Origin of the sequence: Zhouia amylolytica AD3 (assembly GCF_000511935.2) — a bacterium.
GTDB classification, from domain to species: domain Bacteria; phylum Bacteroidota; class Bacteroidia; order Flavobacteriales; family Flavobacteriaceae; genus Zhouia; species Zhouia amylolytica.
On the sequence record NZ_AYXY01000014.1, the window covers coordinates 1 to 56,235 of the forward strand.

A 56,235-nucleotide genomic window follows, 5' to 3' on the forward strand; every position below is an offset into this window, starting at 1 on the left:
CTTTCTTTATCCTTTTATCTGGTACTTTAGATCATTGCCATTTAAGCTTTAATTGATCTCGTATATAGATCTTCACTAGTATTAAGAGGCTAAACGAACTAATACTTGTATTTTATCAATTCATTCCCTGCAATTTGGATTATAGTAAAATAATGGATGGAGCATTGCATCAAGAGATTCCGCAATGAATGTGGAATGACACTGGGTGTGGAATAACATTGGGACAGAACAGAAAGATTTGGTTCCGGTTATAATATTAATGGATTTGGTAACAGGTGCGGAATGACAAGTTAGATTTATTTTATATAATTTTTCTTCAAAATGCAAATAAAGTGCTCCCTGTTCTGTTTGGCCGGAAATCAGATTGAGGTGGATAATTAATACTCCAGGTATCATCAAGTGTAAGAGGTCTTGAGATAAATGTAATACTATATTTTTTTTACAAAAATCTTAATCTATTTTTCAACCTACATACAACTTTTGAGATTGATCCAGAATAATTTCTTATATAGTCTTGTAATTGAAGCTTATAGCTACGGTTTATTAGATATAAACCAATCGTAGTTCGCTTTATTAAGATTATGGAGAACGTATGATTAGTTTATAGGTGTACTTTTAGAATGAGGTGCAAAAAAGCCCGCTTGATATCAAGCAGGCTTTTCTATTATTGAATTATTATTCTGTAGTTATGATAACGATTCTAATATGTTGTTTAATGTAACGCTTGGTTTCATTGCTACTTTGGTTTTACCTTCATCAGGCAAATAATAACCTCCAATATCCTGAGAATGTCCTTGAGCGTTGTTCAATTCATTAACTATAGCATCTTCGTTCTCAGCTAATGATTTGGCTACAGGACTAAATAATGTTTTTAACTCTTGATCTGCATCCTGATTAGCCAAAGCCTGGGCCCAATACATGGCCATATAGAAATGACTTCCTCTTGTGTCTAATTCTCCAACCTTTCGAGAAGGCGATTTATCATTATCCAGGAATTTTTCAGTTCCTTTATCTAATGCATCAGCAAGTACTTTTGCCTTATCATTACTGTTAACTTCACCAAAGTGCTCCAAAGAAACTGCCAATGCTAAGAATTCTCCCAGAGAATCCCATCTTAAATGACCTTCCTCTAAAAATTGTTGAACGTGTTTTGGAGCAGATCCACCTGCACCTGTTTCGAATAATCCACCGCCATTCATAAGTGGAACTATAGAAAGCATTTTAGCGCTCGTTCCCACTTCCAGAATTGGAAATAAATCCGTTAAATAATCTCTTAATACGTTACCAGTTACAGAAATAGTGTCTTTACCGTCAATGATACGTTCAAGAGTAAAATTAGTAGCTTGAACCGGAGACATAATGAAGATATCTAATCCTTCTGTATCGTACTCCGGAAGGTATTTCTCAACTTTTTTAATTAACTCTGCATCGTGAGCTCTGTTTTCATCCAACCAGAATACAGCCGGTGTATTGGTGGCTTTCGCTCTACTTACTGCTAGCTTTATCCAATCTTGAATAGGCAGATCTTTTACCTGGCACATTCTCCAAATATCTCCTTCTTCAACCTGGTGTTCGATTAAAACTGTCCCTTCCTCGTTAACTATTTCAACTTTTCCATCGGTTGCGATTTCAAAGGTTTTATCATGTGATCCATACTCCTCAGCTTTTTGTGCCATCAGACCTACATTCGGTACAGTTCCCATAGTTGTAGGATCGAATGCACCATTCTCTTTACAAAAATCTATGGTAGCCTGATACACCCCGGCATAACTACTATCAGGAATCACAGCCTTAGTGTCTTGCGGTTTCCCTTCTGCATTCCACATCTGACCAGAATTTCTGATCATTGCAGGCATTGAAGCGTCAATAATAATATCACTTGGTACATGAAGGTTTGTAATTCCTTTGTCGGAATTCACCATGGCTAATTGAGGGCCATTGTTCAAGATGTTCTGAATTTCCTGTTTGATTTCTTCTTGCTTATCTGCAGGCAATTGTTGCAGATTATCAATTAGATTCCCTAAGCCGTTGTTTTCCTCAACACCAATTTCATTGAATAATTCTCCGTATTTCTCGAAAAGCTCTTTAAAAAAGACCTTTACAGCATGTCCGAAGATGATAGGGTCAGAAACCTTCATCATAGTCGCTTTCATGTGTAAAGAGAACAAAACTCCCGTGTCTTTTGCATCCTTAACTTGTTGTTCTAAGAATGCGATAAGGGCTTTTCTGCTCATTACGGTAGCATCAAAAATTTCACCTTCCTGGATTTTAATTCCATCCTTAAGGATAGTTTTACTACCATCGTTACCCACTAATTGGATACTTATTTTTTGTGCTTTATCAGAAGTAACAGACCTCTCGTTAGATCTAAAGTCACCAGCAGCCATGGTAGCTACGTGTGATTTAGATTCAGCACTCCATGCACCCATAGAGTGTGGATTTTTCTTTGCGTAATTTTTTACAGGTAATGGAGCTCGTCTGTCTGAGTTTCCTTCTCGCAATACCGGGTTAACTGCACTTCCTTTAATTTTATCGTATCGAGACTTTATTTCTTTCTCTTCATCAGTCTTAGGCTCGTCCGGATAATTTGGAATATTATATCCTTTGGCTTGTAGCTCTTCAATTGCATCACGTAGTTGTGGGATTGAAGCACTGATGTTAGGAAGTTTTATAATGTTAGCTTCTGGCTTCTTTACTAGTTCTCCTAATTCTGCTAGTGCATCCGTCACTTTTTGATCATCAGTTAAAAAGTCAGGAAAGGTTGCTAAAATTCTACCTGCCAAAGAAATGTCTTTTGTTTCTATAGCGATATTTGATGATTTGGTAAAGGCTTCTACAATTGAAAGCCATGAATATGTAGCTAAAGCAGGAGCTTCGTCTGTCTTGGTATAAAATATTTTAGGATTTTGTGCCATTTGAATTACGTAATATTTATTTAAACGACGCAAATATACATATTTTAAACTCTTTTTCAGACTGATAAGGAGGGAGTCTCGTATAAAAAACAAAAAGCCATATCATTGTATTTTTTATTACGATGATATGGCTTCCGAAATAACAATACTTCTTTAAATTAGATGTATAGTACACCCATTTTGCAAACTCCAGTTGCGGTAAATACTATTATTTCGATGAAACATCTTTGAATTAATTTAAGATGCTTCTTTCATTCTTTAACTTCCTACTTAATTAAAATATAATTACTTTTAATTTTTCGGCACTGATCGTAAAAATGATTCAAACTTTCTGTAAAAATTCCGTATTAAAATATTCTTTCAAAAAATTTACAGACTTAGTTAAAGAATTATCTTTCAAAGAACATTTGTCTATGTGATTTGTAAACTACAATATACTGATTATTAATCTGAAAATCAAGACCATACGTACTTTTAACAGTTCTTGTTAAGAATTAAAAAAGGCGCTATGGAAATAGCGCCTTTAGGTATAATGGTAAAGTAGTTAAAATTATCTTCTAACTTCTTTAATTCTAGCTTTCTTACCAGTAAGATTTCTAAAGTAGAATATACGAGCTCTACGAACCTTACCTCTTTTATTGATTTCTACTTTTTGTAAAGCAGGCATATTTACAGGAAAGATTCTTTCTACTCCTACAGTACCTGACATTTTTCTAATTGTAAAAGTTTCAGATGCTCCTGAACCTCTTCTTTGAATTACAACACCTCTGAAGAACTGAGTACGTGTCTTTTCACCTTCTTTAATTTCGTAATAAACAGTGATAGTGTCCCCTGCTGAAAACTGAGGAAATTCTTTTGTCTCTACAAACTGTTCTTGTACAAACTTTACTAACGGTTCCATGATTAAATTTTAAAATGTTATAATCGAAGTAACATTCACGGTTATCGCCAGAGGTTAATTCGAAATGAGTGCAAAGATAATCAATAAATTACAATATACAATCGGTTTGAGATTATTTCTTCTTTAGAAGGTCGGGTCTCCGTTCTTTTGTACGTTCATATGCCTGCTCCTCACGCCATTTTTCGATTTTGGGAAAGTTTCCGCTTAATAGAATCTCCGGTACCTTCCATCCTTTATATTCGGCAGGACGCGTATAGACTGGCGGAGCTAATAAATTGTCTTGAAAGGAATCCGTCAGAGCTGAAGTTTCATCGTTTAAGACACCAGGAATCAATCGAATAACAGCATCACATAATACAGCCGCACCAAGTTCCCCTCCTGATAATACATAATCACCTATGGAAACTTCTCTGGTAATGAAATGATCTCTTACTCTTTGATCAACTCCTTTATAGTGCCCACAAAGGATGATAATATTACCTTTTAATGAAAGGGAGTTAGCTATTTGTTGATTCAATGTTTCTCCATCAGGGGTCATATATATGACTTCATCGTAGTTTCTTTCGGCTTTTAATTTAGTAATACACTTATCAATGGGTTCTACCATCATTACCATTCCAGCCCCTCCACCGAATTGATAATCGTCTACAGTTTTATAGTTGTTAGTAGTGTAATCTCTTAAATTGTGAAAATGAACTTCTACAAGCCCTTTACTTATAGCTCTCTTTAAAATTGAAGCTTCGAAAGGACTTTTAATCAACTCTGGTAGGACAGTGATTATATCTATGCGCATGATTCTATACTTATCCTGCAAAGATGCAAAGAATCTTTGATAATGTATATAAAAAAAGGCCCTATAGAAGAGCCTTATTTGTTTTTATTTAGCCTTGGCTAATTTCTGTTTGTTTATTTCATCTTGAAGTTGCCTTCTAACCTTTTGTTCTCTTTCCAAGGATTTTCGTCTGTATTCTTCATATTCTTCTTCAATATCTCTGAGATTGTCTCTGGACTCTACGGTGACTTTATTAGCGTTTTTAAATTTATAGATGAATAGAAATAAAACAGCTAATAAAACAAATACCAATCCCCACATCAGGGTCTTGTAATTTTGTTTAGAAATTAGCACACCAAAAAAGGATATACTATCTTTCTCTTCCTTTAATTGAGTTAGTTGAGAGTTTAAGGAGGCAACATTGTTGTTTAGTTTATCTATTTCCCCTTTTTGAGTAGCATTCGACTTCTTAACATTGCCTAGTTCATTTTTAAAGGTATTGAGGGAATCAATAACATTCTTCTTTAAAGTTGTTAGCCAAACTTTTTTAACTACTTTATAATTTTGGTAATTGTTCGATTTTTGGTAAACAAACTCAAACTGATCATTTACATTGCCTTCAGTAAGGGAAAGTTTGCTGTCATCTTCTTGAGCATTAGCTATTACGGTAGTGAATAATAATAAAGCTAAAACTCTCAAAATCTGTATCCTTTTCATTTTCCTAAATTTTTATTTGGGGTTGCAAATATATGTTTTTACTGCTAACGATTATAATTATAACTTATTGTTTTATACGTGATATAATAAAATATGGATTCTTTTACAGCCTATTTTGTGAAAATAATTAAGATAAATTCCCAGCCGAGACCAATTTTAAAAAGCAAAATCTAGATTCGTTGAATTAAAATTGGAGTAAATATATGTTGTTCAGAGATTTGATGAACACCTGTTAAACAAAAAAAGGCTATATTCAATTAAAATATAGCCTAAAGTTGGTTAATAAGTATTTTAGTAATAAGTAAATCTTCTAACCTTTGCGATGTATTTGGCTAGCCTGATTACTTGATGGCTGTAACCATACTCGTTGTCATACCAAATGTAAAGAATAGCATTCTTACCTTCATTACTCACAATTGTAGCCTTGCTGTCATAAATTGACGGAGCAGAAGTACCTACGATATCTGATGATACGAGTTCATTGCTTAATGAGTACTTTATTTGTTCAACCAAATCACCTTCCAAAGCATATTTTCTCATAATACCATTGATTTTGTCTTTGGTAGTTGCCTTTTCTAGCTCAAGGTTTAATACCACCAAGGAACCGTTAGGCACCGGCACTCTGATGGCATTAGAGGTAAGTTTTCCTTCTAATGATGGAAGAGCCTTGGAAACAGCTTTACCCGCACCCGTTTCTGTAATTACCATGTTCAGGGCCGCGGCACGGCCACGTCTGTATTTTTTATGCATATTATCAACCAGATTTTGGTCATTAGTGTATGCATGAATGGTTTCTAAATGCCCTTTGACAACACCTAGTGAGTCTTCAACTGCTTTTAAGATTGGCGTAATCGCATTGGTGGTACATGATGCAGCAGAGAAAATATCAACCTTGTTCGGATCGAATTCCTTTTGATTTACACCATAAACTATGTTAGGGACCTCCTTGCCAGGTGCTGTTAAAAGTACTTTAGAAGCGCCTTTGGCTTTTAAATGTCTGCTTAGCTCTTTTTTATCTCTAAAGGCTCCTGTATTATCCAGAATTAATGCCTTGTCAATTCCGTATTGGGTGTAGTCTATATCTTCCGGGTTATTAGCTGAAATCATGTGAACAGTGGTGCCGTTGATTATCAGCGCGTCGTTTTTGGCATCCGTAATTACAGTGCCTGGGAAATCACCATGAACAGAATCATTTCTTAATAAAGCCGCTCTTTTTTCCAGAATTTCATTAGTAATAGCACCTCTTGTTACAATAGCTCTCAATCTTAGTTGACTCCCTTTACCTGTCTTAAGCATCAGCTCTCTTGCCAGAAGTCTTCCAATACGTCCAAAACCATAAAGCACTACATCTTTTGGTTTAATTTCGGAAGAATTGTTAGCGTTTTTAAGTTTGTCTATTACAAACGCTTTGCTGTCGTTATACTTTTTATTGGCCTCTAAATGATATTCATAGGTTAATTTGCCTATATCAATTTTGGCAGGAGGTAGGTTTAAAGACTGAATTGCTTCGGCAATTTCTACAGAATCAAAAATGGAGATAGGCTTCTCAACGAATTCACATGCGTATTCATGGAGATTTAAAATTTCACTAACGTTTTTGTCTATTAATTGATTTCTGAAAAGTACCAGCTCAATAGACTTGTCGTACCATAAATCATTGACTATTTTAATGAATTCGACAGAAGCTTTTCTGCGATTGGCTTGAAGCGCGAGCTCTTGCTCGTAGTTGTGGTTCAGGCTCATTTTGTTAGTTTAGTGTTATGTTAAGTTTAGTTTTTCGGCGCAAAAGTATTTATTTCAAACGTTTTCGTAAAGAAAAAGATCATAAAATATATTAAAGTCATTAATTTGCATTCAAATTAATTATTTAAATATAAAAAAGACATTAATGAGATTAACTCGTGGAATGATAAGATTCGCACATGTTTGCATACTACTGATTAGTTTTTGTTCATGTAAAAATGCTTCAAAGCAATTAAAAGACACCCACGTTGAAAAGCCAGATACATTTGAGACGATTCAGGTTAATACAAATGAAGTTCAAGAGCGTTTAGATACCATTATAATTCAAACTGTCTTGAAAGACCTATCTGGAGTTTCAGATACGACATTTGTTAATTTAAAAGAGTATAGCGATGATTTTCTCTATGATTTGAAGTATGCTACTACAGATAACTTTTTGAAAACCAAAGTTTATGAATGTGCTGAATGTTATGTACGGGCAAAAACTGCAAGAGCCTTAATAAAGGCCAATAAAGAATTTCAAAAGCAAGGTTATAGAATTAAGTTTTTTGATTGTTACAGACCTCATGATGTTCAAAAAGAAATGTGGAAAATTGTTCCAAACCCTCAATATGTAGCAAACCCAGCTAAGGGATCGATACATAATAAAGGTGGTGCGGTCGATATTACACTGGTGAATTCAAATGGTGAAGAACTTAAAATGGGTACGGGCTTTGATTTTTTTGGACCTAAAGCACATCATGATTACACAGCCTTACCTGAAAAGGTTTTGGAGAACAGAAAATTACTTAAAGAAACTATGGAAAAATATGGTTTTTGGTCAATCCGAACCGAATGGTGGCATTATAATTTAAGCGCAGGTTCTAACGATCGCGTTGCTAATTTCAGATGGAATTGTGAGTAATTCTATCCTGTTTTAGTACACCATAAAACGATTTTATTATTTTCAATGTCGGTAGTAAAGAACAAATATAATGTTCCGCCATCTTTTAGTTTCAATCTTTTTTTAATTTGATCAGGATTTTCAGGGAAATTTCGTGTAGCGATGTTTGCCTTAGAGTTCCCCATGATTTTTCTAAGACTTTTCGGATTATAAGGAGTTGTTTTATCAATTGTAAACTTTCTTCCGGGAAATTCGTCTACGAGCACATTTGAAGTATATAAATGTGAATGCTCATGAAGTTTAGGAGTGTTGTATGTTTCGGATATTAAGCTAAAAGCTCCGGACTTCATTATTGCAGAATTAGGTTCGTACAAGTATTTCAGAGGAGGGGAATAGTTCGTCCTGCTCTGTTGGATATCTTCAGGAGAAAATTCAAACTTTTCTTCATTCACACCGATGTTTACAGTCGTAATTTTTTCAAGGGTACTTGCAGATTTACTGAGAATCCACAATAGTTCCTTAACCTCGTTGTTTAAGGCTATAATGTGAAGTTGTTTGCAATGTTTTAATTCTTTTAGCCCGATGGATATATCGAGCATTGGAGAAGTCTTAATTATTAGAACCTTCCCTTTTTCCATTAAAAGATCAATATGTTCAGGGATATTAGGTAAACAATCTTCAAGTTTAAAAACCTTTCCTTTAATCTCATTTCGTCTGGATGGATCTACGTAAATACAATCGAATTTTGATTTTGTATTAACGAGGTATTGGATGCCGTCTTCGTTTATACATGAAATATTGTTTGCGTTCAGCATGCTGAAATTGTATGCTGCTATTTTAGAAAGTTCCGCATTCAGTTCACAATGGATTACCTGGTCGAAACTTTTACTGAAATAATAATCATCAACCCCGAATCCGCCTGTCAGGTCAATAAAGGATTTACCGCTAAATAAATTAGCTTTATATCTTGCCGTTTTCTCAGAAGATGTTTGCTCTATGTTCAGCTTATTGGGATAGAAAATCCTGGGTGTTTCATACCACAGTGGCAACTTTTTTTTACATCTGATTTTGGCTTCTATTTGCTCTACGAGTTCCTGATTACTAACGGTTTCAAACAGCTGCCTTTTTAAAAGAATTGACAGAATGTCAGTCGAGATATTTTTTAATATAAAGTCTTGAACATCAGTATTTAAAATATTTGTATTCAAAGTAAAGCTATAAGTTTTTAGTCAAGGATTTAACAATTTTATTTTCTGCTAAAAACTCTTTTAAAACAACCTTTATAGCAGTATAGGTTGGTACTGCAACAATCATTCCCGTTACTCCGAATAAAAGTCCTGCAATAATGATGATTAAAAAGATTTCCAGAGGGTGTGATTTCACACTATTTGAAAAGATAAAAGGTTGGCTAAAGAAGTTGTCGATTAATTGCCCAATAATAAACCCAATAAGGACATATAAGGTTGTTGGTAGTATTACGGTACTAAAATCCTGACCCAGGTTACTCGTCATGGTAAGCAAGATCATTAAAGCCCCACCAATCAAAGGTCCAATATAAGGTATAAGATTAAGGAGGGCACAAAGGAATGCTATTACGATAGGATTGCTAATCCCAAAAATAAGTAAGACGATGGTGTATATTACAAATAGTATAAATATTTGCAACATCAACCCGATGAAGTATCGGGATAACAGGTCTTTGATTTTTTCAATACTATGTTTTAATTTAGATTCTTTATTATCGGGAACAAAAACCATTAAGCTGCTCTCCAGTAGTTTGCTATCCTTTAAAAAGAAGAAAGAAATAAACAGAACAGAAAACAGTCCCACACCAAAATTACTAACAACCCCGACCATATTGTTCAAAAAGTTAGGAATGGCACCGAAGTTTAATTTAGACCATAATTCAGATTCCTTAATTGTTTTTTCTATATCAATTTGTCGTAATGAAAAGTAATCGGTAAGTTCTATGTATAGGTGTTGAAGATTGGCTTTTAGCGCTTCAATATCCAATAATGCCAGGTTTCTGCCTTGTTCAGCGATTAATGGGATAAACATAGAGATTAAGCCAACAACAATTCCAATCATTAAAACCATCGTAAACACCACTGCCAGGGTGTTTTTAAACTTGAGTTTTTTCCGCAAAAATATAATAATGGGTCTGCCGATAAGAGATAAAACAGCTGCCACAACAAGGTATACGATTACTGATTGAATCTGGTACAAAAAATATAAGAGTAATACTATGGCCGCTATGATAGCAATCGCTCTTAAAATTCCGTTAGCTATGATTTTTGAATTCATCTAAGTTAAATTTGAGTGAGAAGATAGCAAAATTTCGTTTAGAGAGAATCTAAATGAATATTCGTCATTAGTTTTCAAACGCATATTCAATAATGTTAGCTCCCATTTGTAATGCTTTGATTCTTACTTCTTCAGGATCGTTGTGTACACCCGGACTTTCCCAGCCATCTCCCAGATCACTTTCATAGGTGAATAACAACAGAAGTCTTCCGTTATGAAAAATTCCGAAAGCCTGAGGTCGTTTTCCATCGTGTTCATGGATTTTAGGTAATCCATTCGGAAATTTATAAGTTTGATTGAAAATCGGATGAGTTGACGGTAATTCTATAAGTTCTTTATCCGGAAAAACCTTTTTTAGTTCCTTTTTTAAAAAGGGCTCCATTCCATAATTATCATCGATATGAAGAAAGCCTCCGGATAATAAATAATTTCTAAGATTTTGAGCGTCCTCATCTGAAAAGTAAATATTACCGTGTCCTGTCATATGCAGAAACGGGTATAAAAAAAGATCAGTGCTATTTACAGCAACATTAGCAGGGGTAGCTTCTATATTGGTGTTTATGTTTGTATTACAAAAAGCAATAAGATTAGGAAGCGCCGTTGGGTTGGCATACCAATCTCCACCTCCATTATATTTTAAAACGGCTATTTCCTGAGCATTTACAAATAGAGTTCCTGAGCAAAGGAAAGTATAAAAGAGTAGTATGAATTTAATATTCTTAATCATTTGCAAGGGCAATAGTGTGACAAGCTACAATGGCCGCAGTTTCTGTTCTCAGTCTGTTGCTGCCTAAAGAGACAGCTGTATATCCAAGTTCTAGAGCAGTCTCAATTTCTTCTTTAGAAAAATCGCCTTCTGGACCAATTAAAACAGTGGCATCATGATCAGGCATTATTCTTCTTTTTAAAGAAAACCTTTCATGATCTTCGCAATGAGCAATAAATAACTGTCCTTGAGGGATCTTCTTAATAAAATCATTAAATGAAATGGCATCGTTTAGTTTTGGAAGGTAAAACTGCAAAGACTGCTTCATTGCCGATTGAATTATCTTTTCAAAACGTTCTTTTTTTATTACTGTCCGTTCCGAATGATCACAAATAACGGGGGTGATTTCATCAACTCCAATTTCAACGGCTTTCTCCAGAAACCATTCGTATCGGTCATTCATTTTGGTTGGTGCGACGACAAGGTGCAAGTGGTATCGTTTTTCATTTATTTTAATAACTTCTGTGATCTTGCACACGCAATTTTTAATGTCGGATACTATGATTTCAGCCTTAAAATGATACCCATCACCATTTGTTATATCTAAAGTATCACCAATTTTTTTACGAAGGACTTTAACAATGTGTCTACTTTCTTCTTTGTTAAAAGTGAATTCAGTGGTAGATTTATTAAGTTCTTTTTGGTAAAATAATTGCATAAGGTCTAAACGTATTTATTGAAAATTATTCCGTTATGTAATAACGTGGTTGGGCAGTGATATCTTCTTTGGTAAAATCCTGAGAAAGGTATTTATAGTGTCCTACAATTCCAATCATTGCCGCATTATCAGTCGTGTACTCAAATTTAGGAATAAATGTTTTCCAGCCATACTTTTTTTCCGCTTCTTTTAACGCGAAACGAATTCCTGAATTTGCCGACACACCACCTCCGATGGCCACTTGTTTGATTCCCGTTTCCTTAGAGGCTTTTTTTAATTTATCCATTAAAATATTAATGATCGTGTATTGAATTGAAGCACAGATATCTTCCAGATGTGTGGCTATAAAATTTTCATTCTTTTTAGTTTCTCGCTGCACAAAATAAAGAATGGCTGTTTTTAGTCCGCTAAAGCTAAAGTTTAGGCCTTCAACCTTGGGTTTAGGAAAAGTAAATGCTTTCGGGTTCCCTTTTTGAGCCAGTTTATCTATCAAAGGACCACCCGGATATGAAAGTCCTAATATTTTAGCTGATTTATCATAGGCTTCTCCAACGGCATCATCTGTTGTTTCACCAATTACTTCCATTGAAAAAAAGTCATTTACCTTGACAATTTGGGTGTGTCCTCCACTAATAGTCATCGCTAAAAAAGGGAACGAAGGTTGTTCGAAATCCTCTTCTTCAATAAAGTGAGCAAGGATGTGTGCCTGCATATGATTTACTTCTATCAATGGAATGTTAAGTCCCATAGCAAGTGACTTTGCAAAAGATGTTCCGACTAATAAAGATCCCATTAATCCAGGTCCTCTGGTAAAAGCTATGGCAGATAATTGTTTTTTGTCGATATTTGCTTTTGCTAATGCCTGATGTACAACCGGAACAATGTTTTGTTGATGAGCTCTGGAAGCTAATTCAGGTACAACGCCACCATATGCTTCATGTATTTTTTGATTGGCAACTACATTGCTCAGTACTTTTTTATTATGAAGTACAGCAGCAGAGGTGTCATCGCACGAAGATTCTATGGCAAGAATGTAAATATTATCGGTACTCATTCTGTATTTGGAATAAAATTTGAAAGACAAAGGTAAAACAATAAGCGGTATCAAAAAACTAAGAAAAATACTGAAAAGAGTATTACTCACCTTATTATCAATAATCGTTTTGATAGTAATGATATTTTCTTTGCCTGCTGTTCAGACTAATATAGCCAAGAGAGTTACAAAATCTCTGAATGAAAAGTATAAAACTAATATAAATATAGATCGGGTAGGAATAAGTCTACTGGGTAATGTTTACTTAAAGGATGTTTATATAGAAGATTATAAGCAAGACACCCTGATACATATAGAGGATCTTACCACTTCGCTAAAAAGTGTTAGAAAAGCTATAAACGGGCAGTTGGAGTTCGGGGGGATTGATATTACCCAGCTCACCATGAATATTAAAACATATAAAGGTTCCGAAGAAAGTAATCTCGACCTTTTTGTTGAAAAACTTGATTCGGGTCCATCAAATCCGAACGCCCCTCCATTTGAGTTAACAGCAACCTCAATAGAAATAGAGAAAAGCAAATTCAGGATCATTGATGAGAATAAAGAGAATCCTTCGTTCATCAATTATAGTAAGTTAAATGCTTTGGTAAATAATTTTAAAATTGAAGGACCGAATGTAAGTACTAACATAGAACGTTTATCTTTTCTGGGAGAAAGAGGTGTCTTTGTAGAAAGACTTTCAGCTGATTTCTTCTATTCGAAGACCAGAATGGATTTTGAAAACCTCCAAATTAAAACGCCTCAATCGGATATAAATGGAAAATTGGTGTTTACCTATGATAGAGAAGATTTTAAGGAGTTTACAGATAAAGTAAAACTTCAGGCAACTTTTGAGGAATCTACGGTGGCTTTTGATGAAGTGAATTTATTTTACAATGAGTTTGGGAAAGGGAAAACGGTAAAGCTATCTTCGGAAATCAGTGGTGTCTTAAATAACCTGAATACTAAAAACCTGAATATTGTTTCTGAAAATACACGGATTTATGGTGATTTCGTATTTGAAAACTTATTTGAAAGTTCCAGGCCTTTTAAAATTATAGGAAATGTTAAAAATGTTAGTTCGAATTATGGTCAACTAAAAGAATTACTCCCTCGTATATTAGGACGATCATTACCAGAATCATTAGCAAAGCTTGGACAATTTTCGATAGATGGGCAAACTACTATTACTCAAAAAGAAATTGACCTAAAGTTTGATTTGAAAACGGATATAGGGGATAGTTTTGCAGATCTTAAACTAACAGATATCGACGATATTGATAATGCGATCTATAAGGGTAAAGTTTCACTTGATGAGTTTGATGTAGGGGTCTACATGGAAGATATGTCTTTTGGAACCACTACAGTAGACTTAAAAGTTGATGGGAAAGGCTTTTCAAAAGAAGATTTAAATACCGAAATAATTGGTACTGTATTTAGTTTAGTTTACAACGGGTATACCTATAATAATATATCTGTTTCGGGTATCTTAAAAGACCAATTGTTTGATGGGAGATTGAATTCTAAGGATGAAAACTTTCTGGTTTTCTTCGAGGGATTGGCTGACTTTTCTAATGAGGAGAATGAATTTAACTTCATCGCGGAAGTTGACTATGCTGATTTAAATAAGTTGAACTTCGTTCAACGAGACAGTATTTCTATTTTTAAAGGTAAAATAGTTACTGATGTCCTCGGTAACACATTTGACGATATTAAGGGGGAGGTGAACTTTTATAATACCACCTATGTGAATCAAAATCATGAATACTTTTTCGACGACTTTCGCATTAGCTCAAGGTTTGAAGGAAAAGAACGTGTAATTGAAATAAATTCTCCGGATATAATAGAAGGGTATGTAAGAGGAAAGTTTTTTTATAAGGAGGTAGGGAAACTCGTGAGGAATTCGATCGGAAGTATTTATACGAATTATGACCCTTACGAAATTTCACCAGGACAAAACCTTAAATTCGATCTGAAGATATATAACAAAATAGTCGATGTTTTCTACCCGGAAATAGATTTTGGTAAGAATACATTCATAAAAGGTAATATCATTGCTGATGAAGGGGATTTTAAATTAACCTTCAATTCTCCTAATATAGATGCTTTTGGGAATGTGATGGCGAATATCAACCTGGAGATTGATAACAAAAACCCACTTTACAACACATTTATTCAGGTTGGTAACATTGATGCCGGTTTTTATGAGGCTGCGGATTTTAACTTGATCAATACGACAATCAAGGATACACTATTCTTTAGAACGGAATTTAAGGGAGGGAAAGATAAGACAGATATTTATAACCTTAACTTCTATCATACATTCGATGAAGATCAAAATTCAGTTATAGGTCTGAAAAAGTCAGAAGTTGGTTTTAAAGGGAATGATTGGGTCATTAACAGGGCGAATAATCGTGATAATAAAGTTGTTTTTACCAAGGACGTGGATACGATCTACATAAAAGAACTGGTGATGAATGATGGTGAAGAACAAATTGACCTGAAAGGAGTTTTGGTTGATTCTACTTATAAAGATGTAGATCTTAAATTCACAAATGTTACGCTTAATAAAATAACGCCTACGATCGATAGCCTGAAACTGGGAGGTGTGGTTAATGGTGATTTTAAGATTGTTCAAAACAGAAAAAGATATTATCCATCTTCTAATATTAGTATTACATCGTTAAGAGCTAATGATGTGCTTCTGGGAGATTTGAATATTGATATTATTGGTAGTGAAGACCTTTCGGTGTTCTCAGTAGACTCTAAATTGATCAATGAGGGAGTAGAATCGCTGTATACTTATGGTAATTTAATTATTCAAAAAGGAGCAGAACCCTCCTTAGGTTTAAGGGCTAATTTGCAGAACCTGAACTTATCAGCCTTTAGTCCATTAGGGGAAGATGTAATTACAAACATTAGAGGATTTGCTTCGGGTCATGATATTAAAATAGCCGGTCCTTTATCCAACCTCGATATTGATGGTTCATTAACAATAACAGATGGAGGGTTAAAGGTGCCTTATCTTAATGTTGATGCTGATTTTAGTAAAACCGCTATTGTTAATTTGTATAAGCAAACTTTTGAATTTCCAAATATCCAATTAACTGATACGAAGTATCAAACAAATGCAGTGCTTAATGGTACCATAAGTCATAGTGGTTTTGAAGATTGGTATTTGGACTTGTCTCTCAATACAAACGGTGGACGATTCTTAGTGTTGGATACCAAAATGCATGAAGATGCTCTCTATTATGGTACCGGATTTGTTTCCGGGGAAGCCCAACTCTTTGGTCTGGCAGATGAATTGAGTATAAAAGTTGAGGGAACTACCATGGAGGGTACTTCTTTGAAGATACCAATATCCTATGAAACAGAGATTGGGGATATGTCCTTCATAAATTTTGTGGATAAAAATGCAGATGAATATACGAACAAGCAAAGAGAACTGGCCGGAAGTAAAGGACTTCAGTTGCTATTTGATTTGGAGATAACGCAGGAAGCGGAGGTTGAAATCGTCATTGACGATAAAAACGGTAGTGTTTTAAAAGGACGCGGTGATGGATTTTTGCTAATAGATTACAGTGCCAATGGATTTAAAATGTATGGGGATTATATTACCTATGAAGGACAATATATTTTTAAATATGGAGGGTTTATAGATAAGCGGTTTACCGTTCGTCCGGGAGGAACTATTAACTGGACCGGAGATCCACTTAAGGCGGATGTTAACATACAAGGGGTATATTCATTATATGCCAATCCAGGGGTGATGCTTGATAATCCAAATTATACCCGTAAAATTGAAACAGATGTTATAATCAACCTTCAAAATGAATTGTTGAAACCCGATATTGATTTCGATATAGAGTTTCCTTTAGCCGGTTCAGTAACCAACTCCGAGTTGAATTATAAGTTGGATGATAAAAATAAAAGAGAGTTACAGGCTCTATCACTACTGGCTCAAGGAAGTTTTGTGAATGAAGGTAATTTAGATCCTTCTCAATTCGGGTACAGTAATATTGCCGAAACAGCCTCCGGAATCCTTACAAACGTTTTAAACTCGGATGAGGGAAAGGTTGATGTTGGTATTAACTTTGAAAGAGGAGAGCGAAATCCTAACCTCGATTATGCCACGGAAGATAGGGTAGGAGTTACAGTTTCAACTCAAATTAGTGATCGTATTTTGATAAATGGTAAGTTAGGGGTTCCGATTAACAGTGTTTCTGAAACCGTTGTGGCCGGAGATATAGAAATGCAAATCCTGTTAAACGAAAAAGGAACTCTTTCTGCTCGTATTTTTAACAGGGAGAATGAAATTCAACAGTTTTTAATACAAGAATATGGATATACCCAAGGGGTTGGATTGTCTTATCAGGTGGATTTTAATACCTTTAAGGAATTAATGAGAGAAATCTTTAAAAAGAAAACGTCTGAAGAAGAGAAACCTCAACAAAAACCCTCTGAAAATAATGAGGAAACCTTAGGGGGCGGTTTGGTAAAATTTTCTTCGAAAAAGGCAGATAATAACTAAATTCTGAATGCCGCAAATTACCCTACTTTATATGCTTGCATAATACTATATTTAAATAACGAAAGCCAATTTGTTACAAAGTTATTAACGAAAACGTTTGAATTATTTGAATAGTTTAGATTTATCGAAATCTATATAAAAAATTAAAAATTCTTTGGTAGTTTTACCTTTCAAACTAGCATATATGTCAACAGAAATAAGTAAGATTGGAGTTCTCACATCAGGAGGAGACTCACCAGGTATGAATGCAGCAATTCGTTCTGTGGTACGTACTTGTGCATTTCACAAAATAGATTGTGTTGGAATTTACCGAGGTTATCAAGGACTCATCGAGGGAGACTTTAAAGAGTTAAATGCCCGTAGTGTAAAAAATATCATCAATAGAGGAGGAACCTTTTTGAAATCGGCCCGTTCGGATGATTTCAGAACTAAAGAAGGTAGAGAAAAAGCGTATCAAAATTTATTAGAACACGAAGTTGATGCCCTGGTGATTATTGGGGGTGACGGTTCTTTTACCGGAGGTATGATTTTTAATGAAGAATTTGGTTTCCCTGTGATAGGTATCCCAGGTACTATAGATAATGATATTTTCGGTACGAAATCTACATTGGGATATGATACTGCTTTAAATACTGTTGTGGAAGCTATAGACAGGATCAGGGATACGGCCAGTTCTCATAATCGATTATTCTTTGTTGAAGTAATGGGGAGAGATGCTGGGCATATAGCCTTAAACACAGGAGTTGGAGCTGGCGCTGAAGAAATCCTTATTCCGGAAGAGAATTTAGGTTTGGAGCGTATGTTAGAATCCCTGGAAAGAAGTGAGGCTTCTGGGAAAACTTCAAGTATTGTTGTTGTTGCAGAAGGTGATAAATCTGGGAAGAATGTATTTGAACTTGCTGAGTATGTAGAAGAGAATTTACCAGGATACGATATTAGGGTTTCAGTTTTAGGTCATATCCAACGAGGAGGGGCCCCAAGTTGCTACGACAGGGTGCTTGCCAGTAGAATGGGAGTAAAAGCCGTTGAATCTTTATTAGAAGGAAAATCTAACTATATGGTAGGTATTAATAATGATGAAATGCTGCTTACCCCATTAGATAAAGCTGTTAAAGGTAAAACAGAAATCAATAAAGAATTGCTGAGAGTCTCAGATATAATGACAACATAAATTATAAAGTTAATATTTCGTAAATTAAATAAAGAAGAAAAGAGTATGTCAACAGTAAAAATTGGAATTAACGGATTTGGACGTATTGGAAGAATGGTTTTCAGAGCAACGGTCGCAAGACCTAATGTAGAGATAGTTGCTATAAACGATCTTTTAGATATTAACCACTTAGCATACTTACTGGAGTACGATTCAGTACACGGAAAGTTTGATGGTACCGTAGAGGTAAAAGACGGACAGTTAGTCGTAAATGGAAAAGTGGTTAGAGTAACTGCAGAAAGAAATCCTGAAGACTTAAAGTGGGATGAAGTAGGAGCTGATGTGGTAGCAGAATGTACTGGGATCTTTACAACCTTAGACACTGCTGATGCGCATTTAAAGGCTGGTGCTAAAAAAGTAGTTATTTCGGCTCCTTCAAAAGATGCTCCAATGTTTGTAATGGGAGTAAACCACGAGGAGGTAAAATCTTCAGATAATATAGTATCGAATGCATCATGTACAACAAACTGTTTAGCTCCATTAGCTAAAGTTCTTAATGATAACTTTGGTATTGAAGAAGGTTTAATGACTACAGTGCATGCAACAACTGCTACTCAATTAACAGTTGACGGTCCTTCCAGAAAAGACTGGAGAGGTGGTCGTAGCGCTATGTTGAATATTATCCCTGCCTCTACAGGAGCTGCAAAAGCGGTAGGTAAGGTGATTCCTGCATTAAATGGAAAGCTTACCGGGATGGCCTTTAGAGTGCCAACCGCTGATGTATCTGTAGTAGATTTAACTGTAAGATTAGAAAAGGAAACTTCATTGGAAGAGATCAAGAAAACAATGAAAGAAGCTGCGGAAGGGCCTCTTAAAGGAATTCTTGGTTATACTGAAGAATTAGTAGTTTCTCAAGACTTTATCGGTGATGTAAGAACTAGTATTTTTGATGCAGATGCAGGAATTGAGTTATCTTCTAAATTCTTTAAAGTAGTTTCTTGGTATGATAATGAAGCAGGTTATTCTAATAAATTAGTTGATTTGGCAGAATACGTTACAGCTATCAAATAAATAGCTTACTTTATATATGATTCCCGCATTTCTGCGGGAATTATTTTTACTTAAACAAACTAACAAACAAACTAACTAACTAAATATGATTTTAATTGTTGATAGCGGGGCGACTAAGGCAGACTGGATAGCGCTGGATGAGACGGGTGAGCAGCTATTTACAACCCAAACCCTCGGTTTGAGCCCAGAGGTTCTAACCAAAGAAATTATCGTAGAAAGAATTACGAATAATTTTGATATCTACAAGAATAGAAAAATGGTAACGAATCTGTTTTTCTATGGGGCTGGTTGTGGTACTGAACGTATGAGGAATTTTATGAAAGATATTTTTCAAGAATTTTTCTTAAATGGAGAGATCTCCGTAAAAGAAGATACCTATGCAGCTATTTACGCTACAACAAAGCCTGGAGAGAAGGCGGTTGTTTGTATTTTAGGTACAGGTTCTAATTGTAGTTATTGGGATGGTGATGATATCCTTCAAAAGGTAGATTCTTTAGGATATATCCTTATGGATGATTGCAGTGGAAACTATTTTGGCAGACAGCTTTTAAGAGATTATTATTACAACAAAATACCTGCCGATCTTGCTCGGTTATTTTCCGAGAATTATGATTTAGATTCCGATACCATAAAAAATCATTTGTACAAGCAGCCAAATCCAAATACATATTTAGCTACTTTCGCTAAATTCCTTATCCAAAATAAGGAGAATGATTATGCACAGCGACTAATAGCCAAGGGAATGCAATTGTTTGTTGATAACTGGATTAGCCAATATGAGCAAGCTAAAGATGTTCCTGTGCACTTTGTAGGAAGTATTTCTTATTATTTAAAGGATGAGCTTAAAAAGGTCCTAGAGGCAAATAATTTGCGAATGGGTAATGTTTTGAGAAGGCCAATAGATGGTCTGGTCTCATATCACCGAGATAATATATAAAAAAGACCGCTTTAAGCGGTCTTTTTTTTATTCAATGTATGTTATGATCTTATCCTTTTACTGCAATCATTGAAATTTCAACATTTACATATTTAGGTAGGTTTGCAACCTCTACGGTTTCTCTTGCTGGAGCCGTAGCTTCGTCAAAACGACTTCCGTACACTTTATTTACCTTACCAAAATCATTCATGTTTTTAAGAAATATACTGGACTTAATAACATGATCAAAGTTTAATCCCGCAGCTTCCAAAATAGCTTCCAGGTTTTTCATAACCTTTTCTGTTTCGGCCTCAATAGAGCTGTTTTCCAGCTCGCCTGTCTGAGCATCTAAAGCTATTTGACCTGATATGTAAAGTGTGTTCCCGCTAAGAACCGCTTGGTTGTATGGTCCGATAGGTGCGGGCGCATTTGGAGATGTGATAATTTTTTTCATGTTCATTCTGGTTAATTAATGTTATAAACGTCTATCTGGTTCACGTCTTTTATCCCATTTAAGGTCACTTAATATTGAAGACTTAATTCCTATAAAGAAATACCATGAGGTTCTCGTTCCGAAAGGCGTCCAGTTAAAATTTAATCTGAAACTCTCCAGATCACGCTCAAATCTTAATTGTGTGTATGTAAATCCACCGTCTTTAAAGTCATAACCTGATGAGGCTCCAACCTTCCATCTTGGGGATAGTTGAATGTTTCCGGAAAACATTAATGAGTTTGTGGTAATCTCGCTTTGTCTGTTACGATTACTATAGGTAAGTGAGTACGCCAATCTTAAATCCCATGGCACATCGGCTGCATAAGCTGTTTGATTTACAGGTTCATTGTCTTCATCATCTTCGTCAGAAAAGGTTCGGCTATCACTAAAATCCTGTGCTTTTCCAAAAAGGTCATCATCTCTACCACCACTTTGTGTGTTGTCGTCTTCCTTACTGTCATCACCTCCCTTTTGGAATGTTTTGCTGTTTAGGGAGTAGCTGACATTAACATTTGCGTTGGTCATTCGTACAATGCTTCCGCCGTTGTTAATATTAAATACATCAATTCTATTACCTGCATTGTCAATTGCATACGGATCGAAAGTTGCTCCAAAGTTTACCGACATCTTATTCTTAAAAAGTTGTGTACCACCAGTCATCCTTATCGGGCTTAAGGCCAACGAGTCAGCAGCAATATTGTAGCTGGTTGAGAAATTAAGGTTGTTTAGAAGTTTAATTTTTTCAGGTTCTGTCGCGGTCGAATCCTTACTACGTACTTTTGCTTCTACAACGTTGTTTAATGAGAATCCTATATTGTTTGCATTCGATCTGCTGGGAGTTCCAAATAAACCACCTTCAAATCGGGTATAGTCTTCTATACGGCCTTGTTCGTCAGCTATATACTGATCGTAGTAGTTGTCAAATCCGGGAGTATATCCATAACTTACCGATGGTCGAACCGTATGTCGGATGGCTTGAATTTTTTTATCTTCCCCAAAATTGAATGTTCCATACATTGTAGTTCCCAGGCTGGCAGATAGATTGTATTGCATGAACCTGTCAAATCCACTGAGCGTATCGATGGTTATATCATCTATGGTAGCGTCGTAGTCGTTTTTTCTGATTGTCTTGAATTGCCAGACTTCATCGATATTCCCTCCAACACTCGCGCTTAAATATTTAAGCACTTTAAAGTTGGTAGCTACGGGAATTGAATGTCTGAAACCGGCTCGGGCATCATCAAACATTTTACTGGTGAAAAACTCTTCATCGTTGGTCTCAATTCTGTTTTCACCTCTTAAGTTATATTGAAAGTTTACATTTTGAATAATCCCTTTTTTAATTCCATCTCTCTTGGCGAACGGATAGATTCTTTCCATGCTTGCCTGTAGCGTAGGCAATGTCATATTGATCGTTTCGGTTCGCGTATTCTGCTGATGCGTTGCGGTTAAATTTAGGTTTACGCTGGGATATCCTGTAAAGGTTTTGTTGTACGATACAGAAGACTGTAGCGTGTTATTCATAAAGTTGGGTGAATTCAACTGGTTGAAGGAGTCACTGTAGTAACTACTACTACCAAGATTGACTGATGCTGAAAACCTGGAATTAGGATTGGCTTTCGCATCCTGACTATGATTCCATTGTATGTTGTAAATGGTACTTCGGCTGTAATCAGGGAACCCTTTTTGGCTGGCTATGAGGTTTTCATATCTTAGCCTTACACTTCCTCTAAACTTATATCGCGCGGCATAATTAGATTCAACCCTGAGGCCATAACTGCCATTGGTATAATAATCACCAGTTAGGGCTAAATCGTAATAATCACTCAAGGCGAAATAATACCCTCCGTTTTGTAAAAAGAAACCACGATCTCTGGCCTCTCCGGGTGTTGGCATTATAAATCCGGACTGTTTGGTATCCGTCATTGGGAAATATGCAAAAGGAACTGCTATGGGCGTTGGTACATCTACGATATACATATTGCTAAAACCCGCAATAACCTTTTTGTCCGGGACAAATTTAGCCTTCCTTACACGAATGTAATACTCGGGATCATCAAGATTCTTTGAAGTAGTTAGTCTTCCTTCTTTTAAGAAGTAGGTGGAGTCATTCTCCTTTTTAGTCACCTCTGCAAAAACATTCATCGGTTCTCCAACGGTTTGCTCAGATCTTGAGTTCCAGATCAAAGCTTTTTTGGTATCGAAATTGAAACGTATGGAGTCGGGTTCTACAACATTCTGTCCTTGTTTGAAATAAGGTGTCTGCGATAAATTACCAGCGGTATCCTTAATCCTTCCTGCATATACTTCATTCTTGTTGTAATCGATAACAATAATACCGGCCTTAAGCTCATATTCTCCGTAATACACCTCGGCTTCATTGTAGAGATAGATCTTGTTTTCCTTCCTCGACATTTTTACATAGTCTGTGGCGGTATATTTTATAATGTCAGTCAAAAAAGGAGGCGGTCCTTGAATGCTATCATTAACTGTGGCTGTAGAGTCTACTTTGGTAGTATCCTGAACTACAGGTTGTATTAAATCTTTATCAATGGAGACATTTATCGAATCTTTTTCAGCTTCAATGTTTAAAGGTTGCTTTTTAGGTGTTTCCTGAGCCTGAGTGGCCCAGCCCATAAACATTAAAAACAGCATTAAAAGTATGTACGGTTTGTTTGCTTGCAATGCTTTATATCTTACTTTTGTAAAAGTATGGCTTAGTTTTTGACGTGCCAAACTTACGTATATTTTTTGTTCTCTTAAATATTGTTTTGAGAAATAATTAAAATTAATAACAGATATAATACGTTATTATTACATGAAGAATTTGAGAAGCTACTTTTTGATCGCCTTATTGATAATTTCCATCTCACCTATATATGCGCAACAAAACAGTAAAAAGTTTAAAGTAGTGCTGGATGCGGGGCATGGAGGTCATGACCCTGGAAATATGGGTAGTGGATTTAAAGAGAAGGACATTGCGTTGAGTATAGTTTTAAAAGTCGGTGCAATGCTCCAAAAGAATAAGGATATAGAGGTGATCTACACCCGAAAGACTGATAAATTTGTAGATCTTTTTGTAAGGGGAAAAATAGCTAATGAGGCAGAAGCGGATTTATTTGTTTCGGTACACTGTAATGCGCATAATTCTTCAGCACACGGAACAGAAACCTGGGTGTTAGGTCTGGATGGGAATAAACGTAATATGGAAGTCGCCAAAAAGGAAAACTCCGTAATATACCTGGAGGAAAATTATGAAGTTAATTATGCTCAATATGACTTGAATTCCCCTGAAAGTTTTATTGGTTTAACGATGATGCAGGAGGAATACCTGGATCAAAGTATATTATTGGCGAAAATGATACAGGATAATTTTACCGGATCTTTAAAAAGAAAGGATAGGGGGGTGAAGCAAAATGTATTCATTGTATTACATCAAACTGTTATGCCAAGTGTTTTAGTAGAGACCGGATTTTTGACTTATAAACCGGAAGGGAAATATTTAAATTCTAATGGTGGGCAACAGGGAATGGCCAGTTCAATAGCGAAAGCTGTGTTAGCATATAAGAAATCAGTTGATGAAAATACGGGAGATGTTATAGATGAAACATCATTGGCATCAATTGTGCAGGACGAGGGTATGGTGTCTTCTATTAGTTCCAATGATGTAGTGTTTAAAATACAGATAGCGGCCGGGTCTAATAAACTAGATTTAAAGCCTTATAATTTTAAAGGACTTTCACCGGTCACTATGCAAGAAGAAAATGGGGTTTATCGCTATTTTTATGGGGAAACCACGAATTTTGAAACGGCAAAATCACTTCAAAAAGAAGCTAATGGAAAAGGGTATCAGTCTTGTTTTATTGTAGCCTATAAAAATGGACAGAAAATGAGCTTGAGTGAAGCTGTAAAATCCATTTCAAATTAGAATGCTTCTATTAAAATTATTTCTATTTTTGTTTTGTACAGAAAAATCAAATTCTTTTGAAGCTAACTAGAGAAATCAAAACAGCGATTATAATCCTTGGCGGTATCCTTTTATTCATTTTAGGATTTACCTATTTAAAGTCCAGTTCATTATTTTCAAACGGTCGTAAATACTTCGCAGTATACGATAATGTTGGTGGTATTGCTATCGGAACTCCTATCTTAATTAATGGGTATCAGGTTGGTACCATCAAAGATATCCGATTTATAGATGGAGAAGGAAATTTGTTGGTAACCTTAATCGTAGACAGTGAATTTCAATTTTCTAAAAACAGTACAGCTGAAATCTATGATACAGGAATAATTGGAGGGAAAAGTATCCGAATTATACCGGAGTTTGATAATAGTGAAATGGCAAAGTCTGGAGATACACTTATTTCAGCGATTAAGCCAGGACTTACGGAATTGGTGACCCAAAAGCTGACACCCCTTCAGGAAAAAATAGAAAGAATGATTGTGAGCACTGATTCGGTGCTGGTAGGGATGGATCAAGTAATGGATGAAGAATCGAGAGAAAATTTAAGAGAAACTATAGGGAATCTGAATCATACGGTAGCAAATTTTAAATCAGCTTCGTATTCTCTTGATAATTTATTGACCAATAATAAAGAGAAATTAAATAATACTATTGGCAATGTAAATAAAGTTTCTAGTAATCTGGCTCAATTAAGTGACACTTTAGCTCAGGCCAATTTAGGTAGCACTATTAATGAGTTAGAACAGACGATTACCAAATTCAATAGTATGATGACCCAAATGCAGGAAGGAGAAGGTTCGTTAGGAAAGCTAATGAAAGACGAGGCACTCTATAAGAATATATCAGAGGCATCAGGGCAATTAGAGCTATTATTGGAGGATATGCGTCTTAATCCTAAGCGCTATGTGCATTTTTCGCTTTTTGGAAAAAAGCAAAAACCTTATGAAGGTCCTATAGAAGAACAAAACTAGAACTAGCATGAACTGGATACCAAACATATTATTTGCGATTGTTTTAATTATTGGGATAGGCTTTTTTGCTAAAAATGTTAAAAAGTTAGTTCGCAATATTAAATTAGGAAGAGATATTGACAGAACCGATCATAAAAAGGACCGGTGGAATAATATGATCCGTATTGCTTTAGGACAAGGTAAAATGGTGGTTCGTCCTGTTGCAGGTATTATGCATATTATTGTTTATGTTGGTTTTATCATAATTAATATAGAAGTCCTTGAAATTATCATAGACGGACTTTTCGGGACTCACCGAATATTTGCCTTTTTAGGGGGTGGATATGACTTTCTAATAGGCTCATTTGAGGTGTTGGCATTATTAGTTCTTGTTGCGGTATTTGTTTTTTGGGTACGAAGAAATGTGATAAAATTAAAACGTTTCTGGAACCCTGAAATGAAAGGATGGCCTAAAAATGATGCGAATTATATTCTTTATATAGAGGCCGTTTTAATGTGTTTGTTTTTAACAATGAACGCAACTGACTATCAATTACAACAGTTAGGGGCAGAGCATTATACTCAGGCTGGAGCGTTCCCTGTGAGTCAGTTGATAGCTCCTCTTTTTGAAGGGTTATCTCAGTCTGCTTTGGTGATGATAGAACGTTCTGCATGGTGGTTGCACATCGTTGGGATCTTGTTCTTTCTGAACTATTTATATTATTCAAAACATCTGCATATTCTATTGGCGTTTCCGAATACGTGGTATGCGAATCTGGAGCCAAAAGGAAAGTTAGATAATTTGGAAGCAGTTACAAATGAAGTGAAATTAATGCTCGATCCAAACGCAGACCCATTTGCTGCTCCTTCCGAAGGGGATGAAATGTCAGAACCGGAAAAATTTGGAGCCTCAGATGCAACCGACCTAAATTGGGTACAATTGATGAATGCATACACCTGTACAGAGTGTGGGCGTTGTACAAGTGAATGTCCTGCAAACCAAACAGGAAAGCTTTTATCTCCCAGAAAAATAATGATGGATACCAGAGACAGGCTTGAAGAAATAGGGAAGAATATAGATGCGAATGGGGGTACATTCAAGGAGGATAATAAACAACTTTTAGACAATTATATAACCAAAGAAGAACTTTGGGCATGTACATCATGCAATGCTTGTGTAGAAGCATGTCCAGTAAATATTAATCCATTATCTATTATTATCGATATGAGACGTTACCTTGTTATGGAACAGTCTGCAGCACCAGCAGAATTGAACAATATGATGGGGAATATCGAAAATAACGGGGCTCCATGGCCTTATAATCAAATGGATAGATTGAACTGGAAAGATGAAGTTTAACAAACATCAACTAATTATAAACTTTAAATTTAAATTTTAAGAAGAAGAAAGATGAAAAAGGAAGAAGTAGCTAGACTGTTACACAAAAAACTGGCAGAGGGAGAACATGTAAGTCCGGTATTACCAGAAGGGATTAAAAACTATTTAATTGACATTGATGGTACTATTTGTGACGATATTCCAAATGAAGAACCGGAGCGAATGGCCACAGCGAATGTGTACCCAGACGCCTTAGATACATTGAATAGATGGTATGAGGAAGGTCATATAATTTATTTCTTTACTTCCAGAACAGAGGAGCATAGAGAGGTAACTGAAGACTGGTTGAACAGACATGGATTTAAATACCACGGTATGGTAATGGGTAAACCGAGAGGTGGAAATTATCATTGGGTGGATAACCATTTGGTAAAGGCAACTCGTTACAATGGTAAATTCACTGATTTAGTAGATAAAGAAGTTACCATTCAGGTGTTTGATGACGGAAAGCACGATTAATTAAAATGAATATATAGCGTAGTGACCATAAAGTTACTGCGCTATTCTTTAAAATACAGTTAGACAATGAGTGATACTATTAAAGTTCCTACAATGGCAGAAATGATGGCCCAGGGTAAATCTCCTGAGGTTTTATTTTGGGTAGGTTGTGCCGGGAGTTTTGACGATAGAGCAAAAAAAATCACAAAAGCCTTTGTTAAACTATTAAACAAAGCTAAGGTTGAATTTGCTGTTCTTGGTACTGAAGAAAGCTGTACAGGAGATCCGGCTAAAAGATCCGGGAATGAATTTTTGTTTCAGATGCAGGCGGTAACCAACATAGAGGTTATGAATGCCTATGAGGTAAAAAAGATTGTTACGGCTTGTCCTCATTGTTTTAATACGATTAAAAATGAATATCCTGCCTTAGGAGGTACTTATGAAGTAGTTCATCATACTCAATTTCTTAAATCTCTTTTGGATGATGGACGGTTGACGATTGAAGGCGGACAATTTAAAGGAAAAAGAATTACATTTCATGACCCATGCTACCTGGGTAGAGCTAACAATGTTTATGAAGCACCTCGTGATTTGATAAAAAAACTGGATGCTGAGTTAGTGGAAATGAAAAATTGCCGTAAAAAAGGTTTCTGTTGTGGTGCTGGCGGAGCTCAAATGTTTAAAGAACCTGAAAAAGGTAATAAGGATGTAAACATAGAGCGCACTGAACAGGCATTAGAAACCAAACCAGATGTGATTGCAGCTGCTTGCCCTTTTTGTAATACAATGATGACCGATGGGGTTAAGGGCAAAGAAAAAGAAGCTGAGTTACAGGTGATGGATGTAGCAGAATTGATTGCAAATGCAGAGGATTTATAAATAATTTAAAGAAAATGTTAGTAGATTTTGAAGCGCTACCCGAAACTGCTCGGGTATGGATATTTCAGGCAAACAGATCCTTTACCGAGGAGGAAATAGCTGAAATATCAGACAAATTTGGAAATTTTGTAGAAGAATGGACAGCCCATGGAGCTGGCTTGAAAGCCGGTTTTCAGATAAGATATAAACGATTTTTGATACTGGCACTGGATCAGGAATTTAACAGTGCATCAGGATGTTCTATTGATGCATCCGTGCGTTTTATTCAGGAACTTGAAAAAGAGTATGATGTCGACTTATTGGATAAAATGAACGTGTCATACAGGCAAGGAGATTTCATTGCATATAAGCCCCTGAAAGACTTCAAGAAGATGGCTAAAGATAAAGCCGTGTCGCTAAATACAATTGTCTTTAACAATTTGGTTACTAATAAGGAAGAATATCTGAATTATTGGGAAGTTCCCGCACGCGATAGTTGGCATGCACGTTTTATGAAATAAAAAATAATAGTGATTATCTACAATTTTGGCTTCGTTTTTGACGTTGCAAAACTAGATTTGAATCATCAAAAAAAAGACCCTGAATTATGACAAGAAGGATACGATCTATTATTACTTTATTAACCTTCCTTTGTATTAGTCAAGGAAGTATTGCTCAGCAAGACCCCTTATTAGCTCAAAATGCCGAAGAACAGCAAAAATGGGTAGATAGTTTATATGATCAGATGACCCTGGATGAAAAGGTAGGTCAGTTATTTATGGTCAGGGCCTATTCTAACGGAAACCAAAAGCATATAGAAGAAGTAGAAAAACTGGTAAAGGATTATCATGTAGGTGGAATTATTTTTTCTAAAGGAGCTCCATACAAGCAGGCACTGCTTAATAATAAACTTCAGGCTTTAGCTCAAACAAAAATGCTCATGGCTATGGACGCTGAATGGGGCCTCGCAATGCGATTGGATTCTACATTTGCTTATCCTTATAACATGATGCTGGGAGCGGTTAAAGATGACAAAATTATTGAAAAGGTTGGACAACGTATTGGTGAGCATACCCGTAGATTGGGAATGCATATCAATTTTGCTCCGGATGTAGACATCAATACGAATCCTGACAATCCTATAATTGGTAATAGATCCTTTGGTGAAGACCCTGAAAATGTAGCCCGAAAAGCAATAGCATTTACCAAAGGAATGCAGTCTGCAGGTGTTTTAGCCAATGCTAAGCACTTTCCTGGGCATGGAGATACAGAATCCGACTCTCATAAAACACTGCCAACAATTTCTTTCTCAAAAGAGCGAATTGATTCGGTGGAGCTGTACCCTTATAAAAGATTATTTCAAGAAGGTTTGGCTAGTGTGATGGTCGCTCATTTAAATGTGCCCAGCCTCGAATCACGGCAGAACTTTCCATCTACCTTATCAAAAGCCATAGTAACAGATCTTCTCAAAGAACGGTTAAATTTTAAAGGACTCATTTTCACGGATGCGATGGAGATGAAAGGAGTCGCAAATTACGACGATCCGGGTGAAGTGGATTTAAAAGCTTTCATGGCCGGTAATGATGTGCTTTTAATTTCAGCAGACACCCCTAAGGCTATTGGAAAAATCGTAGAAGCATATAATAATAATACCATTACTGAAGAGCGATTAGCCCATTCAGTTAAGAAAATCCTGAAAGCTAAATTTAAGGTTGGACTCGATAATTATGCAAATGTAGCTACGGAAAACCTGGAAGCTGACTTGAATGCTTTGGATGATTATGTTTTAAGAGAAGAGGTTATTGAGAATGCCATAACCGTAGTTCAAAACAAGTATGGAATCTTACCTATAAAAAACCTTGAAAAGAAGAAAATAGCCTATGTGAAATTTGGAGATGATCAAGGAGCACCTTTTCTTCAAGCTATGCAGCGATATGCTAAAGTTGATGAGGTTTCTGGAGATAATCTTGCAGATTTATTAGAAAATTTAAAACCATATAATACGGTTATAGTTGGATTTCACAGATCTGATGCGACTCCGTGGAAGGCATTTAAATTTACAGATAAGGAAAAGGTATGGTTGTATGAACTAGGAAGGGTAAAAGATGTGGTTCTGGATGTTTTTGCCAAGCCGTACGCTCTACTCGATTTACAAACGCTAACCAACTTAGAAGGCATTATTGTTAGTTATCAGAATAATGCGGTTGCACAAGATAAATCAGCGCAAGTGATCTTTGGAGGGTTAACAGCAAAAGGAATACTTCCGGTTACCTCGAATAATGAACTTCCGGTAGGAACTTCTGTGGTAGTTAATAATATCAAAAGGCTACAGTATGGATTACCTGAAAGCGTAGGGATGAGCTCGGAGCGTTTAAAAAAAGTTGATTCCATGGCTCAGCTTACCATCAAATCAGGAATGTCTCCCGGCTTACAGTTATTAATTGCCAGGGATGGTCGTGTTATTTACAATAAGGCTTTTGGAAGGCATATCTATGGTGGTGACAGGAATGTTAAGGAAACCGATTTGTATGATTTGGCCTCTCTCACCAAAATACTGGCAACCTTACCCGTAGTAATGAAGCTTGAAGAAGACGGAGTTATCGATTTTAATACCCGACTTGGTCAAATGCTACCCGATCTCCAGAAGAGTAATAAAGAAGATCTTTCACTTCTAAAAGTGCTATCACATTATGCAAGGCTTAAGCCCTGGATACCTTTTTATATCAGTACCCTTGACAGTGCTACAAAAAAACCACTACCCAAATACTACAGCAAAGATAAAAAGGGAAAGTTTGATGTGAAAGTAGCTGATAATATGTACATCAGAAAAGACCTGAATGATTCTATTTTTAAAGAAATCAAAGACTCTGATTTGTTGTCGCGCTTGCAATACAGATACAGTGATTTGGGATATTTCTTAATGAAAAGATTTATTGAAGATCATTATGGTGAATCATTGGCTGAAATAACTCAAAAGCAGTTATATCAACCCTTAGGAGCATTTCACACAACATTTAATCCGCTTACTAAATTTAAAAAAGGAGATATAGTACCCACGGAGATTGATGATTATTTCCGGAATCAGACCTTGCAAGGATATGTCCATGATATGGGAGCTGCCATGCAAGGAGGAGTTGGAGGACATGCCGGATTGTTTAGTACTGCGAATGATGTAGCGAAAATAATGCAAATGTATTTGCAGAACGGTTATTATGGAGGTGATAATTTCTTTCAGCCTACTACCATAGACCGCTTTAATACCTGTTATTTTTGCCCTGAAGATGTAAGAAGAGGAGTTGGTTTCGATAAGCCTCAATTGGGAGAGTCAGGACCGACTTGCGGTTGTGTTTCCATGACTAGTTTTGGACACAGTGGTTTTACCGGAACCTATGCCTGGGCTGATCCTGATCAGGAATTGGTTTATGTCTTTTTATCGAACAGAACATATCCTACCATGGAAAATCGAAAACTTATCGCTGAGGGAGTTCGAACTACAATTCAAGAATATATTTATGAGGCCATTGTTGAATAGTTATACCTTGTTAATGAGTTTCTTACAATAAGAGTTTTTCTCTTTAACATAATTGTAACGATAAAACCGAGTCTAAGTTGTAATTTTATATACAATTAAAAGACTAAGGTTCATATCTGTCAACTTTGTCTTATCAAGTATACATCGATGAAAATAGCTATTGTTTGTTATCCAACCTTTGGAGGTAGTGGTGTGGTGGCCACCGAATTAGGAATGGCATTAGCCGAAAGAGGGCACGAAATTCATTTTATCACCTATAAGCAACCTGTTCGTTTAGCTTTGCTTACCGGAAATATATTTTTCCATGAAGTACACGTACCCGAGTATCCGTTATTCCATTATCAACCCTATGAGCTGGCTTTATCGAGTAAACTGGTAGATATGGTTAAAATGTATGGTATCGAATTACTTCACGTACATTATGCCATTCCTCACGCTTATGCAGGATATATGGCGAAGCAAATGCTAAAAGAAGAAGGAATTAATCTTCCCATGGTAACAACATTGCATGGAACGGATATAACCCTGGTTGGAAACCACCCGTTCTATAAACCTGCAGTTACCTTTAGTATAAATAAATCAGATGTTGTAACCTCTGTTTCAGAAAGCCTGAAAGATGATACAGAACGATTTTTTGATATTAAGACTGAAATCAATGTAATTCCTAACTTTATTGATTCCTCTAAATACGATCTTCAATTTACAGATTGTAATCGCGGAATGATGGCATTACCTGCGGAAAGAATAATAACGCATATCAGTAATTTCAGAAAGGTTAAGCGTATTCCTGATGTTATTAAGATTTTTTATAAAGTACAAAAGGAGGTTCCTTCAAAATTAGTGATGGTAGGGGAAGGACCTGAAAAGGAATATGCTGAAAGAATGTGTGATGAATTGGGAATTACCGACAAAGTACTCTTTTTGGGTAACAGTACGGAAATAGATAAGATTTTGTGTTTTTCAGATTTGTTCTTATTGCCTTCAGAAACTGAAAGCTTTGGTTTGGCAGCACTCGAAGCTATGATCAACAGGACTCCTGTTATATCAAGTAATTCAGGGGGTATACCTGAAGTTAATGAACAAGGAATAAGTGGATTTTTAAGTGAAGTAGGAGCTGTCGATGAAATGGCTGAAAATGCAATCCTTATTTTAAAGGAAGATGCAACCTTAGAGCGTTACAAGGATGCAGCACAGAAACAGGCCCAAAAGTTTGATATAAAGAGAATCGTACCTATTTATGAAGCTATTTATCAAAAGGCTTTTAGCTTGGTTGAATAAATGATGATTATTTTTTTTTGTCATTTCCTTTAAACAGATTCCATCCAAAAGGAAGTAGTAGTAAGATAAAAATATAGCGTCCGGTTAATATTCCATATAAGCTTATAATAAGGCCTATTAACATTAAGGTTCTTGTAAGTGACATTTTTTTGGATAAAGATACTAAGTACACCATAAACATCATATATTTTCAGCGTTTTAAAGCCTCATTTGATGGAGATATTCACCCCCCGCTTTTTATCGTTTTTTTTTGAATTTTGAAGCAAATATCTGATTAATAGTATCCTAATGAGTAATTTTATAAGGTGCTATTGTTTAATCAACAAATGTTATTTGTGTTAATTCATATTCAAAATGAAATTAAAACTTACAATATTCTTATTGCTAAGTTGGGTTGGCGTATTATACTCACAGAATCTTCATACCCAGTCGAATGCTGCATCTATAGAGAATGAGTCTAATGCTACGACCGGATGGACATCAAATTCAAATATGACATCGAGCAACGTTTCTGCCGTTGATGGAAATTTTTCGATCTTATCCGTATCTACCGGAACCAATGGTAGATTAATGAGTTATACGTTCCCGGCTGTTGTTGGAGAAGTTTATGATATAAGTATTTGGGCCAGGGAAGGAGATCAGGGAAACTTACCGGCGTTTGCCAACTGGGTAGGTTTTAACGGATTTACAACCACGGTTATTTCCGGTACCAACTGGACGGAATATACATGGACCTTAACGGCAACGAATACAAGCCCCATAATTCGGGTATATTGTAGCCCTTTGTCCGGAGCAACTCCTGGTGATAATGTATACATAGATGCGGTGTCCATAACTTTGCAAAGTAATGATAATGAAGCACCAACGGCGCCTGCCAATTTAACTTCCAGTAATACGACAAGTACCACCACGACTCTAGATTGGAATGCTGCTACAGATAATGTGGGGGTAACCAACTATGAGGTGTTCCGGGATGGAGTTAGTATTGGACTATCAGGGGGCAATACCACCTTTAACGTTACCGGATTGTCAGCAAATACCGCTTATGATTTTACGGTATTTGCCAGGGATGCTGCGGGTAATGTATCACCATCAAGTAATGTACATACGGTTACGACCAACAATGCTAATGATACCCAGGCACCCACGGCACCTACTAACCTGAGTTCCAATAATACCACAACGACAACTACAACCTTGAACTGGAATGCTGCTACAGATAATGTGGGGGTTACTGATTATCAAGTGTTTCAGGATGGAGTGGGTATTGGATTATCAGGAGGAAACACCACTTTTAACGTTTCGGGGTTAACAGCCAACACTTCTTATGACTTTACGGTATTTGCCAGAGATGCTGCCGGGAATGTTTCACCTTCCAGTAATGTTCATACAGTTACAACCTTAAATGCCGCCGATACACAAGCACCAACCGCTCCTACTAATTTATCGTCAAATAATACGACGAGTACATCTACTACACTCAGTTGGAATGCTTCCACCGACAATGTGGGGGTCACTAACTATCAAGTTTTTCAGGACGGACAGAGTATTGGTTTTTCAGGTGGCGGGACCAATTTTAATGTGAATTCATTGACCCCGGATACTTCCTATGATTTTACAGTCAGGGCGAGGGACGCTGCTGGGAATGTATCTAATGCGAGTAATATACATACGGTTAATACGCAAAGTGCTCAATTTACAGATTACACCTCAGAAAATTCAAATTTACCAACGGTCGACTGGACGGCCAGAGATTTGTTTGCCAATAGAAATATAGGAATAGGAACCACGAACACAAGAGGTTTTAGATTGGCTGTAGCGGGAGATATTCTATCAGAAGAGGTTCGGGTGGCTTTACAGGGAAACTGGCCGGATTATGTGTTTAATGAAGGCTATGACCTTATGAGTATCTATCAGGTAGAAGCCTATATTCAGAAGAATCGACATTTAAAAAATATTCCAAGTGCATCCTACATTCAGGAAAATGGGATCGAACTAGGAGATATGAGTGGAATGCTATTGGAAAAAATAGAAGAGTTGACTCTTTACACCATTCAACAACAAAAAGAATTAGATCTTTTAAAAGCGCAGAATTTATTGCTCCTTGAGAAGTTAAAGCTTATGGAGAAACAAATGAAGAATAGTGATAAAAAGTATTAAGTCACAAAATCATATGAAACGGACATGTAGACTATTACTGTTATTTTTCTTAATTTCAACCCCCCTGGTTTTTTCTCAAAGTATAAGAAAAAATTATACCGAAATGACCCAGGCGGAACGAGATGCCCTTGTGAATGCGTTTTATCAGCTGCGAAACGGGGCTGACCTGATAAATGATTTAGCTACCTTTCACAGTGATTTCTTTAATTTCGATAATACAGCCGACCCTACCCGATTAGATATTCATTTTAACTTACCTGATGAACCTGAAAGGGATATCTTTTTTGCCTGGCATCGTATGCAAATGTTTGAAGTGGAGCAGGCCATGCAAGATATTAATCCCAATATTTCTATTCCTTATTGGGATTCAACGGTAGATCAGTCAGTCAATTCACCTTTATGGGATGAAAACTTTATGGGGCAGTTCGATGATGATTGGGGACTTAACAGAAACCTGGGAGGAAATGGTGAATTAGGAACTATAGGTGAATTGAACACTTTATTAGGCATAAGTGATTATCTGATTTTTTCAGACGATACAGAGCGAGGCAATATTCATGCAGGACCTCATAGGTGGACGGGTGGAGCAATGCCAACTACAGCTTCTCCGAGAGATCCGGTCTTTTACCTCCACCACACCTTTATTGATAAAATATGGGCCGATTGGGAGGCTATTCATCAAAACTCATCATTTATAAGAACCTCAATGCTTCGATATGATGGAACTTATGTCTTTGACGGACAGACCTTACCGCTTGTAAATCCCAATAACATAATAGATCCCAGAGCTTTTGGCGTTTTTTATGCAGAGGATGGACTTGCGGTTCTAGATGATTATACGGTTTCTAACACCTACAATGCCATAGAAAATTTTTACTATCAGTTTTTAATTGAAGTCAGGGATGGTTTTGAAATTCCTGCCAATACCAGCTGCAGAATTACCTCAGTAAATGAAATCGTCATGTTGCCAGGGTTTGTAGCGGCTTCCGGATCGGATTTCAGAGCCCAAATTGACAATACGCAGGCCAGAACATCTGGTTCCGCTATCGTTAGAAATACAAAGAAGTTTGAGGCGTTACCATCGATGAGAATGGTAGATTTTGAGGGTAAAAAGTTAGGGGATGACAGTTCTGATATTGAAGTATATCCAAACCCTTTTCTGGAGTCAGTAAACATTCGTTTGGGTCAAAACACACATTCCGGCAGGATTGTACTTTATAATATGGCTGGACAACAAGTTAAATCTGAAGTATTCAGAGATAAAAGTGTTCTAAATCTGAATGATTTGAGAAACCTGGCCTCAGGAGTTTATATACTGAATGTTGTTGATAATAACGGGGTTGTTCTACACAAAGTCCAACTTATAAAGTCATGATAAGCCTTCGTTTTATTATAGTTACGGGCTTACTTTTTTTGTGGCAGGAACCTTGTTTGATGCAGCAAGCATTGGTGGTTAGAGTTGTTAATAATACGAATGAGGAATTAAATAATGTAATGATATATTCTACCCCTTTTGGGCAAATTAAACCCATGGATAGCACAGCGTTCATTACACTGAAAAATATTCAAAATGAAGTAAAAAACCCCATGCTTTATTTATCATGCAAAAACATAAATATGGGTAGTTATGTTTCCTTACCCAAGGATGTGGATACGATTTATTTTTTGATTAATGAGGTAAAAATAGATAAGCGGTTAATAGTATTTAAGCAAATAGAAATTAAATAAATACCAAATAAACCAATTGTTTTAAAGATGGATGTTTTTAAAAATTTTAGAAAAAATTGTTTGTGGATATATGACTTCCTCAAAGGAGGGGCTATAAGAAAACATTACAGGGAGATAAAGATTATATTTGATGGAGAAGAATCTAATATTGAAATACCTCATATTATCAATGATAATTTGAATAAACTTATAGTACATGCAATTACTTCAGTAACGCATTATAAACAATACAGCGACGCAAAATCGTTACAAGACTTTAAGGTGATCAATAAAAACATCATTCGGGAGTCTTATGCAGATTTCATTTCAGATAAATTCGATAAAAGTGACTTACAACAAGTGTATACCAGTGGTTCTACAGGTACTCCCTTTAAGGTTTTGCAGGATAAGAATAAGAAAAATCGCAATGCTGCGGACACCTTGTTTTTTGCCGAGAAAGCAGGATATACAACAGGGGAGAAACTTTATTATTTAAGGCATTGGGACCAATATAATACCCGGGGAAAGTTAGAAACCTGGCTGAAGAATATCGTAATGCACCCTGTTTCAAAACTAACAGATAAAGACATAGATAAATTAATTAGTGATATCAAAAATGAAAAAGGCAATGTCAATATTATTAGCTACGCTTCAGCATTAGAAAAAATCGCTAGCTATATTGACAGGCAAGAGCCTCCAAAAGCCGACTTTAAGGTGACCTCCATTTTATCTATTGCCGAAGGAATAAGTGATAGAGCCAGAGAAATTATTTCAGATTATTTTGGTACTCAGTTAATTTCCAGGTATTCGAATGTGGAGAATGGAATATTGTCTCAGGAGATCATGGGTAAGGGACAGGAATATTATATTAATACTGCCAGTTTTATTGTTGAGATATTGGATTTTAATGAAGATAGACCATTGCCAGATGGGTGTTTGGGGAGAATAGTAATTACTGACTTATTTAATTATGCCATGCCGATGATTCGATATGATACAGGAGATCTTGGAGTTATGGAATCTAAGGTAGAAAATGATATAAACTACTTCGTCTTAAAAAAGGTGGAGGGAAGAAGAGCCGACATGATTTTTAATACGAAAGGACAACATATTTCATCATATGTAGTTTATCATTTATTGAAATATCCTCATATTCACCAATATCAATTTATTCAGAACGATGTGAATCAATATACCTTCAAATTTAAGGTGTCAGCCGAGTTCAATAGTGAAGACCAAATAAAGAATGAGTTTAAAATACATTTAGGAAATGATGCCCAAATAAATTTTGAGTACGTAGATGATATTCCATTATTGTCCTCTGGTAAAAGAAAGGTGGTTGTGAATAAAATACCCGTTAATTGATAGGCATTAGCTTATCATATTTAGAAAAACACAATCCTTCCTTATAATTAATGAATTGTTTAATATTTGAATTTCCATTGAGCCATGAGACATAAATGGAAGCTGTATTAACCCCTGCTTCATGAGAAAAAGGGTATCCACCTCCAAATCGAGGATTCAATTCCAGAACATAATGTTTATCACTATCAAATAAAATATCACAGTCCATACTGCCAACATGCTTTAAATTACTACCTAAAACGGATCCAATACCTTCTAAATTTGAATCTATCACAGAAATAGCTTTGTCTGTTTCTCCCGAACGCATACAAAGTTTTTCCCGGGCAAAAGTCCCAATATAGGATCCATCGAAATTATTCAAAACGTCCATCCCATACTCTTTACCATTAATTTTTTCCTGTATAAGAATGGCATGATCCAGATCCTTCTCACTGACATTTTTTAAAATAGATCTTTTAAGCTTTAATTTAACAAGTTCATAAGCTAGTTTCAATTCTTCAGAATTTTCCGGGAATTCAATGCCCAGTGAAGCGCTTCCCCATCGGGGTTTTAGCACAACAGGGAATGATATTTCATTGGTTTCTAATGCTTTCTTCGCAGTAACAAGATTTAGGTAGGTTTTAGGAGCATTGAGCCCCAATGATTTGATATAATTATAAGTTCTGTATTTATCAAATGCAATATCAATGACTTCCGGACTTGATACGATTACCTTAATACCTTTATTGATGAATTGGTTAATGTTTTTCGATAAAATCGGAAGCTCCAGATCATTCAGGGAAATAATTGCGTCTACTCGATATTCATCAGCAATTTTTAGAAGTTCAGGTATATAATGAGCATCATATATATTAGGAACCAGAACTCCGTAATCAGCCTCTACAATTGCAGGGGCATTAAGTTGCATATCGGCTGCTATTACTTTACCATTTCCGTTGAGGGCTTCTTTAAAATATCGTATCAGATAGTTTCTTCTTCCTGCGCAGGTAAATAGAATATTAAGATTGTTGTTTTGTGAATGGGTCATTATGCTTGGTTAAAGTTGGTTGTTTAATTTTCTATAGGTATCCAGGTCTAACATATGAGGTTCAAAATCAATGTCTGAGGGGGCGATGACTTTTTTAAAAGTTTTTATCAAAATTTCAAAATCGTTTTTAAAAGAGATGTTTTCTACGTATTCAATGTCTTTTTCTAATTTGTCATCCCAGCTTAACAGGTTTCTGCCAGATACCTGCGCCAGTCCAGTTATCCCAGGTCTTACCGAATGTCTGATTCGCTCCGATTTTTTGTAATAGGGTAGGTAATGTACCCGCAGTGGACGCGGACCAATCAAACTCATATTACCAATTAATACATTGAACAACTGGGGTATTTCATCCAAAGAAGACTTTCTTAGAAAGGTTCCGAATTTTGTAACTCTTTCATCATTAGGTAAAAGATTTCCATTTGCATCTGTCTCATCAGTCATACTTTTAAATTTATAGATTTTAAAGATGCGTTCGTTTTTACCAGGACGTTCCTGGAAAAAAAGTGGTTTACCTCGATTTACAAAAAGCAATACGAATGTAATCAACAGAATAATAGGCATTAGTATTATAAGCCCGCAAAGAGCTGCCGTGAAATCCAATATTCTTTTGATATATTTTTTATACATTTTTATTGATATATTAAAATATTTTTACTTTAAATATTGCTCTCCTTTTTCCAGGTTCTTAATGACTCTGCCAGGCACGCCATAAACCATTACCAGGTCTTCAACAGGTTTAACAACAGTAGATCCGGCTCCAATAATACAATGTGATCCAATTTCAATGCCATGGATAATATTAGCTCCCAAACAGACAGAGGTACATAATCCTACATTACTATTTCCACCTAAGGTAGATCCGGGTGCCATACTTGAATAGTCTTTCATAATACATTCGTGCCCAACAGATGCATTGGTATTTACAATACAAAAATCTCCAATAGTACTGTCAGCGTTTATTATGGCACCGGCAACCACAACAGATCCATTACCAATGCTAACACCCTTCCCAATTGTAGCATTTGGGTGTATAGCTGAATAAAAGGAAAACTCCGGATTGCTAATTTTGATTTTATCTGCCATCTGTTTACGAGTATAATTATCTCCAATAGCAATAATACCTCCTGTTAAATTCAAAGTATCGATTAGCATTGGTAAGTCATTCTCTGTACCTATTATCTCATATCCACAGACCTCTGTTCCTACAGGCTTAAATGAGTCTATGAGTCCGACTATATTCAATTCTTCTTGTAATTCAATAATGTCTATTATTACTTTAGCATGTCCTGAAGCTCCAACAATTATTATGTTTTTCATTGATCATTAATAGCTTAAGTATTAATTAATATCTGTTTCTGTATTCATGAGGTGATCGTAATTATTTTCTAAACTGGTATATTCATTTAATAAGCACTCCCAAACATATTCTTGTTTATAGTTGGCTAACACATGTTTTCTGCCATTTTGAGCCATTCTGTCTACTTCTTCCGGATGATTTAAAAAATATTCCATTGAAAAATAAATGCTTTGCTCATCCTTAACAGGTATGATAAGGCCATTTAAATCATGAGTGATAATTTCATTACATCCATTGATGTCACTTACAATACTTGCTAACCCCATGGCTGTTGCTTGTAATACAACATTAGGAAATCCTTCTCTGTAGCTTGGGAAGACCAGGGCATTTGAAATTGCATAATAAGGGCGTACATCGTCTTTCCATCCATCAAATTTTATATTATCATTGGTGTAAATTATCGATTCTGTTTCGGGCTTAAGCGGGTCTAACTTCTTTTCATAACTCCCTAACAAGAGTAATTTACATTTTGGATACCTTTTATTGAGTTTATTGAAGGCTGCAACCAGTTCATTGATTCCTTTATCTCTTACAAGTCTGCCTGCGAAAACAAAAACAAAATCATTAGCCCCTATTTTCAATTGATTTCTTAAATCATTTTTAAAGGCTTCATCGTAGTGTAAAGGGTCAAAATATTGAGTATCGATGCCATTAGAGCTTCCCTTCCCAATTATTTTTAACTTGTCTTCATTAGTAAAACTATGTTCCAGGACAATATCCATTAAGCCAGTTGAATTTGGATATATTTTAGTAGCACAAGAATAGGTGAATCTCTCTACAGTGTTTAACAAAGTTCTTTTAAAGCCTTTGGCTTCCACCAATGGTAATCCCGCTATGGTATGTAAACGATGAGGGACCCCTGCCATTTTCGCAGCCAGCATGGCTACCGTTCCCGCTTTGGGCGTGTGGCTATGTACAATAAATGGTTTTTCTTTCTTAAAGATTTTATAAAGAAGGTAAACACTCCTTATGTCTTTAAAAGGAGTGATTTTACGGGTCATTTCCACAGCATAGGTTTTAATTCCTTCTGCTTTTCCAATTTCTTTTAACCTGTTTTTATTCCCTTTTGATGAAATACCTATAACATCGAAGTGATCCCTCATAAATTTAAGTTGTCCTCTCAGAAGGACCCCCAATGAATTTGGAACAGTGGTTATTCTAATTAATTTTTTTTTAGGATTCATACCCGTTTCACAGTATTTTACGTGACTATCATAAAGATACTTGAAATAAGGACGAACCTCTCAATCAATTAGATTGATGCGCATTTTTGTCGATTAAGTGTTTTCATTCTAACACTTTATAATTTCAGGTAGGTGTTATAATACCATTTTTGAAAACAATAAAAGGTCCATACTTTAAAAGTATTATCCGCTTTGCTATCCACATGGTCATGTACCAGTTCCTGAATTGCTCTTGTGTTAAATATATTCTGGGTATTTAATTGAGAATCCTCAACATATGATAGTAATTCATTTTTCAAGGATTTTCTCAACCAGTCACCCACCGGAACTCCGAATCCACTCTTACTTTTATCCAGGAAACCTTTCGGAAAATCATCTTTAAAAGCTTCTTTTAATATGTATTTTTTATTCCAACCTTTCATTAGAAACGATTCAGGTAGACTATGGGTATATTCCCATAAAGTTTTATTTAAGAATGGAGCCCTGCATTCGAGGGAATTAAGCATACTGGTCCTGTCTACCTTTACCAACATATCACCTTCTAAACTTACATGTTTATCTATAATTCTATAGTCGGTTAAAGTGGTTGGTTTCTGTATTCCGGAATGGGTTTTAAATTGCTCGAATAGTTCTTCAGAAAGATAAGATGGTTTTAAATATTGATGAATGGTATTAGCCGTATACCCTAATGAAATGATTTCCCAATAAAAGGCATCGCTGTAATCAACAGAATTTAAAAGCCTTTTCATTTTATATTTGATTCCCCTGGAGTCGTCTTTGTCATTTAACAAAGGGGCTGTAGCACTCAATAACCTGTCATGTATTTTTTCAGGGATAATTTGGGTATATCTTTTATTTAACTTACCCATATAATATTTGTTATACCCTCCAAATAATTCATCTCCTCCGTCTCCTGTTAAAGCAACTTTTACATAATCGCTGGTCTTTTTAGACACCATAAATGTAGGTAGTGATGAGGAATCAGCAAAGGGTTCATCAAAGTTTAAAAGAATTCGATGCACATCTTCCTGCAGGTCTTGTTCGTTAATGATAAACTCGTGATGGTGACTGCCGATTAATTTAGCTACGGTCTGAGATTTGTCTGTTTCGTCATAAGACTTCTTTTCAAACCCTATAGAAAAGGTATCTATAGGAGTCGATTTATACTTTGATAGACATAGGGAAACAATCGAAGAATCTACACCTCCTGAAAGAAAGGTCCCTATAGGAACATCTGAAACGGACCGACTAATCACACTATCGTAAACCAGTTCACGGGTCTTTAATTTAGCATCTTTGAAACTGATATCATTTTTGAGAATGCGAGGAGGATGACTAATAGGTCGGACTTCCAGTGAGTTACTATTTAAGTCGAAACAAATATAGTGGTTGCTTTCAAGCTTATTTATCTGTTGATAAATGGTAAAAGGGGCGGGAATATAGGTCAGTCTAAAAAATAGTTCAAGGCCTGTTTTAGAAATGGCAGGCTTTTCAGGCAATACTTTTACAAGCGATTTAAGTTCTGAGCTCCAGATAAGACCTTCGGCAGTTTTAGTATAATACAAAGGTTTTTCACCGAAAAAGTCACGCGCGATAAAGATTTTGTTTTTCTTTTTGTCATGAATACTAAACGCAAACATACCATCCAGGAGCTTAAAGGAATCTTCTCCATAATACTCATAAAGTTTTAAAATTACCTCTGTATCACTGGTGGTATTAAACGAAATTCCAACTTCTTTCAATTGATGTCTTAATTCCAAAAAATTATAGATCTCTCCATTAAAAACTATAGTGCAATTATGGTCGTCGGAGTGAATGGGTTGACTCCCCGTATGAAGGTCAATAATCGATAGTCTCCGCATCCCCATACCAATAACCTGATCTGAGTTTTTATGAATATAAATACCATCATCATCCGGTCCACGATGAATAATTAAATCATTCATGGAGTTTATAAGAGCGACATAATCTTTCGAAGCTGTATTTAATTCAATAAATCCGTTTATTCCACACATAATTTTTAATTAATAATAAACTTATAGAATTTTTGATATATGTTTTCTGTAAAGTATTCTTTTGAACGCTCAATGGCTAATTGACTATAATGAACCCTTTCCATTTCGTTTTCTTCTAAATACTTTAAGGCATTTACTAAACCTTGTATATCATTGTTGTTAATCAGAATTCCATATTTGGCTTTATGAAATTCACCTTCTTCAATGAAAACCGGCTCATTATCGTTAAGCATTTCCAAAGGACCGGATAGGCAATTAGTAGAAATACAAGGTAGGCCGACAGCTAAGGCTTCTAAAAGGGCGTTTGGAAAGCCTTCGGTAAATGAAGAAAGTACAAAGCAGTGACTTTTACATAAATATGAATTAACGTTACTTACTTTACCTTCGAAAGCAACTTTTGAGGATACATTTAAATCACTTGACAGCTTTTTTAATTCATTAATTAAATCTCCGTCACCTAAAATATTGAGGTGTGAATGATGATTTAATTTCGCAACAGCTTTGATAATCATCTGTTGGTTTTTCCGAATATTAACAGATCCAACATTTATAATACTAAAGGAACTATTTGTATTTAGTAAATCGTCAGAAGCAATCTTTCTAAGTGGTTCTTCGACAGGATTGTAAATTACTTCCAAAGGAATTTTAACTCCAAAATTTTTATTTAAATCTTCATTGATATGAACGGAATTGGAGAATAACTTATCGCATTTATTATATAAAATAGGGTAGAACACTTTGGAAATATATGCTGAGGTCTTACTGGAAGTATTATCAGATGGATATCCTCTTTCACTTATAATCGTTTTAATACCAGGATTGTTTGAAGAAGCCAAGGCATTTATAAAATTTGGAAACGCAAGAAATGAAATGGAGTAATCTATCCTTTCCCTTTTAATTAAGGCGTTATACTTTTTATAGAAATCATAAAAGTTTACTATTCTTTTGCGCCATGATTTAGGTGGTTTTTCTTCGCTTAAAAGCACCGTTTCAACCGCCTCAGGGATTTGAAAATGAATATCGTTATAAAATAAAACAAGAGTTACCTTAAAGTCATTGACAAGTTTTTTCAAAAGTAAACTAATAACTTTTTCCGCACCACCACTGCTTAAGCTGGTGTTTAGAATACATAAGTTAGGTTTAGAACTCATCGTGAAACATTAATTATTAATTTCAATAAATAAATCTTCATATTGTTTTATGATTTTATCAGTGCTGAATTTTTCAACTACTGAACTCCTGATTTGCTCCGGATTCCAGGTGTTTTTCGCCTGTAAACATTTTAAAAAATCCTTTGAAGAGTCTACAATAAATCCGTTAATATTGTTTTCAATTATTTCTTTTGTACCACCGGGTGCATTAAAAGCAATTACGGGTACACCAGCCACACAGCTTTCAAGAGTGGCATTTGGAAATCCTTCGATATAGGATCCCTGTAAGTACATATCATTACTGGCCAGTATTTGATCTGTCTTGTCTGTGTAGGGGATGTGCGTAATTTTATCTTGTAGTCCTAAATCAGTGGCTTTTTGAAATATCTGGTCTTTCAGCTCCCCATCACCAACAATCGTGTATATAAAATCATCATCGAGCTGCGATAATATTTCTAAAAGTCTTAAATGTCCTTTAACCTGAGTTAACCTTCCAATAGTTATGTATTTGGATGGGGTATTATCCCGCTCAGCCTCCAGGTTTTTTTTCAGGTTTCCTATTTTGGAAATAGGATTGTTTATGATTACAATTTTATTTGCGGGCACCTGGGAGTTGTTGATGAGGTCTTGAGCCATGTCTGAAGATTGACAAATGATTCTATCAAGTTTGTGGTGTTGGTTTTTAAAAATGGAAAAACGTTGCCAGAACCTTTTTTTACCTTTGTCCTTTCTTTGATTTAAAATGGTAGATTCTCTTCCTACAAATTTGACGTTCCTAAAATAAGGCGAAACCAGAGCCATTACTGTATTTAAATGGGAAATGGAACTCACCACAATATTAGGCTTATACCTGGTGAAATATTGTATTATCTTTGGAATAGCATATAACACTCTTTCCTGGTTAAGGTAATCTACTTGAACATTTTCAACAGTATAAACCGTATCTTTCTTAAAACCTATTACCAGTAAACGGACCTCAAATTTGTCTTTGCTAATATGTTGAGATACAAATGAAATAACTCGTTCAGCTCCCCCTGCAACCAATGATGGAATTACAAATACAATTTTTATTTTCTCCTTATTCATAGAGTACCCTTTAAATATGTTTTATAATTCTTTTAATGTCAATATCCTTTATTTTCTTCGCAGGATTACCTGCAATCAAAATTCCTTCTTCTTCAAAAGATTTATGGACAACAGCATTAGCTCCTATTGCAATGTTATTTGCAATATTTATGTTTCCGTATATTTTTGCCCCCGGAGCTATATAAACGTTATTTCCTAATTGGGGAGCTTCAGGATTTCCTCCTGAAGCACCTATATTAGTACAGGCATGAATTCTACAATTTGCTCCAACTTTAGCATTACTATTAATAACAATGGTACCATAATGAACAATGGCTAATCCGGGACCAAAAACGTTTTCCGGGATGGAAAATCCCAGTCTCATCGATCGCTTTCTGAACCTGTATTTTAGATAATAGTAATAGACCCGATTAAAAGGACCTTTTTTACAGTTCTTGTAATATTCAACCTTTCTTAACAACTTTTGAAAGCCCCATATAGCGTTGGGAGCCATGAATTCCTTAACTCTTGAAAATGCATTATGATTCCGAAGACCTAAGGCATTCTTATCGCAATCGAGATATTCTTTATATTTTCTTTTTGAATCGATCAAAACATTAAGCTTTAAGCATAAAGTTCTGATATTTTGAGAAGTAATTCAGAATTTATTCGTTGAGTTCATGGTTAATTCCTTTATAAATCATACTATCAAAAAATGCCAAACAAATTATAATAGGACGTTCGTATAGCATACCATGTGATATAAAGCCTTCAAAAAAAATAAGGGTCCAAAATATGAAATAGAAAAACAGATCATATCGAATGGAAAGCCTGAAGCCAAAAAGAATGTAAAATAAATAAGCTCCTAATGCAATGATTCCTAAATTAACAGCAAGAAAGAGGTAATAATTATGAGTATTTAAAGAATTGAAATTTTGATCTGTGGTATATCCTGTTCCATGCCCAAGTGGTTCCTCCATGAATTCATTCAAATATTTTATAAATAAAGCGCCTCTGCCACCTCTGGCATGCGTATCTTCTTCAATAACCCCTTTATCGCTTTTACCCAGAATCATATCCAAACGTTCACCGGCTGCACCTCTGGTGAATGCTGGAAAATTCGTTTTGATTACATCCGATAACGATAAAAGTGCTATATAGAGTAGAGAGAACAGGAAAATCATTTTGAAAAAACTCTTAAAAAGTTTATCCAGGGTAATTTCAAAACGCGGATTCCAGTTATTAATATTTACCAAAATAAGAATCAGAATTACCGAAACAATTCCACTTCTGGATAGGGTGATAAAAACCGTGGCAACCAATAATGCAACTACCAAATATTTTTTGGTGGTTTGCATAAAAATAAGGCTAAGTATGGATAGTGCAAGAAATTTAACCCCCGAAGCGGCTTGATTCGGATTTTCTCCAAATCCACCCTTTCTAACACTTTCTGCCAATTTAGTACTGTATTCAGGAAGGCCAATAAGGAAATCGAACCATATACTTGCTGACAATACAATAAATGAGACTACCAAAACTAAAAGTTTGGTTTGCCTGTTTTCAGTCCTAAAAAAGTGTAAAGAAAAGGAGTAAAACAAAAGCGTGATTAAATTAAGTGAAATTTTTGAAATCAGAATCTCTTGACTTGCCTCAGAGAATGCGGCATATACCACGGATAAAAGAAAAAGAAACAATAAGAATTTAAAGGTATGCGATTTAACAATATCAATAAAAGATTTAAGCGGATAGGTGAGTATGAATACGGCTAAAAATAATGGGATTAATAGCTGGGATGGTGGCGCAGGATTAATGTGTATACGGTATAAAAATATATCTGAATAGGATGCAAATAAAATTAATAATAATGCAAGAATATATTTCATAAAATTGTTTTTAGGAAGAATCTCTCCTCCATCATCATTTGTATATTTTGTTTTTTATAATCTGATAAAATCTTTTTGTGAGATCTTTAAAACCCTTACTGAAAATTTGAAGTACAATAAAATAAATGGTACCAAACAATATTCCTGAACTAATAACTCTGACTACTAAATTTAAAAATTTTGATTTAAAACTAATCTCCAACAAAGGATCAATAGTGCTCATATAAAGTAAACCAATGATCAAAAAGTAAAGAACATGAAAAATGAATCCTTTCCAATAGATGCTTGAAGGTAACTTAAACCCTTTATCAAATAGGTAGTAAGGTCTCCAAATGAGTACGATACAAACCTGACTGATTATGGTTCCAATGAATACGCCAATAACCCCATATTTTAGTATTAATAGTATGGAAAATGCCAAGTTAATAATACTTTGAGCTAAAGGAGACCATATATCGGCGTACAACCCATAAGCTTGTTTAAAGCTATCGACGGGCTGTCTGATTTGTAAAATAAAAAATATGCATATAAGGGCAATAAGAATTCCAGGAGACAATAAATATTTTTCTCCCAGCCACAACACGATTAGATCTTCGAAACCTATGTAAAACATAATAGCGGAAGTGCCGGCAAGAAAAAAGCGTAAGGCCATCATCTCCCAAAATACCTTGGTGATATTTTTGAGGTCATTTTCTGCAACTAAATTACCTACACTAGCATTTGAACCTGCAAAAAATTTACTCACTAATACATTGATGTTATTTAGTACTAACTGGTAATTAACTACATAAGCTACCGTGGCAGGATTTATAAATGCAAATATTAATATGTTGTCAGTTCCATTAGAAACAAATGACCCTATTTTATGAAAACTTATTTGTTTGATTTTGGTAAGAAGCGTTCGATGCTTTTGTCGAATCTCTTGAGTAGTTCTATAATTGAAATTTAACCAAGGATAGGTTTTACGGATTTTCCTTCGCAATAATACAACATAGAAGAAAGGAGCTATTAACTCCAGTAAGATCCATAAAAAGATGTCTTTAAGATAAAGAAGAACAAAGCATTGAACAATCAATCTCCCAACGAAGACAGATTGATTAATGACGAGTCGAACATAGTTTTTCTGATCTGCCTCTAAAAGAAACATTTGATAGGTAAAGAAGTAGTTAAGCAGGTTACTTATCAATAATGAAATAAAAAGAAAAATAATGTATCCCAGAGAAGTATCTGTTCCCTTAAAAAATAATGGGAAAAATAAAATCAGTATCAATCCTGCAAGCAACACAAATAGACCAATTCTTTTATATAGAAAACCCAAATAGCCTATTATTTCGTTGATTTTATCTCTATTGTTGTTGAAAATTGGCTTGTATAGCGTAAAACCAACAGCTGTACCAATACCAAGTTCCGATAAATTGAGAAATTGAAGCATGCTCTTAAGGGTACTCTCGATTCCCATAAATTCATCTCCCAAATGATCTAAAAAAATATCCCTTGCATAAAACTGCACGAAGACATAGATTAGTTGAAAAACTAAGGCAATCCAGGCATTTTTTATGGATAAAGCAAGTCTAGACATATTAGAGAATTAACTTTGTTAATAACCACCGTTATTTCAAGTTTCTATATAGGGCATATATCTTTTCAGATACCTTAATCGGAAGCGTCATAACAACGAGCGAACGAAAACTCAAATTATTATTATTGGCAGCCTTTGAAATTTCACGCTTCAATTTTTTTCTGTAATAACCTCCGGGATCAACATGTTTATTTTTGCTTAATAGATAAAAATGATCTGTATAGTAATAAACAATATAGTTTTTTACCACCTCATCTAAAGCATCTTTGTTAGGAACATGATCCTTTATATATTCAGTCGCCTTTATTCCGGTAGTAATTTTTTTGACTGAATATTTACTTCTGATAATACTACCGACATTCCCCGTGTTATATATGTACAAAGGAGTATTTAAATATCCGATTTTCGATATTTTCTTAAGAAGATCAATGGTGAAAAATACATCTTGATGGATTAATTTAGGAATAAACCTCATTTCTCCAATGAGTGATTTTTTATAAATTCTTCTCCAAACCGAAAAGCTTGTGTTTTTAAGTATTCTTTTGGTCGCTGTAATTTGATCTTCTATCCTAAAGCTACCATCAAAGGATTTCTTTTTCGTGGGGTTATCCGGTTCAGCCTCTACTACCTCTAAATCATGAGTCAATAAAAGATCGACCATTATGGTAATCATTTTTAGATCAATATGATCGTCACTGTCAATGAATGATATGATTTCCCCTTGTGCTTGGTCTAGTCCAGTGTTTCTGGCAATACTCGAACCTCCGTTGACTTGATTGATAAGCTTAATTCTGTTATCTTTTTTTTTAAAGGAAGTACAAATGTTTTTACTGTTGTCTGTAGATCCATCATTTATCAGAAGTATTTCTAAATTTTCATACGTTTGATTGATGACAGAATTAAGGCATCTTTCAAGATATAATTCAGCATTATAGACAGGTATTATAATACTAACTAAAGGATTCATTAAAGTCTTTTGTTATAATTTTTTAAGGTCTTTTTTACATCGTAAATAATACCTGATGGCTTCAGTAAAGGTTCAAGATTTATATTTTTGAATTGTTCGTGAGCTACGGCTAATAAGATACCATCATATTGTTCATCAGGAATTTCATTTAATACGTCTAATCCATATTCTGCTTTAACTTCTTCAGGTTTAACCCAAGGATCTACAATGGTGACACCGGCACTAAAGCCCTGAAGTTCTTCAACCACATCAACAACCCGGGTATTTCTAACGTCCGGACAATTTTCTTTAAAAGTAATGCCAAGTACAAGTATTTTACTGTTCTTTACCTTAATGTCGTTTTGTATTAGAAGCTTTATCATTTCACCCGCAACGTACTGTCCCATACTGTCATTGATCCTTCTTCCTGCTAAAATGATCTCAGGGTGATATCCTGACTCCTGTGCTTTTTGCGCCAGGTAATAAGGATCTACACCGATACAATGCCCACCAACAAGACCGGGTTTAAATGGTAAAAAGTTCCATTTAGTACCGGCAGCCTCCAGCACGTCATGAGTGTCAATATTCAAAAGATTGAAAATTTTTGCAAGTTCGTTAACAAAGGCAATGTTGATATCACGTTGCGAATTCTCAATTACCTTAGCAGCCTCAGCAACTTTAATAGAAGGAGCGAGATGAGTACCAGCAGTAATAACTGAGGCATAGACCCCATCTATTTTTTTAGCTACTTCCGGAGTTGATCCGGAAGTTACTTTCAAAATTTTTTCAACGGTATGTTCTTTATCTCCCGGATTGATACGCTCCGGAGAGTAACCGGCATAAAAGTCCTCATTAAATTTTAAACCACTTATTTTCTCTACAATAGGAATACAATCTTCTTCCGTTGCACCGGGATAAACCGTAGATTCATATATAATAATGTCACCTTTATCAAGAACTTTCCCCACGGTTTCACTCGCTTTAAAAAGCGGAGTTAGATCTGGTCTGTGATTTTTATCTACAGGAGTAGGAACGGTAATAATATAAAAGTTACAGGCTTTTAAATCTTTTAAATCGGTTGAACAAAATAATCCTGAATCAGCATTATTATCGGTTTTTAATACAGCATTTAACAGGTCTTCCTCAACCTCCAGCGTAACATCATCTCCAGCATTAAGCTGGTCGACCCTTTTCTGATTGATATCAAATCCGGTTACACTATACTGAGTGGCAAATAATCTTGCCAGCGGTAGTCCTACATAGCCTAAGCCAATAATACCAATGCGAAAGTCTTTAGAGTTTATCATTTTTATACGTTATAATAATCTTTGTACCAGTTAATAAAAGCTTCAATTCCCTTTTTCACTGGAGTATTGGGTGAATAATTATAATCCTTAATCAAATCATCGACCTTGGCCCAGGTCCGCGCTACATCACCGGGTTGAATTGGCATTAAATTCATTTCGGCCTTTTTACCTAAATTTTCCTCGATTTCATGTATGAAGTCCAAAAGTTTTACAGAGTTATTGTTTCCAATATTGTATACTTTATAAAGTGAGTTTTTCTCTTTCCTGTTATCGGTTTCCCCCAGACAAATACGAACCACACCTTCAACAATATCGTCTACATAAGTAAAGTCACGCTCCATCTTCCCATAATTAAAGACATTGATAGGCTCATTTTTACTTATCGCTTCTGTAAAGAGGAATAAAGCCATGTCTGGTCTTCCCCACGGACCATATACTGTAAAAAAGCGTAATCCTGTAGTAGGTAAGTTGAATAAATGACTATAGGTATGTGCCATAAGCTCATTACTCTTCTTACTTGCAGCATAAAGACTGATCGGTCGATCAACATTGTCGGAGGTGGAAAAAGGAATTTCCTCATTCAATCCATATACGCTTGAACTACTGGCATAGACCAAATGCTTAACGTTGTAATGTCTTGAGCATTCCAGAATATTCAGAAAACCTACAATATTACTGTCAATATAGGTCTCAGGGTTTTCCAGACTATAGCGAACACCGGCCTGAGCAGCTAAATTACAGACCACATCAAACTTTTCTTCTTTAAAGAGATCAGGCAAGTTTTCACGATCCTCCAGGTTTAACCTAATAAACTTAAATTGCTTCCCATATACTGTACTTTCTGAGATATGATTATATGGTTCTGCTTGTTCTTTAGAAATCCCCAGTGTTTTTAATCGATTAAATTTCAGATTTGGATCGTAATAATCATTGATATTGTCCAGACCTATAACTTCGTGACCTTTGGCTAATAATAATTTTGAAGTATGAAAGCCTATAAATCCGGCTGCACCGGTAACAAGTATTTTCATGTTTTTATTTGGTTTTAAGAATACACTTTATAACAAAAGTATCAGTAAATTCTTGAAAAATAGTACGAATGTTTGATTCGATTCACTAACAAATGTTATGAATTTTATATACATAAGTAAAAAAACTTATATCAAAGAATCAATATAACCGTTGAAATTCAACTAGATGATATGAACGATCGATCTGATTTTTGGCAATTTTTTCGCTCGATGAATGCACCTCAACAGTTAAAAATTGTTAAAGTTGAAAATTTTTCAAGTGATAAATACATCGCTTTTTTAATAATAATTAGTATAAAAACGTCGGATATCTTCAATTAAAATAATGCACTTCCTCCGGTTTCGTAGGCCATTATTTGTTAAAGAAAATTTACCCAAAAAAAATATATGTTAAAATTATTTTTTTTTCATCATAATTAAACCTTTCAAACCCCTTGTAAACAGAGGCTGTTTATTGTTTTTCAGTAAGTTACACTTTATGGGTTGTTCATTTTTTTTTGATCTTCCGTAGACTATTTTTCAATTTTCGACGTACTTAAGAGTAAGCAAATCAAAACGTGCATTTCAACGATTAATATTAACACTTAATCGATTTGTAATTAAAAAGAATATATATATTTGCCGGCTCAGAATTGCTTATGAATCAATTAAATACTAATTTTATTAACCCCAAATTCTTACGAGACTATGGACAAAATCAATGCCCTAAGGAGAATGATGTTTTTATTTTTGTTTGTATCCCTTATTTACTCATGTAATAAAGATGAGTTAAAACTAGATACTGCAGTGGAAGATGATATTACTGTGGTTACCGTTTATTATGAAAAAGGTAACGATAAAGGAGCTATCATTTACACAGGAAATGGAGAGAAGAAGGTATTTAGAAATGGTAAGAAATTTCAAACTACTGAAGAAGTTGCTCCAGATCCAATAGAAGATGTTACAGAAGATTTAGAAGCTGATAACGTTGAAGTTATTCCAGATACAGAATGGGATGATGAAACTGCAATAACAGAAACTACTCCAGAAGAAACCAATCCGGATGAAACAACCCCTGAAACAAATCCAGGTGATGTAGGTGGTGAATTGAAAGCTTTCCCTACAGCATATGGTGGAGGTGCTTACGTTACAGGTGGTAGAGGTGGAAACGTATATCACGTTACCAACCTGAATGATAGTGGAACTGGAAGTTTACGATGGGCACTTGCTCAAGCCAGACCGGCTACAATCGTTTTCGATGTTGCGGGAACAATTAACTTAACTTCATTGTTGACTATTTCAGGGAATGACCTAACCATTGCAGGTCAAACAGCTCCTGAAGGAGGAATTACTATTACCTCTTCAAACCAGTCAAGGTTTAAGATGCAAAAATGTAATAATATTATCATCAGATATATTCGAGTGAGACCATTTGAATCTGGTGCTGATGCCTTCGAACTATATTCAAGTTCAGGTGTTGGAAGTAATATTATATTCGATCACATGTCAGTAAGTTACGGTGGTGATGAATGTTTTAGTATCAGAGGTAATGAGACTAAGAATATTACTATCCAACGAAGTTTGATCGCTGAAGGTAAAACTGGATCATTGTTCGGAGATACAGATTCTGAACACTATAGCTACGATAACAGTTTCTTAAATAACCTTTTCTGGAATATTTCACACAGAACTCCAAACGTAGCAAGTGACGGTAGAGTAGATGTTATCAATAACGTTGTTCAAAACTGGCAGTACAGATTAACATTTGCCGATGGTGATGTTAAGTTAAACCATATGAACAATTACTATGCAATGGGTAAGAGAACAAACTTTGGAGGTGGATCTCAAATTCAGTTGAATGCGGTTAATTCATCTAGAAATGCTCAAATATATACTGCTGGTAATATCGCTGATAAAGGTATGTTTACCGATCCAAATGCAGATAATAAAGCGCTTTGGGTGGAGTTTGAATCTGGACAGCAGACAAAATATGCTCCTGCTTCTGAATTCGTAGATACGCAGTATCCATTAATTGGAGCTCCGCTACCAGTTAAATCAGCAGAAGAGGCTTATAGAGATGTTATTACTAATGTTGGTGCCAATGCGTCATTAAATGCTAATGGTACGGTTACCTATCACACTGATGTAAATGACTCAGATTATTTAAAAGTAATGGCCGCTGGTGAAGGTGCTTATGAAGATTATAAAATGTATAGCGATGTTAGAAGCTGGTTTGGTGAGCAACGATATGCTAACTTTATTGGAAGTGTAAGCTCAACGCCGGTGAGCAGCAGACCTTCAGATTATGACTCTGATAACGATGGTATGGCAGATGCTTGGGAAGTTGCTAAATTCGGAGATTTATCAAGAGATGGTAAAGGAGATCTTGATGGAGACGGATATACTGACCTTGAAGAGTTCTTAAACTTAGTGGATCTATAATAATTATAGAGAATTCATACTAAAAAGCCCCGTTGTATTAACAACGGGGCTTTTTTTAATAACCGTATTTTTCATACCATTTACTCAAAACATAGAGTTTCCATATATTCGGTGAATGATCTGATTGACCATCAAGGTGTTCTTGAAATATTCGTTTAAACTTTTCAATATTTAAATTAGGAACTTTTTTTAAAAATTCATCGTTCAGTGCCTGTTTGAATTCAGATTTCAATTCATTTCGAATCCAATAGGCAATAGGTACTGAAAAACCCTTTTTAGGTTTGTTAAATAGTTCTCTGGGAATGTATTCCTCGAGTAAGTCTTTTAAAATACGCTTTTGATTACCTTTTTGGTACCGGAAATTAACCGGAAGTGTTCTGGCATATTCTATGACCCGGTAATCCAGAAACGGACTCCTAACTTCTACAGAGTAGGCCATACTGGCACGGTCTACCTTCACATTACTATCATTTTCTAACCATAACTTTATATTCAAATCGGCTGCTCTTTGAATGATGTGTTTAGACCAGTGTTTATAGTCTTGAAAATGCTTCATCCAATCCTGCCTTTTCTTTTTTAATAAAAAGCCTTTCCTGGAGAAGATATTTTCTATAAAGTCGTTTTCAGTTTTGGTGTTTAAGGCATTTCGTACTCTATGCGAATTTTGATTTATCAGGTTTAAAAAAAATGGTCGGGATAAAAACTTTCTTATAAAATAAGGGATATGCATAATAGGTTGGTTACGGTGTAAAGAATCAAAAT

At 35.4% G+C, this 56,235-nt stretch carries 44 protein-coding genes; 18 read left to right on the forward strand and 26 right to left on the reverse strand.

What is annotated here, in order from left to right:
- Positions 1-686: 686 nt before the first annotated feature.
- The 5 genes from P278_RS04315 to P278_RS04335 all read right to left on the reverse strand — a co-directional run bounded on the left by P278_RS04315 (position 687) and on the right by P278_RS04335 (position 7,048).
- A complete protein-coding gene (locus P278_RS04315) occupies positions 687-2,915 on the reverse strand; it encodes an NADP-dependent isocitrate dehydrogenase (RefSeq protein WP_038262934.1) in 2,229 nt (742 codons plus the stop codon).
- Between the two features lie 550 nt (positions 2,916-3,465).
- A complete protein-coding gene (gene rplS / locus P278_RS04320) occupies positions 3,466-3,816 on the reverse strand; it encodes a 50S ribosomal protein L19 (RefSeq protein WP_038262935.1) in 351 nt (116 codons plus the stop codon).
- A 112-nt stretch (positions 3,817-3,928) separates the two neighbouring features.
- Positions 3,929-4,609, reverse strand: a complete 681-nt coding sequence (gene trmD, locus P278_RS04325) for a tRNA (guanosine(37)-N1)-methyltransferase TrmD (RefSeq protein ID WP_038262937.1) — start codon at positions 4,607-4,609, stop codon at positions 3,929-3,931.
- An 84-nt stretch (positions 4,610-4,693) separates the two neighbouring features.
- Complete coding sequence (locus tag P278_RS04330) at positions 4,694-5,305, reverse strand: hypothetical protein (RefSeq protein WP_038262938.1); 612 nt, start codon at positions 5,303-5,305, stop codon at positions 4,694-4,696.
- A gap of 291 nt (positions 5,306-5,596) precedes the next feature.
- Positions 5,597-7,048, reverse strand: coding sequence for a glyceraldehyde-3-phosphate dehydrogenase (locus tag P278_RS04335; RefSeq protein WP_038262941.1), 1,452 nt, complete (start codon positions 7,046-7,048; stop codon positions 5,597-5,599).
- A gap of 145 nt (positions 7,049-7,193) precedes the next feature.
- Between P278_RS04335 and P278_RS04340 the strand changes: the two genes are divergently transcribed.
- Positions 7,194-7,952: a M15 family metallopeptidase gene (locus P278_RS04340; RefSeq protein WP_235444247.1), complete on the forward strand. Its 759-nt coding sequence runs from the start codon at positions 7,194-7,196 to the stop codon at positions 7,950-7,952.
- Positions 7,953-7,954: 2 nt separating this feature from the next.
- Here P278_RS04340 and P278_RS04345 read toward each other — a convergent pair whose 3' ends face one another.
- The 5 genes from P278_RS04345 to tsaD form a co-directional block, all read right to left on the reverse strand.
- Positions 7,955-9,139 carry a class I SAM-dependent methyltransferase gene (locus P278_RS04345; RefSeq protein WP_038262943.1) on the reverse strand — a complete coding sequence of 395 codons (1,185 nt, stop codon included), beginning with the start codon at positions 9,137-9,139 and terminating at the stop codon, positions 7,955-7,957.
- A gap of 7 nt (positions 9,140-9,146) precedes the next feature.
- Positions 9,147-10,235, reverse strand: a complete 1,089-nt coding sequence (locus tag P278_RS04350; RefSeq protein ID WP_038262945.1) for an AI-2E family transporter — start codon at positions 10,233-10,235, stop codon at positions 9,147-9,149.
- Positions 10,236-10,302: 67 nt separating this feature from the next.
- Positions 10,303-10,962 (reverse strand): DUF4159 domain-containing protein, encoded by a 660-nt coding sequence (locus P278_RS04355; protein ID WP_038262948.1) that lies wholly within the window; start codon positions 10,960-10,962, stop codon positions 10,303-10,305.
- Positions 10,955-11,659, reverse strand: a complete 705-nt coding sequence (locus P278_RS04360) for a 16S rRNA (uracil(1498)-N(3))-methyltransferase (RefSeq protein ID WP_038262950.1) — start codon at positions 11,657-11,659, stop codon at positions 10,955-10,957. The genes P278_RS04355 and P278_RS04360 overlap by 8 nt, the downstream gene beginning before the upstream one ends.
- A gap of 25 nt (positions 11,660-11,684) precedes the next feature.
- Entirely contained in the window at positions 11,685-12,713 is a 1,029-nt protein-coding gene (gene tsaD, locus P278_RS04365) for a tRNA (adenosine(37)-N6)-threonylcarbamoyltransferase complex transferase subunit TsaD (protein WP_038262951.1), read from the reverse strand.
- 19 nt (positions 12,714-12,732) lie between these two features.
- On the opposite strand from tsaD, the gene P278_RS04370 reads away from it, so the two are divergent.
- From P278_RS04370 to P278_RS04385, 4 genes are all read left to right on the forward strand, one after another.
- Entirely contained in the window at positions 12,733-17,226 is a 4,494-nt protein-coding gene (locus tag P278_RS04370) for a translocation/assembly module TamB domain-containing protein (protein ID WP_235444248.1), read from the forward strand.
- A gap of 184 nt (positions 17,227-17,410) precedes the next feature.
- The gene (pfkA, locus tag P278_RS04375; protein WP_038262954.1) at positions 17,411-18,397 is read left to right on the forward strand and encodes a 6-phosphofructokinase; all 987 of its coding nucleotides are present in this window, start codon (positions 17,411-17,413) and stop codon (positions 18,395-18,397) included.
- Positions 18,398-18,442: 45 nt separating this feature from the next.
- Positions 18,443-19,447, forward strand: coding sequence for a type I glyceraldehyde-3-phosphate dehydrogenase (gene gap, locus P278_RS04380; protein ID WP_038262957.1), 1,005 nt, complete (start codon positions 18,443-18,445; stop codon positions 19,445-19,447).
- An 85-nt stretch (positions 19,448-19,532) separates the two neighbouring features.
- Positions 19,533-20,384 carry a BadF/BadG/BcrA/BcrD ATPase family protein gene (locus P278_RS04385; protein WP_038262960.1) on the forward strand — a complete coding sequence of 284 codons (852 nt, stop codon included), beginning with the start codon at positions 19,533-19,535 and terminating at the stop codon, positions 20,382-20,384.
- Between the two features lie 49 nt (positions 20,385-20,433).
- Here P278_RS04385 and P278_RS04390 read toward each other — a convergent pair whose 3' ends face one another.
- On the reverse strand, positions 20,434-20,817 hold the full coding sequence (locus P278_RS04390; protein ID WP_038263022.1) for a Rid family detoxifying hydrolase: 384 nt from the start codon (positions 20,815-20,817) through the stop codon (positions 20,434-20,436).
- A gap of 21 nt (positions 20,818-20,838) precedes the next feature.
- The gene (locus P278_RS04395; protein ID WP_200909601.1) at positions 20,839-23,592 is read right to left on the reverse strand and encodes a putative LPS assembly protein LptD; all 2,754 of its coding nucleotides are present in this window, start codon (positions 23,590-23,592) and stop codon (positions 20,839-20,841) included.
- An 82-nt stretch (positions 23,593-23,674) separates the two neighbouring features.
- Here P278_RS04395 and P278_RS04400 point away from each other — a divergent pair, with 82 nt between their 5' ends.
- The 12 genes from P278_RS04400 to P278_RS04455 all read left to right on the forward strand — a co-directional run bounded on the left by P278_RS04400 (position 23,675) and on the right by P278_RS04455 (position 38,507).
- A complete protein-coding gene (locus tag P278_RS04400) occupies positions 23,675-24,784 on the forward strand; it encodes an N-acetylmuramoyl-L-alanine amidase (protein ID WP_038262963.1) in 1,110 nt (369 codons plus the stop codon).
- A 56-nt stretch (positions 24,785-24,840) separates the two neighbouring features.
- Complete coding sequence (locus P278_RS04405; RefSeq protein ID WP_038262965.1) at positions 24,841-25,791, forward strand: MlaD family protein; 951 nt, start codon at positions 24,841-24,843, stop codon at positions 25,789-25,791.
- 7 nt (positions 25,792-25,798) lie between these two features.
- Positions 25,799-27,130, forward strand: coding sequence for a 4Fe-4S dicluster domain-containing protein (locus P278_RS04410; protein WP_038262968.1), 1,332 nt, complete (start codon positions 25,799-25,801; stop codon positions 27,128-27,130).
- A gap of 51 nt (positions 27,131-27,181) precedes the next feature.
- Positions 27,182-27,628: an LNS2 domain-containing protein gene (locus tag P278_RS04415; RefSeq protein ID WP_038262971.1), complete on the forward strand. Its 447-nt coding sequence runs from the start codon at positions 27,182-27,184 to the stop codon at positions 27,626-27,628.
- 66 nt (positions 27,629-27,694) lie between these two features.
- Positions 27,695-28,486 (forward strand): (Fe-S)-binding protein, encoded by a 792-nt coding sequence (locus P278_RS04420; protein WP_038262972.1) that lies wholly within the window; start codon positions 27,695-27,697, stop codon positions 28,484-28,486.
- Positions 28,487-28,500: 14 nt separating this feature from the next.
- A complete protein-coding gene (locus P278_RS04425) occupies positions 28,501-28,986 on the forward strand; it encodes a hypothetical protein (protein ID WP_038262975.1) in 486 nt (161 codons plus the stop codon).
- 86 nt (positions 28,987-29,072) lie between these two features.
- Positions 29,073-31,997 carry a glycoside hydrolase family 3 N-terminal domain-containing protein gene (locus tag P278_RS04430; RefSeq protein ID WP_038262977.1) on the forward strand — a complete coding sequence of 975 codons (2,925 nt, stop codon included), beginning with the start codon at positions 29,073-29,075 and terminating at the stop codon, positions 31,995-31,997.
- A gap of 147 nt (positions 31,998-32,144) precedes the next feature.
- Entirely contained in the window at positions 32,145-33,275 is a 1,131-nt protein-coding gene (gene bshA / locus P278_RS04435; protein ID WP_038262980.1) for an N-acetyl-alpha-D-glucosaminyl L-malate synthase BshA, read from the forward strand.
- Positions 33,276-33,629: 354 nt separating this feature from the next.
- Entirely contained in the window at positions 33,630-35,435 is a 1,806-nt protein-coding gene (locus P278_RS04440; RefSeq protein WP_051413399.1) for a fibronectin type III domain-containing protein, read from the forward strand.
- 103 nt (positions 35,436-35,538) lie between these two features.
- Positions 35,539-36,810 carry a tyrosinase family protein gene (locus tag P278_RS04445; protein WP_235444249.1) on the forward strand — a complete coding sequence of 424 codons (1,272 nt, stop codon included), beginning with the start codon at positions 35,539-35,541 and terminating at the stop codon, positions 36,808-36,810.
- Complete coding sequence (locus P278_RS04450; RefSeq protein WP_152973887.1) at positions 36,807-37,163, forward strand: hypothetical protein; 357 nt, start codon at positions 36,807-36,809, stop codon at positions 37,161-37,163. Before P278_RS04445 ends, P278_RS04450 begins: the two co-directional genes overlap by 4 nt.
- Positions 37,164-37,190: 27 nt before the next feature.
- The gene (locus tag P278_RS04455; RefSeq protein WP_038262986.1) at positions 37,191-38,507 is read left to right on the forward strand and encodes a phenylacetate--CoA ligase family protein; all 1,317 of its coding nucleotides are present in this window, start codon (positions 37,191-37,193) and stop codon (positions 38,505-38,507) included.
- Here P278_RS04455 and P278_RS04460 read toward each other — a convergent pair.
- The 13 genes from P278_RS04460 to P278_RS04520 all read right to left on the reverse strand — a co-directional run bounded on the left by P278_RS04460 (position 38,500) and on the right by P278_RS04520 (position 53,052).
- Positions 38,500-39,534: an ATP-grasp domain-containing protein gene (locus P278_RS04460; RefSeq protein ID WP_038262989.1), complete on the reverse strand. Its 1,035-nt coding sequence runs from the start codon at positions 39,532-39,534 to the stop codon at positions 38,500-38,502. The two genes, P278_RS04455 and P278_RS04460, sit on opposite strands and share 8 nt — an antisense overlap.
- A 9-nt stretch (positions 39,535-39,543) precedes the next feature.
- Entirely contained in the window at positions 39,544-40,161 is a 618-nt protein-coding gene (locus tag P278_RS04465) for a sugar transferase (protein ID WP_038262992.1), read from the reverse strand.
- A gap of 24 nt (positions 40,162-40,185) precedes the next feature.
- Complete coding sequence (locus P278_RS04470) at positions 40,186-40,851, reverse strand: acetyltransferase (protein ID WP_038262995.1); 666 nt, start codon at positions 40,849-40,851, stop codon at positions 40,186-40,188.
- Between the two features lie 21 nt (positions 40,852-40,872).
- Entirely contained in the window at positions 40,873-42,075 is a 1,203-nt protein-coding gene (locus P278_RS04475; RefSeq protein ID WP_051413400.1) for a glycosyltransferase family 4 protein, read from the reverse strand.
- Positions 42,076-42,191: 116 nt separating this feature from the next.
- Positions 42,192-44,090, reverse strand: coding sequence for an asparagine synthase (glutamine-hydrolyzing) (asnB, locus tag P278_RS04480; protein ID WP_038262997.1), 1,899 nt, complete (start codon positions 44,088-44,090; stop codon positions 42,192-42,194).
- Positions 44,091-44,095: 5 nt separating this feature from the next.
- Positions 44,096-45,241: a glycosyltransferase gene (locus P278_RS04485; RefSeq protein ID WP_038262999.1), complete on the reverse strand. Its 1,146-nt coding sequence runs from the start codon at positions 45,239-45,241 to the stop codon at positions 44,096-44,098.
- Between the two features lie 9 nt (positions 45,242-45,250).
- On the reverse strand, positions 45,251-46,327 hold the full coding sequence (locus tag P278_RS04490) for a glycosyltransferase (protein ID WP_038263002.1): 1,077 nt from the start codon (positions 46,325-46,327) through the stop codon (positions 45,251-45,253).
- Between the two features lie 10 nt (positions 46,328-46,337).
- Positions 46,338-46,919 carry an LbetaH domain-containing protein gene (locus tag P278_RS04495; protein WP_038263004.1) on the reverse strand — a complete coding sequence of 194 codons (582 nt, stop codon included), beginning with the start codon at positions 46,917-46,919 and terminating at the stop codon, positions 46,338-46,340.
- Positions 46,920-46,971: 52 nt separating this feature from the next.
- On the reverse strand, positions 46,972-48,189 hold the full coding sequence (locus P278_RS04500; protein ID WP_038263006.1) for an O-antigen ligase family protein: 1,218 nt from the start codon (positions 48,187-48,189) through the stop codon (positions 46,972-46,974).
- A 34-nt stretch (positions 48,190-48,223) separates the two neighbouring features.
- A complete protein-coding gene (locus tag P278_RS04505) occupies positions 48,224-49,768 on the reverse strand; it encodes a lipopolysaccharide biosynthesis protein (protein ID WP_051413401.1) in 1,545 nt (514 codons plus the stop codon).
- Positions 49,769-49,799: 31 nt separating this feature from the next.
- Entirely contained in the window at positions 49,800-50,735 is a 936-nt protein-coding gene (locus P278_RS04510) for a glycosyltransferase (protein WP_051413402.1), read from the reverse strand.
- The gene (locus P278_RS04515) at positions 50,735-52,021 is read right to left on the reverse strand and encodes a nucleotide sugar dehydrogenase (RefSeq protein ID WP_038263009.1); all 1,287 of its coding nucleotides are present in this window, start codon (positions 52,019-52,021) and stop codon (positions 50,735-50,737) included. Before P278_RS04515 ends, P278_RS04510 begins: the two co-directional genes overlap by 1 nt.
- A 2-nt stretch (positions 52,022-52,023) precedes the next feature.
- Positions 52,024-53,052, reverse strand: coding sequence for an NAD-dependent epimerase (locus P278_RS04520; RefSeq protein ID WP_038263010.1), 1,029 nt, complete (start codon positions 53,050-53,052; stop codon positions 52,024-52,026).
- Between the two features lie 687 nt (positions 53,053-53,739).
- On the opposite strand from P278_RS04520, the gene P278_RS04525 reads away from it, so the two are divergent.
- Complete coding sequence (locus P278_RS04525; protein WP_038263012.1) at positions 53,740-55,473, forward strand: hypothetical protein; 1,734 nt, start codon at positions 53,740-53,742, stop codon at positions 55,471-55,473.
- A 55-nt stretch (positions 55,474-55,528) separates the two neighbouring features.
- Here the strand turns inward: P278_RS04525 and P278_RS04530 are convergent.
- Positions 55,529-56,235: asparagine synthase-related protein (locus P278_RS04530; RefSeq protein WP_038263044.1), on the reverse strand; the 707-nt coding region annotated here is incomplete at its 5' end.

Coding starts and splice junctions, on each gene's coding strand:
- P278_RS04505 (WP_051413401.1), bottom strand. CDS start 49,768: ATGTCTAGACTTGCTTTATCCATAAAAAATGCCTGGATTGCCTTAGTT.
- bshA (WP_038262980.1), top strand. CDS start 32,145: ATGAAAATAGCTATTGTTTGTTATCCAACCTTTGGAGGTAGTGGTGTG.
- rplS (WP_038262935.1), bottom strand. CDS start 3,816: ATGGAACCGTTAGTAAAGTTTGTACAAGAACAGTTTGTAGAGACAAAA.
- tsaD (WP_038262951.1), bottom strand. CDS start 12,713: ATGAGTACCGATAATATTTACATTCTTGCCATAGAATCTTCGTGCGAT.
- P278_RS04510 (WP_051413402.1), bottom strand. CDS start 50,735: ATGAATCCTTTAGTTAGTATTATAATACCTGTCTATAATGCTGAATTA.
- P278_RS04390 (WP_038263022.1), bottom strand. CDS start 20,817: ATGAAAAAAATTATCACATCTCCAAATGCGCCCGCACCTATCGGACCA.
- P278_RS04340 (WP_235444247.1), top strand. CDS start 7,194: ATGAGATTAACTCGTGGAATGATAAGATTCGCACATGTTTGCATACTA.
- P278_RS04430 (WP_038262977.1), top strand. CDS start 29,073: ATGACAAGAAGGATACGATCTATTATTACTTTATTAACCTTCCTTTGT.
- P278_RS04450 (WP_152973887.1), top strand. CDS start 36,807: ATGATAAGCCTTCGTTTTATTATAGTTACGGGCTTACTTTTTTTGTGG.
- pfkA (WP_038262954.1), top strand. CDS start 17,411: ATGTCAACAGAAATAAGTAAGATTGGAGTTCTCACATCAGGAGGAGAC.
- P278_RS04315 (WP_038262934.1), bottom strand. CDS start 2,915: ATGGCACAAAATCCTAAAATATTTTATACCAAGACAGACGAAGCTCCT.
- trmD (WP_038262937.1), bottom strand. CDS start 4,609: ATGCGCATAGATATAATCACTGTCCTACCAGAGTTGATTAAAAGTCCT.
- P278_RS04440 (WP_051413399.1), top strand. CDS start 33,630: ATGAAATTAAAACTTACAATATTCTTATTGCTAAGTTGGGTTGGCGTA.
- P278_RS04465 (WP_038262992.1), bottom strand. CDS start 40,161: ATGTATAAAAAATATATCAAAAGAATATTGGATTTCACGGCAGCTCTT.
- P278_RS04415 (WP_038262971.1), top strand. CDS start 27,182: ATGAAAAAGGAAGAAGTAGCTAGACTGTTACACAAAAAACTGGCAGAG.
- P278_RS04520 (WP_038263010.1), bottom strand. CDS start 53,052: ATGAAAATACTTGTTACCGGTGCAGCCGGATTTATAGGCTTTCATACT.
- P278_RS04385 (WP_038262960.1), top strand. CDS start 19,533: ATGATTTTAATTGTTGATAGCGGGGCGACTAAGGCAGACTGGATAGCG.
- P278_RS04485 (WP_038262999.1), bottom strand. CDS start 45,241: ATGAGTTCTAAACCTAACTTATGTATTCTAAACACCAGCTTAAGCAGT.
- P278_RS04425 (WP_038262975.1), top strand. CDS start 28,501: ATGTTAGTAGATTTTGAAGCGCTACCCGAAACTGCTCGGGTATGGATA.
- P278_RS04330 (WP_038262938.1), bottom strand. CDS start 5,305: ATGAAAAGGATACAGATTTTGAGAGTTTTAGCTTTATTATTATTCACT.
- asnB (WP_038262997.1), bottom strand. CDS start 44,090: ATGTGTGGAATAAACGGATTTATTGAATTAAATACAGCTTCGAAAGAT.
- gap (WP_038262957.1), top strand. CDS start 18,443: ATGTCAACAGTAAAAATTGGAATTAACGGATTTGGACGTATTGGAAGA.
- P278_RS04335 (WP_038262941.1), bottom strand. CDS start 7,048: ATGAGCCTGAACCACAACTACGAGCAAGAGCTCGCGCTTCAAGCCAAT.
- P278_RS04490 (WP_038263002.1), bottom strand. CDS start 46,327: ATGAATAAGGAGAAAATAAAAATTGTATTTGTAATTCCATCATTGGTT.
- P278_RS04500 (WP_038263006.1), bottom strand. CDS start 48,189: ATGAAATATATTCTTGCATTATTATTAATTTTATTTGCATCCTATTCA.
- P278_RS04525 (WP_038263012.1), top strand. CDS start 53,740: ATGGACAAAATCAATGCCCTAAGGAGAATGATGTTTTTATTTTTGTTT.
- P278_RS04355 (WP_038262948.1), bottom strand. CDS start 10,962: ATGATTAAGAATATTAAATTCATACTACTCTTTTATACTTTCCTTTGC.
- P278_RS04455 (WP_038262986.1), top strand. CDS start 37,191: ATGGATGTTTTTAAAAATTTTAGAAAAAATTGTTTGTGGATATATGAC.
- P278_RS04515 (WP_038263009.1), bottom strand. CDS start 52,021: ATGATAAACTCTAAAGACTTTCGCATTGGTATTATTGGCTTAGGCTAT.
- P278_RS04400 (WP_038262963.1), top strand. CDS start 23,675: ATGAAGAATTTGAGAAGCTACTTTTTGATCGCCTTATTGATAATTTCC.
- P278_RS04460 (WP_038262989.1), bottom strand. CDS start 39,534: ATGACCCATTCACAAAACAACAATCTTAATATTCTATTTACCTGCGCA.
- P278_RS04420 (WP_038262972.1), top strand. CDS start 27,695: ATGAGTGATACTATTAAAGTTCCTACAATGGCAGAAATGATGGCCCAG.
- P278_RS04475 (WP_051413400.1), bottom strand. CDS start 42,075: ATGAATCCTAAAAAAAAATTAATTAGAATAACCACTGTTCCAAATTCA.
- P278_RS04445 (WP_235444249.1), top strand. CDS start 35,539: ATGACCCAGGCGGAACGAGATGCCCTTGTGAATGCGTTTTATCAGCTG.
- P278_RS04470 (WP_038262995.1), bottom strand. CDS start 40,851: ATGAAAAACATAATAATTGTTGGAGCTTCAGGACATGCTAAAGTAATA.
- P278_RS04350 (WP_038262945.1), bottom strand. CDS start 10,235: ATGAATTCAAAAATCATAGCTAACGGAATTTTAAGAGCGATTGCTATC.
- P278_RS04360 (WP_038262950.1), bottom strand. CDS start 11,659: ATGCAATTATTTTACCAAAAAGAACTTAATAAATCTACCACTGAATTC.
- P278_RS04410 (WP_038262968.1), top strand. CDS start 25,799: ATGAACTGGATACCAAACATATTATTTGCGATTGTTTTAATTATTGGG.